This is a genomic window from Leucobacter sp. gxy201, assembly GCF_051043335.1.
GTDB lineage: Bacteria > Actinomycetota > Actinomycetes > Actinomycetales > Microbacteriaceae > Leucobacter.
Window position 1 is genome coordinate 56,659 of record NZ_JAMXWS010000001.1, and the last position, 57,671, is coordinate 114,329.

45 protein-coding genes (2 of these 45 only partly in view) are annotated in these 57,671 nt (G+C 70.4%); 25 read left to right on the plus strand and 20 right to left on the minus strand.

Annotated features, from left to right (window positions below; translation table 11 throughout):
* Both NHL51_RS00250 and NHL51_RS00255 read left to right on the plus strand, forming a co-directional pair.
* Window positions 1–270, plus strand: the 3' portion of a protein-coding gene (locus tag NHL51_RS00250) for an ArsR/SmtB family transcription factor (RefSeq protein WP_434140901.1). 102 nt of this gene lie to the left of the window's left edge; 270 of the gene's 372 nt are visible here — the last part of the coding sequence; its start codon lies off the left edge, out of view; it ends in the stop codon at window positions 268–270.
* 20 nt (window positions 271–290) lie between these two features.
* A complete protein-coding gene (locus tag NHL51_RS00255) occupies window positions 291–1,283 on the plus strand; it encodes an SRPBCC family protein (RefSeq protein ID WP_434140902.1) in 993 nt (330 codons plus the stop codon).
* 22 nt (window positions 1,284–1,305) lie between these two features.
* On the opposite strand, the gene NHL51_RS00260 is transcribed toward NHL51_RS00255, so the two are convergent.
* Window positions 1,306–3,213, minus strand: a complete 1,908-nt coding sequence (locus NHL51_RS00260) for a glycerophosphodiester phosphodiesterase family protein (RefSeq protein ID WP_434140903.1) — start codon at window positions 3,211–3,213, stop codon at window positions 1,306–1,308.
* A 228-nt stretch (window positions 3,214–3,441) separates the two neighbouring features.
* On the opposite strand from NHL51_RS00260, the gene ccsB reads away from it, so the two are divergent.
* Both ccsB and NHL51_RS00270 read left to right on the plus strand, forming a co-directional pair.
* The gene (gene ccsB, locus NHL51_RS00265; protein WP_434141665.1) at window positions 3,442–4,362 is read left to right on the plus strand and encodes a c-type cytochrome biogenesis protein CcsB; all 921 of its coding nucleotides are present in this window, start codon (window positions 3,442–3,444) and stop codon (window positions 4,360–4,362) included.
* Window positions 4,363–4,385: 23 nt separating this feature from the next.
* Window positions 4,386–4,940, plus strand: a complete 555-nt coding sequence (locus NHL51_RS00270; protein WP_434140904.1) for a DUF308 domain-containing protein — start codon at window positions 4,386–4,388, stop codon at window positions 4,938–4,940.
* On the opposite strand, the gene NHL51_RS00275 is transcribed toward NHL51_RS00270, so the two are convergent.
* The gene (locus tag NHL51_RS00275; RefSeq protein ID WP_434140905.1) at window positions 4,927–5,322 is read right to left on the minus strand and encodes a response regulator; all 396 of its coding nucleotides are present in this window, start codon (window positions 5,320–5,322) and stop codon (window positions 4,927–4,929) included. The two genes, NHL51_RS00270 and NHL51_RS00275, sit on opposite strands and share 14 nt — an antisense overlap.
* A gap of 150 nt (window positions 5,323–5,472) precedes the next feature.
* Entirely contained in the window at window positions 5,473–6,006 is a 534-nt protein-coding gene (locus tag NHL51_RS00280; protein WP_434140907.1) for a chlorite dismutase family protein, read from the minus strand.
* A gap of 81 nt (window positions 6,007–6,087) precedes the next feature.
* On the opposite strand from NHL51_RS00280, the gene galE reads away from it, so the two are divergent.
* The gene (gene galE, locus NHL51_RS00285) at window positions 6,088–7,104 is read left to right on the plus strand and encodes a UDP-glucose 4-epimerase GalE (RefSeq protein ID WP_434140909.1); all 1,017 of its coding nucleotides are present in this window, start codon (window positions 6,088–6,090) and stop codon (window positions 7,102–7,104) included.
* Window positions 7,105–7,562: 458 nt separating this feature from the next.
* On the opposite strand, the gene NHL51_RS00290 is transcribed toward galE, so the two are convergent.
* The 3 genes from NHL51_RS00290 to NHL51_RS00300 are packed head-to-tail and all read right to left on the minus strand — an operon-like array spanning window position 7,563 to window position 11,538.
* Window positions 7,563–8,180: a response regulator gene (locus tag NHL51_RS00290; protein WP_434140910.1), complete on the minus strand. Its 618-nt coding sequence runs from the start codon at window positions 8,178–8,180 to the stop codon at window positions 7,563–7,565.
* On the minus strand, window positions 8,177–9,463 hold the full coding sequence (locus NHL51_RS00295; protein ID WP_434140911.1) for a sensor histidine kinase: 1,287 nt from the start codon (window positions 9,461–9,463) through the stop codon (window positions 8,177–8,179). Before NHL51_RS00295 ends, NHL51_RS00290 begins: the two co-directional genes overlap by 4 nt.
* Window positions 9,460–11,538: an MMPL family transporter gene (locus tag NHL51_RS00300; protein WP_434140912.1), complete on the minus strand. Its 2,079-nt coding sequence runs from the start codon at window positions 11,536–11,538 to the stop codon at window positions 9,460–9,462. The genes NHL51_RS00295 and NHL51_RS00300 overlap by 4 nt, the downstream gene beginning before the upstream one ends.
* Window positions 11,539–12,140: 602 nt before the next feature.
* Here NHL51_RS00300 and NHL51_RS00305 point away from each other — a divergent pair.
* The 12 genes from NHL51_RS00305 (at window position 12,141) to NHL51_RS00360 (ending at window position 34,702) form a co-directional block, all read left to right on the plus strand.
* Entirely contained in the window at window positions 12,141–15,167 is a 3,027-nt protein-coding gene (locus NHL51_RS00305) for a LamG-like jellyroll fold domain-containing protein (protein ID WP_434140913.1), read from the plus strand.
* Window positions 15,168–15,305: 138 nt separating this feature from the next.
* On the plus strand, window positions 15,306–18,884 hold the full coding sequence (locus NHL51_RS00310; RefSeq protein WP_434140914.1) for a family 43 glycosylhydrolase: 3,579 nt from the start codon (window positions 15,306–15,308) through the stop codon (window positions 18,882–18,884).
* 92 nt (window positions 18,885–18,976) lie between these two features.
* Complete coding sequence (locus NHL51_RS00315; RefSeq protein WP_434140915.1) at window positions 18,977–19,996, plus strand: LacI family DNA-binding transcriptional regulator; 1,020 nt, start codon at window positions 18,977–18,979, stop codon at window positions 19,994–19,996.
* A 338-nt stretch (window positions 19,997–20,334) separates the two neighbouring features.
* Window positions 20,335–21,336, plus strand: a complete 1,002-nt coding sequence (locus NHL51_RS00320) for an ABC transporter substrate-binding protein (RefSeq protein ID WP_434140917.1) — start codon at window positions 20,335–20,337, stop codon at window positions 21,334–21,336.
* A 111-nt stretch (window positions 21,337–21,447) separates the two neighbouring features.
* Complete coding sequence (locus NHL51_RS00325) at window positions 21,448–23,052, plus strand: sugar ABC transporter ATP-binding protein (protein ID WP_434140919.1); 1,605 nt, start codon at window positions 21,448–21,450, stop codon at window positions 23,050–23,052.
* Window positions 23,049–24,149 carry an ABC transporter permease gene (locus NHL51_RS00330; protein WP_434140921.1) on the plus strand — a complete coding sequence of 367 codons (1,101 nt, stop codon included), beginning with the start codon at window positions 23,049–23,051 and terminating at the stop codon, window positions 24,147–24,149. Before NHL51_RS00325 ends, NHL51_RS00330 begins: the two co-directional genes overlap by 4 nt.
* Window positions 24,146–25,213, plus strand: coding sequence for an ABC transporter permease (locus NHL51_RS00335; protein WP_434140923.1), 1,068 nt, complete (start codon window positions 24,146–24,148; stop codon window positions 25,211–25,213). The genes NHL51_RS00330 and NHL51_RS00335 overlap by 4 nt, the downstream gene beginning before the upstream one ends.
* Window positions 25,214–25,217: 4 nt before the next feature.
* Window positions 25,218–25,958, plus strand: a complete 741-nt coding sequence (locus NHL51_RS00340) for an L-ribulose-5-phosphate 4-epimerase (protein WP_434140924.1) — start codon at window positions 25,218–25,220, stop codon at window positions 25,956–25,958.
* 5 nt (window positions 25,959–25,963) lie between these two features.
* A complete protein-coding gene (locus tag NHL51_RS00345) occupies window positions 25,964–27,733 on the plus strand; it encodes an FGGY-family carbohydrate kinase (protein WP_434141666.1) in 1,770 nt (589 codons plus the stop codon).
* Window positions 27,730–29,253 carry an L-arabinose isomerase gene (gene araA, locus NHL51_RS00350; RefSeq protein ID WP_434140925.1) on the plus strand — a complete coding sequence of 508 codons (1,524 nt, stop codon included), beginning with the start codon at window positions 27,730–27,732 and terminating at the stop codon, window positions 29,251–29,253. Before NHL51_RS00345 ends, araA begins: the two co-directional genes overlap by 4 nt.
* A gap of 81 nt (window positions 29,254–29,334) precedes the next feature.
* Complete coding sequence (locus tag NHL51_RS00355) at window positions 29,335–32,379, plus strand: immunoglobulin-like domain-containing protein (protein WP_434140927.1); 3,045 nt, start codon at window positions 29,335–29,337, stop codon at window positions 32,377–32,379.
* A 232-nt stretch (window positions 32,380–32,611) separates the two neighbouring features.
* A complete protein-coding gene (locus NHL51_RS00360) occupies window positions 32,612–34,702 on the plus strand; it encodes a choice-of-anchor G family protein (RefSeq protein ID WP_434140928.1) in 2,091 nt (696 codons plus the stop codon).
* A gap of 153 nt (window positions 34,703–34,855) precedes the next feature.
* Here the strand turns inward: NHL51_RS00360 and NHL51_RS00365 are convergent, their stop codons facing one another.
* From NHL51_RS00365 to NHL51_RS00415, 11 genes are all read right to left on the minus strand, one after another.
* On the minus strand, window positions 34,856–36,301 hold the full coding sequence (locus tag NHL51_RS00365) for a type II toxin-antitoxin system HipA family toxin (protein WP_434140929.1): 1,446 nt from the start codon (window positions 36,299–36,301) through the stop codon (window positions 34,856–34,858).
* Window positions 36,298–36,588 carry a helix-turn-helix domain-containing protein gene (locus NHL51_RS00370; protein ID WP_434140930.1) on the minus strand — a complete coding sequence of 97 codons (291 nt, stop codon included), beginning with the start codon at window positions 36,586–36,588 and terminating at the stop codon, window positions 36,298–36,300. The genes NHL51_RS00365 and NHL51_RS00370 overlap by 4 nt, the downstream gene beginning before the upstream one ends.
* Window positions 36,589–36,664: 76 nt before the next feature.
* Window positions 36,665–37,009 (minus strand): metal-sensitive transcriptional regulator, encoded by a 345-nt coding sequence (locus tag NHL51_RS00375; protein WP_434140931.1) that lies wholly within the window; start codon window positions 37,007–37,009, stop codon window positions 36,665–36,667.
* 10 nt (window positions 37,010–37,019) lie between these two features.
* Window positions 37,020–37,931, minus strand: a complete 912-nt coding sequence (gene rarD, locus NHL51_RS00380) for an EamA family transporter RarD (RefSeq protein ID WP_434140932.1) — start codon at window positions 37,929–37,931, stop codon at window positions 37,020–37,022.
* A 3-nt stretch (window positions 37,932–37,934) separates the two neighbouring features.
* The gene (locus NHL51_RS00385; protein WP_434140933.1) at window positions 37,935–38,387 is read right to left on the minus strand and encodes a GNAT family N-acetyltransferase; all 453 of its coding nucleotides are present in this window, start codon (window positions 38,385–38,387) and stop codon (window positions 37,935–37,937) included.
* 225 nt (window positions 38,388–38,612) lie between these two features.
* Complete coding sequence (locus NHL51_RS00390) at window positions 38,613–39,515, minus strand: ROK family protein (RefSeq protein WP_434140935.1); 903 nt, start codon at window positions 39,513–39,515, stop codon at window positions 38,613–38,615.
* Window positions 39,512–41,071, minus strand: coding sequence for a glycoside hydrolase family 3 protein (locus tag NHL51_RS00395; protein ID WP_434140937.1), 1,560 nt, complete (start codon window positions 41,069–41,071; stop codon window positions 39,512–39,514). The genes NHL51_RS00390 and NHL51_RS00395 overlap by 4 nt, the downstream gene beginning before the upstream one ends.
* Entirely contained in the window at window positions 41,068–41,964 is an 897-nt protein-coding gene (locus tag NHL51_RS00400) for a carbohydrate ABC transporter permease (protein WP_434140938.1), read from the minus strand. Before NHL51_RS00400 ends, NHL51_RS00395 begins: the two co-directional genes overlap by 4 nt.
* A complete protein-coding gene (locus NHL51_RS00405; RefSeq protein WP_434140939.1) occupies window positions 41,961–42,893 on the minus strand; it encodes a carbohydrate ABC transporter permease in 933 nt (310 codons plus the stop codon). The genes NHL51_RS00400 and NHL51_RS00405 overlap by 4 nt, the downstream gene beginning before the upstream one ends.
* A gap of 94 nt (window positions 42,894–42,987) precedes the next feature.
* Window positions 42,988–44,328: an extracellular solute-binding protein gene (locus tag NHL51_RS00410; protein ID WP_434140940.1), complete on the minus strand. Its 1,341-nt coding sequence runs from the start codon at window positions 44,326–44,328 to the stop codon at window positions 42,988–42,990.
* A 97-nt stretch (window positions 44,329–44,425) separates the two neighbouring features.
* Window positions 44,426–45,628 (minus strand): ROK family transcriptional regulator, encoded by a 1,203-nt coding sequence (locus NHL51_RS00415; protein WP_434140941.1) that lies wholly within the window; start codon window positions 45,626–45,628, stop codon window positions 44,426–44,428.
* Window positions 45,629–45,829: 201 nt separating this feature from the next.
* On the opposite strand from NHL51_RS00415, the gene nagB reads away from it, so the two are divergent.
* Window positions 45,830–46,621, plus strand: coding sequence for a glucosamine-6-phosphate deaminase (nagB, locus tag NHL51_RS00420; protein ID WP_434140942.1), 792 nt, complete (start codon window positions 45,830–45,832; stop codon window positions 46,619–46,621).
* 3 nt (window positions 46,622–46,624) lie between these two features.
* The gene (locus NHL51_RS00425; protein ID WP_434140943.1) at window positions 46,625–47,839 is read left to right on the plus strand and encodes an N-acetylglucosamine-6-phosphate deacetylase; all 1,215 of its coding nucleotides are present in this window, start codon (window positions 46,625–46,627) and stop codon (window positions 47,837–47,839) included.
* 240 nt (window positions 47,840–48,079) lie between these two features.
* Here the strand turns inward: NHL51_RS00425 and NHL51_RS00430 are convergent, their stop codons facing one another.
* Window positions 48,080–48,778: a GntR family transcriptional regulator gene (locus NHL51_RS00430; protein WP_434140945.1), complete on the minus strand. Its 699-nt coding sequence runs from the start codon at window positions 48,776–48,778 to the stop codon at window positions 48,080–48,082.
* 179 nt (window positions 48,779–48,957) lie between these two features.
* Between NHL51_RS00430 and NHL51_RS00435 the strand changes: the two genes are divergently transcribed.
* Together NHL51_RS00435 and NHL51_RS00440 are read left to right on the plus strand one after the other, a co-directional pair.
* Window positions 48,958–50,433 carry a sugar porter family MFS transporter gene (locus NHL51_RS00435; protein WP_434140947.1) on the plus strand — a complete coding sequence of 492 codons (1,476 nt, stop codon included), beginning with the start codon at window positions 48,958–48,960 and terminating at the stop codon, window positions 50,431–50,433.
* A complete protein-coding gene (locus tag NHL51_RS00440; protein ID WP_434140949.1) occupies window positions 50,430–51,320 on the plus strand; it encodes an N-acetylglucosamine kinase in 891 nt (296 codons plus the stop codon). The genes NHL51_RS00435 and NHL51_RS00440 overlap by 4 nt, the downstream gene beginning before the upstream one ends.
* Window positions 51,321–51,368: 48 nt before the next feature.
* On the opposite strand, the gene NHL51_RS00445 is transcribed toward NHL51_RS00440, so the two are convergent.
* Both NHL51_RS00445 and NHL51_RS00450 read right to left on the minus strand, forming a co-directional pair.
* Window positions 51,369–52,436 carry an LLM class flavin-dependent oxidoreductase gene (locus tag NHL51_RS00445; RefSeq protein ID WP_434140951.1) on the minus strand — a complete coding sequence of 356 codons (1,068 nt, stop codon included), beginning with the start codon at window positions 52,434–52,436 and terminating at the stop codon, window positions 51,369–51,371.
* A gap of 60 nt (window positions 52,437–52,496) precedes the next feature.
* Window positions 52,497–52,865 carry a DUF2568 domain-containing protein gene (locus NHL51_RS00450; RefSeq protein WP_434140953.1) on the minus strand — a complete coding sequence of 123 codons (369 nt, stop codon included), beginning with the start codon at window positions 52,863–52,865 and terminating at the stop codon, window positions 52,497–52,499.
* A gap of 178 nt (window positions 52,866–53,043) precedes the next feature.
* Here NHL51_RS00450 and NHL51_RS00455 point away from each other — a divergent pair, with 178 nt between their 5' ends.
* The 4 genes in view from NHL51_RS00455 to NHL51_RS00470 are tightly spaced (each overlapping or abutting the next) and all read left to right on the plus strand, a layout consistent with a single transcriptional unit that may run on beyond the window.
* A complete protein-coding gene (locus NHL51_RS00455; protein ID WP_434140954.1) occupies window positions 53,044–54,270 on the plus strand; it encodes an amidohydrolase family protein in 1,227 nt (408 codons plus the stop codon).
* Window positions 54,267–55,832, plus strand: coding sequence for an ABC transporter substrate-binding protein (locus tag NHL51_RS00460; RefSeq protein WP_434140956.1), 1,566 nt, complete (start codon window positions 54,267–54,269; stop codon window positions 55,830–55,832). Before NHL51_RS00455 ends, NHL51_RS00460 begins: the two co-directional genes overlap by 4 nt.
* Entirely contained in the window at window positions 55,810–56,796 is a 987-nt protein-coding gene (locus NHL51_RS00465; RefSeq protein WP_434140958.1) for an ABC transporter permease, read from the plus strand. Before NHL51_RS00460 ends, NHL51_RS00465 begins: the two co-directional genes overlap by 23 nt.
* Window positions 56,796–57,671 carry the beginning of an ATP-binding cassette domain-containing protein gene (locus tag NHL51_RS00470; RefSeq protein WP_434141667.1) on the plus strand. The gene runs 1,740 nt beyond the window's last position, so only the first 876 of its 2,616 coding nucleotides appear in the window; its start codon is at window positions 56,796–56,798; the stop codon falls past the right edge of the window. Before NHL51_RS00465 ends, NHL51_RS00470 begins: the two co-directional genes overlap by 1 nt.

Consider the following 57,671-nt stretch of genomic DNA (forward strand, 5'->3'; position numbering starts at 1 on the left):
GAGGCCTCGGTCTCCGAGCTCGCCCGCGACTACGACATGAGCTTCGCGGCTGTGCAGAAGCACGTCGCGGTGCTCGAGGCCGCAGACCTCGTCGCCAAAGTTCCGCGGGGGAGGGAGCGCATCGTGCGAGGCAACCCCGAGACCATTCGCCGGGCGCAAGCGCTTCTGGCTCATTTCGAACAGCTCTGGCGAGGCCGCATCGCCCAGCTCGATGCGCTGCTCGCCGAAGACGACGGGCAAGAGCGGCGCTCCGCAGTCGAGCGCCGCTGATCAACGAGGAGGAAAACATCATGCCGATCACCGCATTCACCACCGACCCCGAGGCGCTGACGACCACCATCGTCGCCGACTTCACCGCCCCGGTCGAGAGGCTCTGGGATGCCTACGTCGACCCGCGCCAGATCGAGCGCTTCTGGGGCCCGCCCGGGTACCCGGCGACCTTCGCGCGTCACGACGCTGCCGTCGGAGGCCTGAGCAACTACTACATGACCGGGCCCGAGGGCGACCGCTTCGGCGGCTACTGGAAGTGGGTGGCCGTCGACGCCGGCCGCTCGTTCGAAGTGCGCGACGGATTCGCCCTCGATGATGGTTCGCCCAACGAAGACCTGCCGAGCCTGCGCATGGTGTTCGAATTTCAGCAGACGGCGCTGGGTTCACGGGTGACGACGAAGACCTACTACGGTTCGCTCGACGAACTGGAGCAGCTGCGCGAGATGGGCATGGAAGAGGGCACCCGTCAGGCCATGGGGCAGATCGACGATGTGCTCGCAGATCTCGCATCGTTCGCCGCCGACCTGCCGACGAAACTGCAGCGCATCGGCGAGACGCAGGCGCGCACGAGCCGCGTCGTGCGCGGCGACGTCGAGCAGGTGTGGCGTGCCCACCATGACGCCGACCTGCTGCGTCGCTGGATGCTCGGCCCCGACGGGTGGGAGATGCCGGTGTGCGAAGTCGCGACCGAACCCGGCCAGCGCTTCCGCTACGAGTGGCAGAACGTCGAGAGCGGCGAGCGCTTCGGCTTCATCGGCGAGTTCCTCGAGGGGCAGCGGCCGGTGCGCGCCGTCACGACCGAGACGATGGTCTCGCCCGTCGACCCCGAAGGCGCGAACAGCGCGGTGACCCGCAACGAGCTCACGCTGACCGCCGTCGAAGGCGGCACACTCATCACGCTCCTGATCACGTACCCGGATGCCGAGACCCGCGAGATGATCCTCTCGACCGGCATGCTCGACGGCATGGAGGTCGGGTACGCCCGCCTCGAGGCTGAGGTGCTCGTGCATTGACCGCGGAGGCCCGCGGGCGCGCTCAGATGATCGTCACGAATCGGCTGAGCGCGTCTGCGAGCACCGGCATGAGACCGGTCTGCTGCTGCATCTCGTCGCGCAGTGCGAGCACCTCGTCGGGGTGGTCGCTGATGATGCCGTCGGTGCCCCGGCGCAGGTGCTCGCGCATGCCGTTCTCGTCGTTCACGGTCCAGGCCATGAACCCGTAGCCCGATGCGATCGCTGCCCGCTGCATCTTCTCGGTCGCGGTCCACTCCTCGACGACGATGAAGTCGGCGGGGGTGTCGGGCACGTCGACGGCGGCGAACGCCATGGTGTAGCCGACGGTCGTGTCGGGGCGCAGGTGCTTCAGTCGCTCGACGCTCGGGGCGTCGAGCGAGTGGTAGATGTTCTGGTCGAGCGCCCCCAGCGTCTCGAGTTCTGCGACGAGCCGGTCGACGTGGTCGGGTGTCTCGGCGCCGCTCAGCTTGATCTCGACGAGCAGCGGCATCTCGAGGGCGGCGGCCCGCTCGACGTACTCGGCGAACGACGGGATGCGGTCTTCGTGGCCGAAGCGGTCGTGCACCGTGATGGCGGTGAGCTCGTCGAGGGTCAGATCCTTGACGGCCACGTCCTTCCCGGCGAGGCGCGACAGGCTCGCATCGTGCATCGCGACGAACTCGCCGTCTTGGGTCTGCATGACGTCCATCTCGACGAGGTCGGCGCCGGCGGCATGGGCGGCCTCGAGCCCGCTGATGGTGTTCTCGACCCCGCCGTCGGTGAAGCCGCGGTGCGCGAGCACGAGAGTCTCGGGGCTGTTCGAGAGCTGCTGCATCGTGCCGATGCCGAGCGTGCCGGTCACCGCTGCGACGGCGACGAGCCCGATCGCGGTGAAGGCTCCCGAGCGGGAGCGCAGCGCACCGTAGCGAGGTTGCAACGGGGGCGATGCGGCAGGAAGCGCACCGTCGGGTGATCCGGCCGTGGAACCGGCGGACGAGGAGACGAGGGCGACGCCCGCGGGCAGTCGCTCGGCGCCCCGCAGCGCGAGGGTGATGAGCACTCCGGCGACGAGCGCCGTGACGATGCCGCTGAGCATGAAGCCTACGGCCTGGGCGATGCCGAGCGAGTAGGCGGCCACGACGTACGAGGCGTCGGGCGCGACGGCATCCGAGATCGCGGTCGGCACGACCGCGGCAACGGTGAGGAGGCCGCCCGCGAACCCGCCGGTCGCGACCACGGCGACGACGGCCAGCACCATCGGCATACTCGAGCGCAGGCCGCGCGTGAGGCGCCACGAGCTGCGCGCGAGCTTGCCGCCCGTCGTGAGCACGAACACGGGGACGGTGGGCGCCAGGCGAATGTTCAGCAGCGCGAGCAGCAGCAGAACCCCCGAGTAGACGATCGCGGTGACGGTGCTCTTCTCGAGCTCGCCCGACACGAACGAGGGGATGGCGATGCCGCGGGTGAACACCGAGGTGAACCCGAATCCGGTGAGCGGTACGAGCAGGAAGAGGTAGAAGACGAGCGGTGCCGCCCCGGGGTGCACGAGCTTGCGCGCGACCCGGCCGAGCTCGCGCAGGTATGCGCGGCCGCCGAGTTTCGGCCAGCGCAGCAGCACGACGAGCGCGGTGAACTGCAGGGCGATCAGCCAGAACGCGATCGTGATGATCGCGATGATGAGGGCGACGGTGAGAGGGAAGCCGCGGCCGAGCTGCAGCTGCCCCATGTCGAGGCCGTGCATGCCGACGGCGCGCAGCGCTTCGCGGAAGAGCCAGCCGATGACGGGCAGCGCGACGGCGACGATGATGAGCTGGCTCGCGAGCAGCAGGGCGAGCAGTTTCGCGCCGCCGGCGCGCACGAGTCGCATCGAGCCGGCGAGCAGCGCCCCGGTCTCGTGCCAGATGCCGGTGCGCGGTACGGCAGAGCTCGAAGTGCGGCGCTCGCTGGTCATGTTTCCCCCTGCACCCGGTCACCGACGACGAAGGGTGTACTGCATCCAACGTTATTGTGCCGATCATATGGCATGGCTGTGAGTTCACCGCGATCGGCCGGCGAACCCGCACCGCATACGGGGCACGGGCGCCGCAGTTCTCAAGCGAATTCACGGAGTGACCGGATACTCTGAACGATTGTGGTGAGTGAGCTGGAAACCTATTCGACGATCGCGCTCTATTCGGCGATGATCGTGTACGCGATCGCGTTCGTCTTCTACGTCGTCGACCTGGCGAACCGCAGCGGCGATGTCGCTCTGCGCCAAGCATCGGCCGCCTCGCAAGAGCGCGCCGAGGCCGCCGGCAGCGGCGGTGTCGCCACCCTCACCCGCACGGCGACCGAGGCCCCGGCGAAGCGTTCGCGCTCGCTGAAGATCGGCTTCTCGCTCACAGTGCTCGGCTTCGTGCTGCACCTCGCCGCGACCGCAATGCGCGGCATCGGCGCCGAGCGCGTGCCGTGGGCGAACATGTACGAGTTCGCGCTCACCGCGACCTGCGCGATCATGCTCATCTTCATCGTGACCCAGTTCATCGTCGACGTCCGCTTCCTCGGCGCCCTCGTCACCGGCCTGACGGTGCTGTTCCTCGGCATCACGAAGCTCAACTTCTACGTCGCGATCGTGCCGCTGCCGCCGGCTCTCGACTCGTACTGGCTCGTCATCCACATTCTCGTCGCGGTGCTCGCGGTCGGCTTCCTGACGCTCTCGTTCGGTCTGTCGATTCTGCAGCTGGTGCGCGCGAAGTGGGATGCGGCGAAGAGCGGCGAGAGCTCGCTGCGCTTCATCTCGACGCTGCCGACCGCGGTGCGGCTCGAAGACCTCGCCTACCGTCTTGCGATCATCGGCTTCGTGTTCTGGACGTTCACGCTCATCGCCGGTTCGATCTGGGCCGAGGCCGCATGGAGCCGCTACTGGGGCTGGGACGTCAAGGAGGTCTGGACCTTCGTGATCTGGGTGCTCTACGCCGGCTACATCCACGCGCGTGCGACGCGCGGCTGGCGCGGCACCCGGTCGGCGTGGCTGAACCTCATCGCGTACGGCGCGATCCTGTTCAACTACACGATCGTCAATGTCTTCTTCAAGGGCCTGCACGCCTACTCGGGCCTCTAGGCCGAGCCTTCGACGGGAGCATCATGACCTGGGAGATCGTTCCTGAAACATCGGGGCCGGCGCGCAAGTTTCCGTGGTGGATCCCGCTCGTCGTCGGCATCGTCGTGCTGGCGGCCGCGCTCGGCCTGCTGCTGTGGCCGTTCATCGCTGCGTCGTGGGTGCTCGTCGTGCTGTTCGGTTCGGCGATGGTCGCGAACGGGCTCGCGCTGCTCGTGCGGCGGCGTTCGTCGGGCGCGACGATCGGTGCCGGCATCGTGCTGATCGTTGTCGGTGTGCTCGCGATGCTGTTCTCGCAGTTCACCGTGAACGTGCTCGTCACCTTCGTCGGCGTCTCGGTGATTCTGATCGGCGCGCTCTGGCTGACGCTGGGCATACGCGCCGGCGGAGGCGCCGCAGCGCTCGGCCCCGCGATCGTCATCATGCTGGCGGGCGTCGTCGCCCTCATCTGGCCCGACGTCGCACTCGCGTTCGTCGCCGTCATCGGCGGGCTCATCATGGTGCTGCTCGGCGCCACAATGGTGTGGACCGCCCTCGCACTGCGACGCGCGCTGCAGAACTCGCGCGTCAGCGTGCGCTGATCAGGCGCGGCGCCGGGCCTTCGAATCGGGCGATCGCGATCTTGACCTCGGTGAGTTCACCGGCCATGGTGCTGGACCCATCCTCGAGTAGGCCGATACGACGGTCGACTTCGTCGAAACGCCGGTCGACTTCGTCGAAACGTCGGTCAACGACGTCGAATCGCCGATCTACTTCTTCGAAGCGTCGATCTACTTCTTCGAAGCGGCGATCTACGTCGTCGAAGCGTCGATCTACTTCCTCGAAGCGTCGATCGATGCCTGCGAAGTGCTGATTGAGACGCTTCTCCAAGTAGTGGAGCATGCCGAAAACACCGCCGAGTATTGCCGCGCCTATTGCGACAAGGCCAGCGAGAGTGCTGATCATCTCCGGGCTCACGTACATGCCTCCATTCTCGGCGTCGTGTGACGGAACTACAAGCGACGCTAGCGATACCGGGCACATTCAGCCTCGGCGGACGCCTCATTGTGGATAACTCGCTCGTGAACCGGGCAGTACTAGGCCTGTGGATGAAGGTACGGGAGCACTCGGCGACTACTGCAGCACCTCGACGAGCTCGAACGCTTCGATGAGGCGCCCCACGTACGCCGCAGCGCGGCGCTTGCCCGCATGGCGGCCGCCTGTCGTTTCGTCATCATTGAGTGCACCGATGAGTTCGGTGATCGAATCGGCCTCGCGCACGTCCGGGTACTCCAGCGGCCCCGATGGCCGCAGCGCGACCCACGACTGCGCCTCGTCGCCGAGCGGCGGCGCTTGCTCGTCGTCTTCGAGGTAGATGGTGCCCCAGGTGCGAATGAGCGAGCGCAGCAGCGTCGTGCGTCGCAGTTCGCGCAGCGACCACTGCACATCCTCGGCGGCCGATCCCTGCAGGCAGACCATGATGTCGGCGTCGGCGCGCATCCCGCTGACGTCGTACCAGCCGCGCACGGTGACGTCTTCGTCGCCGATGAGGCCGACGACGTCTTCGAGCTCTTGCACCGTCTCGGGCACATCGTGGCCGTCGAAGACGACTGGGTGCGACGAGCTCACGCGGAAGGTGGCGAACAGGGTGTAGGTGTTCTCGCTCATACCCTCATGGTCCCGCGCTACGGGTGAAGCCGCAAGAGGTTCGCACATGCTGGTCAGGCGGGCTCAACTACGATGAACTGCATGCGAGTATTGCTGACCGGGGGAGCCGGATACATCGGGAGCCACACGGCTCTGGCTCTGCTCGAGTCGGGCAACGAGGTCGTCGCGCTCGATGACCTCTCGAACTCGAGTCGAGAGTCGCTGCACCGCGTCGAAGAGCTGACGGGCAAGACGGTCGATTTCGTGGAGGCCGATCTCACCGACGCCGCGGCGACCCGCCAGAGCCTTGAAGGCGTCGAGTTCGACGCGGTCATCCACTTCGCCGGGCTCAAAGCGGTGGGGGAATCGGTCGCCCAGCCGACCCGGTACTACCGCACCAATATCGACTCGACGCTCACGCTGCTCGACCTCATGCGCGAGCGCGGCGTGACCCGTCTCGTATTCAGCTCCTCCGCCACCGTGTACGGCGACCCGCTGACCGACCGCATCGCTGAGACGCACCAGGTGGGCGTCGGGCTCACGAACCCGTACGGCTGGTCGAAGGCGATGATCGAGCAGATCATCGCCGATGCCGCGCACGCCTGGCCCGAGCTGGCCGCGGTGAATCTGCGCTACTTCAACCCGGTCGGGGCGCACCCGTCGGGCCGCATCGGTGAAGACCCCGACGGTATTCCGAACAACCTGATGCCGTTCGTGGCGCAGGTCGCGGTCGGTCGGCGCGAGCGGCTCAGCGTCTTCGGTGACGACTACCCGACCCCCGACGGCACGGGCGTGCGCGACTACATTCACGTCATGGATCTCGCGGAGGGCCACGTCGTCGCACTCGAGCACGCGAAGCCGGGAGTGCGGTCGGTGAATCTCGGTTCGGGCGAGGGGTCGAGCGTGCTCGAGGTGGTGCGCGCGTTCGAGCGCGCCTCGGGTCGCGAAGTGCCGTTCTCGATCGAGCCGCGCCGTGCGGGCGACGTGGCGAGCGTCATCGCCGACCCGTCGCTGGCGCTCAGCGAGTGGGGCTGGCGCACGACGCGCTCGCTCGACGACGCCTGCCGCGATGCCTGGGCCTGGCAGCAGAGCAACCCGCAGGGGTACGCGAACGCGTGAATGCTCGTCGAAGTGCGGGCCTCACGTCGACGCCGAGCGCGTTGATGAGGTATGGCGGCAGCACGAAGATGATTGTGAACTCTCCGATGGCGACCATCGTGGCCGTGATATTGCCTCACGAGAACGTCGAGAACGAGAATAGCCCGAGAACGATCAAAGCCGCGCGGCGTACTTTCTCCCGGTGCCGCTCTTGGATTACGAACTGGCCGAGTGAGATCGTCGCGACCGCCGATAGGTATAGGCTCCGCTGAAATCGCCGCGTGTCTTGAGCGCCCCGAGCGGCACGTTCACCAGGAAGATCCAGTGCGACGACGCCCACTGCGTCAGCGCGCCGCCCGCAGGCGAGCCCCCGAGATCGCGGGGCCGCACACTCCGTGCGCGGGCGCCCGGTGCGTGCCGCGGACCGTCGTGTTCACCGTCGGCAGAATCGGCGGCATCATGTACGCCGCCCGTTCGTTCTAAATGAGACCGGTCTCGCGTGCGAGGTGCGTCGCGCGCGATCGGCTGTCGACATCGAGCTTCGTGAAGATATGGGCGATGTGACTCTTCACCGTCGCCTCCGTGACGAACAGGGCGCGGGCGATATCCCTGTTCGCCGCGCCCGTCGCCATGAGTCGCAATACCTCGAGCTCCCGGTCGGTGAGGCGGGGCAGCGGGTTGCGCATGCCCTTGAGCACGCGATTCGCGAGCTCAGGGGCAAGCACCATGTCGCCGCGGGCCGCACGAAGAATGCCGTCGATGATCGTCTCGGGCGCGACATCCTTGAGCAGGTAGCCCGCGGCACCCGCCTCGAGCGCGCCGAGAATCTCGGCGTCGCGGTCGTAGGTGGTGAGCATCAGCACGGCGGGCGCGGGGTCGATGCGCCGCAGCGCGGCCGTGGTCTGGATGCCGTCGATCCCTGCCCCGAGACGCAGATCGCAGAGCACGACATCGGGATGCACGTGTTCTGCGAGGGCGATAGCCTCCTCGCCCGTCGCGGCCTCGCCCACGATCCGCACGGTGCCGCCGTCGAGCACGGCACGCAGCCCGCTGCGCACGACAGGATGGTCATCGACGAGCAGCACGGTCGTGGTCACGGCGTCTCCTCCGGAACGGTCTCGGAACCGGCGGTGCGCCCCGGCTCCCGATGGATCGGCAGGTGCACCGAGATCGCGGTGCCCTCGCCCGGGGCGCTCTCGATATCGAGGCCGCCGCCGAGCTCCCTGAGCCGTGCACGCATGAACCGCAGACCGTAGCTCGACGACCCCGAACCGGGCTCCGCCGCCCGCTCCCAGGCCGCCGCGTCGAAGCCGACACCGTCGTCGAAGACGTCGAGGCGCACCGTGCTGCCGGAGTCGATGAGGCTCATCACCACCCGGTTCGCCCCCGCGTGCAGGCGCGCATTCGCGAGGGCCGATTGGGCGGTGCGCAAGAGGGCGACTTCGATATCGCTGGGCAGGATCGGCAGGCCCGCGTCGACGTGCAGCTCGGTGCGCAGACCCGCCTCGTCGTGCGCGCGGTCGAGCATACGCCCCAGTGCCGCTGCGAGGGCATTGTCTTCGAGCTCGGCGGGTACGAGAGCGGCGACGATGCGGCGCACATCTGCGAGGCTGTCGCCCGCGAGCGCCTCGACCTGTCCGAGCGTGCGCGCCGCATCGGCATCACCGGTGCGCGCCGCGCCAGCGTGCGCGAGCAGACGGATCGAGGAGAGCGCCTGCGCGACCGTGTCGTGGATGTCGCGCGAGATGCGGGTGCGCTCGGCGACCGCGCCCGACTCGCGTTGTACGAGCGCGAGCTCGTCTTGCAGCCCCGCCATCTCGGCCTGCGCCCGCGTGAGCGAGGTCACGAGGCGCTCGCGCTCCGCCGCATCGCGCAGCAGCTGCAGGTAGCCGCGCGAGATGCCGAACGCGAAGACTCCGCCGATGAGCGGCCCGAATACGTTCGCGTAGCTCGTCGCACCGTGATGCAGAATCGGGGCGACCACTACCACCACGAGCACCAGAGCCGAGTACAGCAGCCCCCACGGTACAGGCAGCAGGTGGCCTGCGAGCAGCCACAGCAGAAACGCGACCCACACGAACTCGGCCGATACGGCGGTCGCAGCGACCCACACGAGTGCGAACCCGACGAGCCACCACACGGCCGGCTGCCGCGAACTCGTGCGCACCGGAAGAACGGTGCCGGCGGTGTGCCAGGCGAGGATCGCGACGCCTGCGATAACCGCAGCCACTGCCGAGGTGCCGTCGCCGATCGCGCGGATGACGCCGATCAGTGTGAGCACGACCGCGATGAGGTGCCGGCCGACCTCCATCGCCCGCACCGTGGCGCTCGCCGGGGCCGCCGAGCCGGTGCGCGCCAGAGGTGCGTTCACGAGATTCATGCGTCAAGTCTCTCGGAACGCGGCCGCCCTGGCCACCAGATGCGGTCACCGACGAGCGCGAAGATCGCGGGCACGATCACCGTGCGCACCACGAGCGTGTCGACGATCACTCCGACCCCGACGATCAGGCCGAGCTGCCCGAGCGTTACGAGCGGCAGCACGCCGAGCGCGGCGAACACCCCCGCGAGCACGATGCCCGCGCTCGTGATCACGCCGCCGGTGTGCGCGACCGCCTCGACGATGCCATATCGGGTGCCGTGCCGGGCTGCCTCGCTGCGGGCGCGGTGCACCAGGAAGATCGTATAGTCGATGCCGAGCGCGACGAGGAAGAGGAAGGCGAGCAACGGCACCTGCAGATCGAGCGCGTGCTGCCCGAACAGCACCCGGCTCAGCCAGGCGCCCGCCCCGATCGCGGCGACCGCGCTCGCGAGGTTCACCGCGAGCAGCAGCACCGGCGCGACGACCGACCGCAGCAGCACCAGCAGCACGAGGAAGCTGACCGCGAGCACCAGCGGTGCGATGAGCCAGAGGTCGTGCTGATTGCCCGCTCGGGCGTCGAGGTCGGTGGCGACCGCGCCGCCCACGACCGCGTCGGCGCCCGTCACTTCGTGCACGGCGCCCCGCAGCTCGGTGATCTGGTCGAGGCTCTCGGCGGTGCTCGGCGCGTAGTCGCTCGTCACCATGATCTTCGTGAGCGCACCGTCGTCGGTGGCACCGACCGGGTGCGCGCGCACGACGCCCTTGACGCTCGCCGCAGCCTCGATCACGGGGTCGGCTTCGGCGCTGTTCGCGACGACGAAGATCGGCTGTGCCTCGCCGGGCGGGAAGTGATCCGAGAGCACCTCGAGCCCTGCTGCCGACTCGGACTGCACCCGAAACTTCTCGAGCTGATCGAGCCCGACCGAGGTGCCGAAGAGTCCCGTCGCCATCACAGCGAGCAGGGCGAGGCCCGCGGCGAGGCTCAGTGCCGGGCGCCGAGTCACGCGGGAGGCGATCGCGCGCCAGACGCCGCCGTGCCGCTTCGCGTTGCGCTTCGTGTCGGTGTCAGGGCGCGGCACGAACGGCCAGAACACCCGGCGCCCGCACACCGCGAGGAGCGGCGGCAGCAGGAGGAGCACGGCGGCGAGAGCGATGACGAGCCCGATCGCCGAGGCGATGCCGAGGCCGTGCGTACCGGGGATGACCGCGAGCACGAGGGTGAGCAGCGCGAGCACGACCGTGACGTTCGAGGCGAGAATCGCGGGCGCGGTCTTGCGCCAGGCCGTGCTGAGCGCCCGGCGGTGGTCGTCGGTCAGGTGCAGCTCCTCCCGGTACCGCGAGATGAGCAGCAGGGCGTAGTTGGTGCCCGCTCCGAATACGAGCACGCTGATGATGCCCGCATCGAACTGCAGGTTCCACGCCGCGCCCGCCGCCGCGGTCATGCGGCCCGCGAGGCCGTCGGCGAGCCCGACCGCGGCGAGCGGCAGCAGCCACAGCACGGGGGAGCGGTAGGTGACGATGAGCAGCACTGCGACGATCAGAATCGTGACGAGCAGCAGCGTGAAGTCGGCGCCCGCGAACGCGCCTGCCACATCGGCGCCGAACGCGGGGCCGCCCGTCACCTGCAAAGTGAGGCCCACCGGCGCGTGGTCGACGATGTCGGCACGCAGCTCAGTGATGAGCGCCGCCGTGTCGGAGTTCGTCTCGCCCACGCGCATCGGGGTGATGAGCACCGCCGCCTCGCCGTCATCGCTCATGATCGGGCCGGTTGCGTCGGCGTCGGCGTGCTCGTCGAGCACCGGGAGCAGCCCCTCGAGCTCGGCCACGTCGGCGTGCGTGAGCTTCGCGCCGTCGCCCCGGGCCGCCACGACCATCACGGATTGGCGGTCGGCGTTCGGAAACTGCTGCAGCAGCTCGCTCGTGCGCGCCGATTCCGAATCAGCCGGCGCCTGATCGTTGCGCGCCGGAGCCTCGGCAGACCCGAATGCGCCGAAGAGTGCCACCATGACGAGGAGCACGAGGCCGAGCGATATCCATGCGCCACCGCGCGAGGTCAAACGGTCGGAAAGGGGGCTGCGTGAGCGAGAAACTGCCATGACATCAACTTCACCAAGCAACGCCTTTCTCGGCATCGCGAGCAGGGGTGAACTGCACCTACACCTTTTGGATGATGCCGGGTCGCCTTGCCTTTGGCGGCGCTGGTCGTCATTCGAGTGTCAAAGCGCAACCCGTCGGGGTCGCGTATGGACACTCGTGCCAAGAATGGGCAGCCAGATCCATGCGGCAAACGGCACAGCGAGTGGTCCGTCGGGGCATCCGAAGCGCGCTCGATGTTAAGAAATTGAAACATCGTGATGATGTTCGAAAAATGAGACATTGCCGGATGCACCTAGTGCTCCCGAGCGTCCATTATTGGGACGCGCATTTGGATGGCGTCCTCTTCTGTTTCGAGGGGCGGCGGGTTGGGCTGCAATTGCCATGCAGTGCTCGGTCAGGTGGAAGTGACCCTGGCGCACGCGGGCTGTTCTCGCTAACATGGGAGAAGCGTCGTCCTGTTATCGCTCACAATCATGTGAGTGGGCTGCGCCACCCGCGGCACCATCGGGGCACGAACCGGCCCACGACGGCATCGCCGCAACGCACTGTCGAAATCGCTGCCGCACGCACTTGTGGGAAACACTGTCGAAGGGGACACGGAGTGAAACAACGCAATTCGAGAGCCCGATTCTGGTCGAGGAGCTGCGCCGGGGCCACCGCGGCCGCCTGCCTGCTGATCGGGGCACCGCTGGGCTTCGCGCCCGACGCGGCGCAGGCCGCACCCGAGGCGCCCGAACCGGTCGCCTCATTCGATTTCGACGCCCCGGCAGTCGACGGGGCCTACGCGGGAGCCGGCGCCATCGCGACCGTCAACGGCACCGAGGTGCTCGAGCCGGGCGCCGACGGCCAAGGCACCGCCGCCCGCCTGGGCAAGAACTTCTGGCTCGATGTCACCAACGGTTCCGGCGCCTCGCCGCTCGCGGGGCTCGACGCTGCCACCATCTCGTACGACAGCCTGCCCGACACGTCGGGCAACACCGGTTGGGCGGTCTACGCCGCCCGCACCGCGGCGGCCCCGGTCTTCGGCAAGGAGACCTACCTCGGCACCCTCGACACCGCCGCGAAGCTCTCGGTCGAGCGCTACGCCAACACCGGGTCGCGCGACGCGACCGGCAATCTCAGCGCCACCCGCACCGCTGGCGCCTGGCAGCACGTCGACATCGTGCTCGACGGCAGCACCGCCCGTCTCTACGTCGACGCGCAGCTCGTCGACAAGAAGGAGCAGGGCCCGGCCCTCTCCGAGATTCTCGGCGACACCGGGGGAGTGCTGCAGCTCGGCAAGGCCAATTGGGGCGGCGGCGAATACTTCTCGGGCCTCATCGACAACGTGACCATCACACCGGCCGCGCTCACCGCGGCGCAGCTCGGCGCCCCCTCGCCCGAAGCGGTGGCCATCACCGGCACCGGTATCGAGCAGGGCGAGAGCGGCGCGACGCTCGCGGCCTGGGAAGGCGAGACCACTCGGCTCACCGCCACCGTCACCCCCGCCGGCGCCGAGAGCGACGTCGTCTGGGAATCGACGGATGCCGCCGTCGCAGAAGTCAGCGACACCGGGGCGCTGCTCGCCGTCGCCCCGGGCACCGCGACCATCACCGCGTCGGCCGCCGGAGACGCCGCCGTGCAGGCGTCGGTCGACGTGACCGTCGCCGCCGTCACTCCCGAGAGCTCGGCCGAACGCGACGCGCAGGCGCTCAGCGTGCCCGCCGAAGTGCGCGGCGACTTCTCGCTGCAGCGCGCCGGCGCCCAGGGATCGACCGTGACCTGGGAGCTGCTCGCCGGCGCCGAACAGGCGGTCATCGCCGACGGCGTGAGTGCCGAATCGTTCACCGTGCAGGTCGACCGGCCCGCCGCAGGCGATGCCGCGACCGAGCTGCTCCTGCGAGCGACCGTCGCGAACGGCGACGCGAGAGTCACCCGCGAGTTCGACACCCTCGTGCAGCCGTTGCCCGCCGAGGCCGGCGACGACGAGGCCTATGTCTGGGCCTTCTTCACCGGCGAAGGCGTCGGCGGCGAGAAGATCAGCCTCGCCGCCTCCAAGGGCAACGACGCGCTCGACTGGAACACGCTGAACGGCGGCGAACCGCTCTTCACCTCCACCCTCGGCGAACAGGGCCTGCGCGACCCGTTCATTCTGCGTTCGCCCGACGGCGACACCTTCTACATGATCGCCACCGACCTCAAGATCGACGGTCGCGCCGGCGGCTTCACGGGAGCCCAGACCCACGGCTCGCTCGCGATCGAGGTGTGGGAGTCGACCGACCTCGTGAACTGGTCTGACCAGCGCCACATCGAGGTCAGCACCGGTTACGCGGGCAACACCTGGGCGCCCGAGGCGTACTGGGACGACGAGCTCGGCCTCTACGTCGTCTACTGGGCGTCGAACCTCTATGACTCCGACGACCAGGCAGCGCACGGCACCACGCCGAACTACAACCGCATGATGGTCGCCACCACCCCCGACTTCGTCGAGTTCTCGGAGCCCGAGGTGTGGATCGATGTCGACCGCCGAGGCCAGGCCGGCGCCGGTTCGATCGACGTGACCGTCGCGAAGCACGGCGACGCCTACTATCGCGTCTACAAAGACGAGAAGTCGATGACGCTGCGACAGGAGCACTCGAACGACCTGCTCGCGACCGTCGCGGGCAGCTACCCGGCCACCACCGGCGCCGACGACGAGTGGGTCGAGGACGGCACGCAGATCGGCAACGGCCAGCCCAACGGCTACGGCGGCACCTTCTCGGCGGGCGAAGGCCCCTCGCTCTTCCCCGCGAACCCCGGCGACGTCAACGGCTACGAGTACTACCTCTTCGCCGACCAGCCGAACTACCACGGCGGCCCGAACCACTACGTGCCCATGGCGACGACCGACATCACCGACGCATCGCAGTGGCAGGTGATCGGCGACGAGCTGCCGGCAGCGCAGCTGCCCGTCAACTCCGACGGCGGCAAGCCGCGCCACGGCACCATCGTGCCCGTCACCCGTGCGCAGTACGAGGGCGTGCTCGCGGCCTTCGCACCGGACGTCGCGATCGTCTCGGCGGCCCCCGTCGAAGTCTCGACCGCGATCGGCGTCGCCCCGGTGCTGCCCGAAACCGTCGCCCTCACCACCGGCACCGACGAGACCGTCGACGCCGCTGTGGTCTGGGACGAGGTGCCGGCAGACGCCTATGCGGCCGCCGGAGTCTTCACCGTCTCGGGCGTCGCGCAAGACGACTCGCGCCACCCCGTCACCGCGACCGTCACCGTCGGCGACGCGTCGAACGAATCCGATGCGGAGGCCTCCGGCGAGGCCGATGCCGCGGGCGAGGACGCGGATGCCGAGGGCGGCACCGCCGGTGCCGACGGCGGGGCCGCCGACACCAGCGGCGGATCCGCCCATGCCGGTGCTGCCGATGGGAGTGGCAGCACCGCCGATACCCGCGGCGGTGAGGCCGCAGCCGACGGCGCGCAGGCGACCGCCTCGGGCGATGCGCATCACCTCGCGTCGACCGGCGGCTCGAGCCTCTGGCCGCTCGCCGGCGGCGCGGCGCTCGTCGTGCTCGTCGCCTTCGCGCTGCTGCTCGTCGCCCGCCGGCGCGCCGCCGCGCAGCGTGACGGCCAGACCCCCTCGGTCGACACGGCGGAGTAGCAGCCGCCGGTCACCCCGTCCTGCTGCGCAGCCCCGCAGGCTCGCAGCAGGACGGGGGCCGAAATCGTAATCACGACACACACCCGCGTGCGGGGAGGCATCACCGCCTCGCACGCCCCGGGCAAGGAGGCCCAGAAGATGATGGACACACGTACACCGGCGCTGCCCCGAGCGCGCCGCCGACCAGGGAAGGCCGCCGTCACGCGCGCCTTCGCGCTCGCCGCAGCGGGCGCGATCGCCCTCACGATCGCGCCGCCCGCGAGCCCCGCGTTCGCCGAAGCGCCCGGCCCGATCGCCGAGTACCTCTTCACTCAGACCGCGGGCAGCTCCGTGGCCGACCTCGCCGCCCCCGCCAGCGCCGGCGACACGACCGCCGCGACTGTCGAGAACGCCGACGACGCTCTCTGGACCGGCACCTCGCTGCGCTTCTCGGGCGGGGCGAAGAACGGCTCCGGCAACTGGGTGCGTCTGCCCGAGAACCTGCTCGCCGGCCAGACGTCTGCGACCGTCACCACCGAGGTGAAGATCGACGCCGCGATGAAGCGCGACTACAACTTCCTCTGGAACTTCGGCAACGACCAGAGCACACAGTACTTCTTCGCGACAGTGAAGGACGCCCCGCGCACCGCCATCACGGCCTCGTCGAACCCCGGCGAGACGAACGCCCGCGCCGCGACGAACCTCGACGCCGACCGCTGGTACTCGCTGACGAGCGTGCTCGACGGCGCCGCGGGCACCCTCTCGTTCTACGTCGACGGCGCCCTCGCCGGCACCACGAGCACCGCGCTCACGCCGGCGTCGATCGCCGATCAGTCGCTCAACACGATCGGCCGCTCGCCGTGGCCCGACCCGCTCTTCGCGGGCGAGGTCGCCGCGTTCCGCGTCTACGACCGCGCGCTCGATGCTTCGGAGGTCGAGGCGGCGAACCTCGCCGATGCGACCATCAACGAAACGCAGATCGCCGCCCGCGCCGAGGCCCTGCTCGATGGGCTCGAACTGCCCGCGGGCGATGTCGCGCGCGACCGCGTCGGCCTGCCCACCGCCGGCGGCACCGTCACCTGGGAGTCGAGCAACCCCGACGTCGTCGCCGTCGACGGCACCGTGACCCAGCCCGCCCGCGGCGAAGACCCGGTCGACGTCGAGCTCACTGCCACCGCGTCCATGCGCGGTATCACCGCGACCCGCACCACGACCGTGCACGTGCTGCCCTCCGAACTCACCGATCAGGAGCGCCTGCAGCAGATCGCCGACCGCTACGTCGTACCGCAGCTGCTCGCCGACGGCGCAGCCCTCCCCGCGGCCCCGGCGGGCCTCGCGCTCACCGTAACCGGCACGACCGGCGCCGAGTACACGGACGGCGTGCTGCGCCGTACCGACGGCAGCGATGCACCCGTGACCGTCACCGTGCAGCTCGCCGCCGAGAACGACGCGTCGCTCACGGTCGAGAAGAGCTTCACGATCGACCTGCGCCCCGTCGCCGAGACCTCCGAGCTGCTCGCGTACCATCGCACTCCGACCTCCGAGCAGACCGCGAACAATGCCGATATCGCGCTCAGCATGCATCTCGCGCTGAACGATGCCGAGACCGGGGCGTGGGCGCCGCTGAACGAGAACTACGGCGTCTTCTTCGCGAAGACCTCGGAGGAGGTGCCCGAGACCGGGCCCGACCACGCCATCATGCGCAGCCTGAAGGATCCGTCGGTGTTCCAGCTCGCCGACGGCAGCTACGCCGTCATCGCCACCCGCCTCGCTCGTGGCGGCGGAGCCGACGGCACCGAGACCACGAGCGCGCTCATCGCGACCACGAACGACCTGCGCGAGTACACCGAGGTCGGCCTGCTGCAGCTCGACGAGACCGACGGCGTCACCCGCCCCACGGCCGTCTACGACACCGCCGCCGAGACCTACCGCGTCTCGTGGACCACCGCCTCGGGCGCTGAGCGGCACCAGGACGTCGCCGACATCGTCGCCGCGGCCACCGCGGGGGTCGCCGACGGCGCCTCGGCCGCCGGCCGCACCACCGGCACCACCGTCATCGCGGTCGACGCCGAAGCCGGCATCGACGACTTCGCCGGCGGCACCCAGCTCACCGTCACGGCCGAGGCCGCCGCCGCGCTCGAGCAGCGCTACGGACGCCTCGTGAACACCGGCGTCGCCCCGTTCGACGACGTCGCCGTTGAAGCCGGCGAGACCGACGCCGCGACGCTGGCCGCGACGCTGCCCGCATCGGCCGAACTCGCCTACTCCGACGGTTCGACCCGATCGCTGCCGGTCAACGGCTGGAACCTCGACGGCGTCGATCTCACGACCCCCGGCACGTACGAGGCCACCAGCACCATCAAGCAGACCTCGTACGCGACCCCGTTCGCCGATGAGCGCGCCGACCCCTCGGTCTACCGCTTCGACTACAACGGCGAGGACCGCTACCTGATGATCGCCACCAACGACATCTACGGCGACAACATCCACCAGCAGGGCGCGGCGTTCATGCCGATCCGCATCGCCGATACCATCGCAGGGCTCTCGGACGAGGCGGGCGGCGCAGAGATCCACCTGCTCGACCGCGGCGACGCCGACGCCAACGGCAACATCATGACCGGGTGCTTCTGGGCGCCCGAGTTCCATGAGATCGACGGCAAGCTCTCGATCCTCTTCATGCCCTGCTACGGCAACGGCCCCGACATGATGACCGGCCGTGCGTCGATCATGCAGCTCGGCCAGACCGAGACCGGCGAGCATCTCGACCCGGCAGACCCCGTCAACTGGTCGCTGCCCGAGCCCGTGGTGCGCGCCGACGGCTCCGCTCTCAACGCCGTGTCGGGCATCTCGCTCGACATGACGTACTTCACCGACGCCGCAGGCCAGGCCTACTACGCCTGGCAGCAGGTGTGCGTGACGTTCATCGCGAAGGTCGACCCCGCGCAGCCCGCAGTGCTCACCAGCGAACCCGTGCGCATCATCGCGCCCGAGTACGGGTGGGACAACACCTGCGCCGAGGGGCCGAACGTGCACGAGCGCGACGGCAAGCTCTACATGATCTACTCGGGCTCGAGCGTCGGCGACACCTACACGACGGGCCTCGCGATCGCCGATGCGAGCGGCAGCGATCTCACCGACCCGGCCTCGTGGCAGAAGCTCAACGCTCCGCTGCAGAAGTCGGGCCTGTTCGAGGGGGAGTGGCAGCTCGGCACCGGCCACGGCATGTGGTCGGAAGATGAAGACGGCAACCTCATCTACGTCTTCCACGCCCGCACCGACCACAACGGCCTCTCGGGGCGCGACATGTTCGTGCGCCGCGTGCACTTCGACATCGAAGGCATGCCCGTGCTCGACATGGAGGCGGCCGAAGAGGTCGCGAACCCGGCGGTGACGCTGCGCGTCGTCGTGGGCGAGGCGGGGGCCGGCGATTCGGGCGCCAACGGTGCCGGTGCCGGGGCTGATGGCGCCTCGGCCGATGCCGGTGCCGGTGGTTCTGGAGCCGATGGCGCCGGTGCGAACGGTGCCGCGGCTTCGGGGAGTTCGGGTGCCGATGGCGCCGGATCCGGAGCGAACGGCGCCGGTGCCGCCGGTGCTGCCGATGGCCAGTCGCCGACCGGTGGCGACCTCGCGCGCACCGGTCAGAACGGCATCGGATGGGCCTTCGGCGCAGCGCTCGCGCTCGCCCTCGCAGGGGCGGCAGTGCTCACGCGCCGGCGCCGTGCGGCCCAGGGCCAGTAGTGGATTGCGCTATCGTCTGATGGCATAGGCCGGGTACGCCCGGCCCCCAATGGAGGGGTCGGAGCGTGCCCGGCGAACGGAAGGTGGTGGAGATGACCTACCCGGCGACAACCGGCGCTGGCCGCGCCAACATCTACGATGTGGCGAAGCTCGCGGGAGTCTCGCACATGACCGTGTCGCGGGTGCTCAACGGGCACCCGAACATTCGGGACACGACGCGCAAGAAGGTCGACGACGCGATCGCCGAGCTCGGCTACCAGCGCAGCGCGACCGCACGGGCGCTCGCCATGCGCCGCGCGATGCGACTCGGCGTGCTCGTCGACAACCCCGTCGAGTTCGGCCCGAACAGCATGCTGCACGCCTTCGAGGCGGCCGCCCACGACGCCGGCTACACCGTCGGCTCGTTCACCACGAGCGACGAGGGCAGCCTCAGCATGGAGGCCGCGCTGCAGGGCCTCCTCTCGCAAGACATCGACGGCCTGTGCGTCATCGCACCGCGGGAGTCGTCGCTCGAGACGCTGCGCGCCCAGCAGGTCTCCGTGCCGAAGATCATGCTCATGCCGGCGGCCGTGCCCGACGCGGTGACAGCGTCCGTCGACCAGTACGCGGGCGCGGTGCTCGCCGTCTCGCACTTGATCGAGCTCGGGCACACGCGCATCGCGCACCTCGGCGGCCCCTCAGACTGGTTCGATGCGCGCGAGCGCGACCGGGCCTGGCGCGAGACCCTCGCGGCCGCCGGCCACGCTCCCGAGGTCTACGGCGAGGGCGACTGGACGGCCGACTACGGCTACCGCTTCGCCCAGGAGCTCGACGTCGACAGCTGCACCGCGATCTTCGTCGCGAACGACCAGATGGCGCTCGGCGTCATCCACGGGCTCGCCGACCGCGGCGTCTCGGTGCCGGGGGAGATGAGCATCGTCGGCTTCGACGACGTGCCCGACTCGAGCCACTACCTGCCGCCGCTCACCACGATCAGGCAGGACTTCGTCGCGCTCGGGCAGCTCGCCGTGCAGCTGCTCGTCGAGGCGATCGACGGCGGCACGAACGCGACCAGCACGCACATCAGCCCGCAGCTCGTGGTGCGCCGATCGGCGACCGCTCCCCGCGCCTGACGCTGCCCATGAACTGAACTCTGCCGCGCCCATATTTCGGCTCTCACCCATATCTCGGATGAAAACCCCGGTTCTGCTCCGAACGACGGGTGAGAGCCGAAATTCGGGTGCGCGGGGGTCGCAGGGCTCGGGGATTCCAGTCTGATCCGGGCCGAATCGAGGCGCTCGCGCACCGGGCTCAATGTTCGCGGTAACAGATTGGTAACGAAAGGTAGCAGGCCTTGTCAATCCCAATTGTGAGCGCGCACAATTGGTGAGAACGGCCGAACTATAGGGGAGCGGCCCGTGAACGGCGGAGTCGCCGGGACACCCCACCGAATCTCGAAGAGGAGAAACACATGGCACTGAAGAAGCGCATGCTCGGCATGGCCGGCATGATCATGGCGGGCGCGATGACGTTCGGCCTCGCAGCCTGCTCGGGCGGCGGGGACTCGGCATCGGGCGACTCGGGCGCGAGCGGCGAGACCGTTACCGTCGGCTTCGTCGCGGTCGGCCCCGAGGGCGGCTGGCGCGAGGCGAACGAGAAGAACATCCGCGACACCTTCACCGAGGAGGAGGGCTTCAACCTCAAGTACGCGCCCGCCACGAACCTCGACCAGAAGTCGCAGATCGATGCGTTCACCTCGTTCGTCGATGAGGGCGTCGACGTCATCCTGCTGTCGGCCACCGAGGCCACCGGCTGGGAGGATCCGCTCGAGCGCGCGCAGGAGGCCGAGATCCCCGTGCTGCTGCTCGACCGCGGCATCGAGCCCGACAACACCGACCTCTACGTCACCCGCATCGCCCCCGACAACGCGACCGTCGCCGAGGCCGTCGGCGACTGGGCCGTCGCCGAGTTTCCCGAGGGCGCCAACTACATCGTGCTCGAGGGCCCCGCAGGCGTCGGCGTCGTGAACGAGCGCAACAAGGGCTGGGACGCGGCCGTCGAGGGGTCGAGCCTGAACAAGGTCGCCGCGCAGACCGCGAACTGGTCGACCAGCGAGGGCAAGAGCGTCACCGAGACCCTGCTGAAGTCGAACAACAACGACGTGCAGCTCATCTTCGCGCAGAACGACGAGATGGGTCTCGGCGCCGTGCAGGCCGTCGAAGAGGCCGGCCTCACGCCGGGCGAGGACGTGAAGATCGCGACCATCGACGGCACCAAGCCCGCGCTCGAGGCGCTCGCCGCCGGCAAGCTCAGCTTCGTGCACGAGTACAACCCGCTGTTCGGCGAGACCGCCATCGACGCCGTGCGCAAGACGCTCGACGGCGAGAAGGTCGACTCGTACATCATGGTGCCGAGCGAGGCGTTCGACTCGCCCGAGGCCGCCCAGGCCGTGCTGGCCGACCGCCAGTACTGAGCCCCGGCCCACCGCCGCTCCCCGGGGCGGGCGCCCCGCGCCCCCCCCACCGGGTCGACCTTCCGCCCCGGCCCCACTCTCGCTCTCTCACGCTGAAGGGGTGCATCTGCAATGCCCGCACTCGACACGCCCACCGTTCACATGCACGGCATCACGGTGGAGTTTCCCGGAGTCAAAGCCCTCGACGAGGTCTCGCTGAGACTCTTCCCGGGCGAAGTCCACGCCCTCATGGGCGAGAACGGCGCCGGCAAGTCGACGCTCATCAAAGCGCTCACGGGCGTCTACAAGATCACCTCCGGCACCATCGAGGTCGAGGGGCGCGAGCAGCGCTTCGACGGCACCGCCGATGCGCAGAGCGCCGGCATCGCGACCGTCTACCAGGAGGTCAACCTCGTCACGAACCTCAGCATCGGCGAGAACGTGATGCTCGGGCACGAGGTGCGCGGCCCCTTCGGCATCAACTGGAAGGCCACCCACGCGGCCGCCCGCCAGAAGCTCGAACGGTTCGGTCTCGGCCACCTCGACACCCGCAAGCAGCTCTCCACCCTCTCGATCGCGCTGCAGCAGCTCGTCGCTATCTGCCGCGCCATGGTCATCGACGCCCGCGTGCTCATCCTCGACGAGCCCACCTCGAGCCTCGACGCCAACGAGGTCGAACAGCTCTTCGCCGTCATGCGGCAGCTGCGAGAATCGGGCGTCGCCATCCTCTTCGTCTCGCACTTCCTCGACCAGATCTACGAGATCAGCGACCGTATGACCGTGCTGCGCAACGGCGAGTTCGTGGGCGAGCACCTCACGAGCGAGCTCGACCGGCACGCCCTCATCGCCGAGATGATCGGCAAAGACCTGAACGCGCTCGCCGAGCTCGGCGGCAACCGCCGCAGCGCCGCGCGCGACCATGCGAGCGAAGCGCCGCTCGTGCAGGCGAAGGGGCTCGGCCGCCGCGGCGCGCTCGCCCCCACCGACCTCGACATCTACCCGGGCGAGGTCGTCGGCGTCGCCGGCCTCCTCGGCTCGGGCCGCACCGAGCTCGCGCGCCTGCTCTACGGCGCCGACCGCCCCGACGCCGGCACCCTCGAGAAGCAGGGCAAGAAGGTCGACCTGCGCACCCCGGCGGCAGGGCTCGCGAAGCGCATCGCCTACTCGACCGAGAACCGCCGCGACGAGGGCATCGTCGGCGAGCTCACGGTGCGCGAGAACCTCATCCTCGGCCTCCAGGCCCGGCGCGGCTGGGCCCGGCCCATCCGCCGCAAGGAGCAGGACGAGCTCGTCGCCAAGTACATCGAGCAGCTGGGCGTGCGCCCGGCCGACCCCGAGCGCCTCATCAAGAACCTGTCGGGCGGCAACCAGCAGAAGGTGCTGCTCGGCCGCTGGCTCGCCACCGACCCCGAGCTGCTCATCCTCGACGAGCCCACCCGCGGCATCGACGTCGGTGCGAAGGCCGAGATCCAGGAGGCCGTCGCCGAGCTCGCCGAGGGCGGCGTCTCGGTCGTCTTCATCTCGTCCGAGCTCACCGAGGTCGTGCGTCTGAGCGAACGCATCGTCGTGCTGAAAGACCACGCGAAGGTCGGCGAGCTCGCCGGCGGCGCAGGCGTCACCCCGCAGCACATCGTCGACATCATCGCGTCGGAGTCGGTCGACCCCGATGCGCACCCCGAACTCGAAACCGCCGGGGTCACCGGCGACGCCACCGAAACGCGAGAGGAGACGCGATGACCAGCCGCACCGCGAACGACGGTCTCATGAAGCGCCTCGTGCGCTCCCCGCTCTTCTGGGGGGCCGCGGCCATCGTGCTGCTGCTCGCCCTCAACCTGCTGAAAGACCCGGCCTACCTCGCCATCTCGGTCAACCCGACGAACGGGCACCTCGTCGGCAACCTCATCGACATCCTGCGCGCGAGCGCACCCATCCTCATGATCTCGATCGGCATGGCCCTCGTCATCGCGACCGCCGGCATCGACCTCTCCGTCGGCTCGGTCATGGCCGTCGCGGGCGCCGTCTCGATGGAGTTCCTGAAGAGCGCGGGCCCCACCCCCGGAGCCGCCTTCACCGCCATCGTGCTCACCCTCGCGATCAGCGCCGCGATGGGCGCGATCAACGGCATCCTCGTCTCGGTCATCGGGCTGCAGCCGTTCATCAGCACCCTGATCCTCATGCTCGCGGGCCGCGGCCTCGCCAAGGTCATCACCGGCGGCCAGAACACGACCGCCACCAACGACACCTTCAAATGGATGGCCAACGGCTACGTCTTCGGCATCCCCGTCGTCTTCATCCTCGCGATCCTCATCGTCGTCGCCGTCGGCCTCATCGTGCGCCGCAGCGCCCTCGGCCTGATGGTCGAATCGATCGGCATCAACCCGAAGGCGAGCCGCATGGCGGGCGTGCGCCCCCGCGGCATCCTCATGACGGTCTACATCGCGAGCGGCCTGCTCGCCGGCATCGCCGGCATGTTCTCCGTCGCGACCGTGATGACCGTCGACGTGTCGCGCACCGGCTACCAGCTCGAGATGGACGCGATCCTCGCAGTCGTCATCGGCGGCACCTCGCTCATGGGCGGCAAGTTCTCGCTCACCGGCGCCACTGTCGGTGCACTGCTCATCGCGACGCTCAACAAGACCATCCTCTTCCTCGGCGTCTCGTCGTCGGCGACGCCCGCCTTCAAAGCCGTCGTCATCCTCGTGCTGTGCCTGCTGCAGTCGGAGCGCGTGCGCACCTGGTTCATTCGCAGACGCACAGGCGGCGCTCCGCCGACGAAGCTGCCGCAGACGGCCATGATCAAGCTCGACGCCGAGCGCAAGGGAGCAATGGTATGACTCTCACCCGAACCGCCGAACGCCCGCAGGGCGACGCGCAGCCCCAGACCCCCGGCACGATCGTGCAGCTGTGGCAGAAGCTCACCCGGGCCGCCACCACCAACCTCGCGATCTTCCCGACCATCGCCGCCATCGTGCTGTGCCTCGCGCTGCTCATCTTCGGCGAGGTCGCCTACGGCCGCATCTTCCAGTTCAGTACGCTGTCGAACCTGCTCATCAACAACGCCCACCTCATCATCCTCGCGGTCGCCCTCACCTTCGTGATCATCACCGGCGGCATCGATCTCTCGGTCGGCGCGATCGTGGCGCTGTCGAGCGTCGCCGGCGTCATGCTCGCGAAGGCCGGCTGGCCGCCCCTCGTCGTCATCGTCGTGATGATCGGCATCGGCAGCCTGCTCGGCCTCGTCTCGGGCATCCTCATCCGCTACTTCAACGTGCAGCCGTTCATCGCGACTCTCGCGATGATGTTCCTCGGCCGCGGCCTCGCGTCGCTCCTGAGCACCGAGCCCGAGCGGGTGCCCGACTCGGCGACCGCGCTCACCTGGCTCAACACGCAGTGGAAGGTGATCGACGGCCCCAAGGTCAACGACCTCGTCATCACCCCCGGCGTCGTCATCGCGCTGCTCATCGTCGCCGTCGCCTGGTTCGTGCTGCACCGCACCCGCACCGGCCGCACCGTGTACGCCATCGGCGGGTCGGCCCCGTCGGCGAAGCTCATGGGCCTGCCCGTCGAGCGCATCACGCTGCTCGTCTACGTCATCAGCGGCACCCTCGCCGGCGTCGCCGCCCTCGTCTACACGGCCCGCCTCGGCACCGCGCAGAACATCACCGGCATCGGCTGGGAGCTCGACGCGATCGCGGCCGCGGTCATCGGCGGCACGCTGCTCACCGGCGGCTTCGGCTACGTGCTCGGATCGGTCGTCGGAGCCCTCGTGCTCGGCCTCATGACCGTGCTCATCACCCGCGACGGCGGCATCCGCCCCGAGATGACCACCATCATCACCGGCGGCATCCTGCTCGCCTTCGTGCTGCTGCAGCGCCTCGTCACCCGATCCAAGGAGTAGCCCTGTGACCAGCCCCCAGAGCACCGCAGCCCCTGCCGCCTCCGCCTTCGCCCCCGAGATCGAGGCCGCCATCGCGGCCGCGCGCGAAGACGTCGCGCGCCTGCACGGCGAGCTCACGCGCAACGGCCTCGTCGTGTGGACGGGCGGCAACGTGTCGGGCCGCGTGCCCGGCGCCGACCTCTTCGTCATCAAACCCTCGGGCGTCTCGTACGACGACCTCGCCCCCGAGAACATGATCCTCTGCACCCTCGACGGCGAGCCCGTACCCGGGGCCCCCGGCTCCGAGCGCAGCCCCTCGAGCGACACCGCCGCGCACGCATACGTCTACCGGCATATGCCCGAGGTCGGCGGAGTCGTGCACACCCACTCGACCTACGCCGTCGGCTGGGCGGCGCGCGGCGAGGAGATCCCGTGCGTCATCACGGCCATGGCCGACGAGTTCGGCGGGCCCATTCCGATCGGCCCCTTCGCCATCATCGGCGACGACTCGATCGGCCGCGGCATCGTCGAGACCCTCACCGGCCACCGCTCGCGCGCCGTGCTCATGCAGAACCACGGCCCCTTCACCATCGGGGTCTCGGCCGCAGACGCCGTCAAGGCCGCCGTGATGGTCGAGGACGTCGCCCGCACCGTGCACCACGCGCGCCTCGCCGGCCCCCTCGTGCCCATCGAACAGCAGTACATCGACCGCCTCTACGACCGCTACCAGAACGTGTACGGCCAGTCGGGCGACGAGCGGCGATGACGGGCATGTCTCACCAGGGATCATCGAGCGAGCCCGCCGCCGACTCGGCCGCGTCGGTGATCTCGGCCGGCCGCGCCGCGCTCGGCATCGAGCTCGGTTCGACCCGCATCAAGGCCTGCCTCATCGACCCCGCGACCCACGCGGTGCTCGCCACCGGCGCGCACGACTGGGAGAACCGCCTCGAAGACGGGCTGTGGACGTACGCGCTGGAGGACGTCTGGGGCGGCGTCGCCGACGCCTACGCGAGCCTCGCTCGGGCCGTGCAGACGGAGCACGGCATCGCCCTCGCACGCGTCGCCTCGTTCGGCGTCAGCGCCATGATGCACGGCTACCTCGCCTTCGACGCCGCCGGCGAGCCGCTCGTGCCGTTCCGCACCTGGCGCAACACCAATACGGGGCCCGCAGCCTCGCGGCTCACCGAACTGCTCGACCGCAACATCCCGCTGCGCTGGTCGGTCGCCCACCTCGGCCAGGCCATGCTCGACCGCGAACCCCACACCGCCGACGTGAGCTTCCTCACGACCCTCGCGGGCTACGTGCACTGGCAGCTCACCGGCGAGCGCGTGCTCGGTATCGGCGACGCCGCAGGCATGTTCCCGATCGACTCGGCCGCCCGCGACTGGGATGCGCCGCGCCTCGCCGCGTTCGCCGAGTTCGCGGCCGAGACCGGCCACCCGCACCTCGCGGGCCTCGGCGCCCACATGCCGCGCGTGCTCGCCGCGGGCGCCGACGCCGGCACGCTCACCGAAGCCGGCAGCCTGCTGCTCGACCCGACCGGCGGCCTCGCCGCCGGCGCGCCCGCCGCACCGCCCGAGGGCGACGCCGGCACCGGCATGGTCGCGACGAACGCCGTCGCCCGCCGCAGCGGCAACATCAGCGTCGGCACGAGCGTCTTCGCGATGGTCGTGCTCGAGCACGAGCTCGAAGCGATTCACCCCGACATCGACCTCGTCACCACCCCCGCGGGCGACGCCGTGGCCATGGTGCACTGCAACAACGGTGCGAGCGAGCTCTCGGCGTGGGCGCGGCTCTTCGCCCAGTTCGCCGACGCGCTCGGCGTCGAAGCGGACGGCGGCACGGGTGCCGGCGTCGACAGCGACCGCGTCTTCGCCGCGCTGCTCGGCGCCGCCGAGACCGGCCCCGCCGACGCCGGGGGAGTGCTCGCCTACAACCAGCTCTCGGGCGAACCCATCGCCGGCCTCGATACCGGTGCGCCGCTCGTCACCCGCGCGCCCGATGCCGACTTCACGCTCGCCTCGTTCATGCGCGCGCAGGTCTACAGCGTTTTCGGCACCCTCAGCCTCGGCATGCGCGCCCTCGAGGCCGAGCGCGTCGAGATCGACCGCATGGTCGCCCACGGCGGCGTCTTCAAGACGGCGGGCGTGGTGCAGCAGCTGCTCGCCGATGCGCTCGGCACCTCCGTGACCGTCGCCGGCACCGCCTCGGAGGGCGGCGCCTGGGGCATGGCGGTGCTCGCCGCCTACCGCGCTCACGCCGATGCCGATGCCCCCGCGGTGATGGCGCTCGCCGACTACCTCGAGGCCCGCGTCTTCGCAGGGCTCCCGCAGACGACGCTCGACCCCGACCCCGTGGGCGCTGCGGGCTACCGCGACTTCCTCGCGCGCTACGAGGCGGGGCTCGCCGCCCCGCGCGCCGCCGAGGCCGCACGGCGCACCGCCGCTTCACCCGAACCACCCGAATCACCCACCGCGCCACCGCACGCCCCCGACGCCGGGAAGACCCTCGGCGCTGGCCCCCGAAAGGATGCAGCATGAACCGCACCTCGCCCACGACCCCGCTCACCACCTCGTTCGATGCCCGCGAGGTGTGGTTCGTCACCGGCAGCCAGCTGCTCTACGGCGAGGAGACGCTGCGCCAGGTCGCCGAGCAGTCGCAGCAGGTCGTCGACGGCCTCTCGGGGCTGCCCGTGCAGGTCGTGTGGAAGCCGGTGCTCACCGATCGCGACGCGATCCTGAGCCTCATGCTCGAGGCCAACGCCGATGACCGCGTCGTCGGCGTCATCGCCTGGATGCACACTTTCAGCCCCGCCAAGATGTGGATCCGCGGGCTCGACGCCCTGCAGAAACCGCTGCTGCACCTGCACACCCAGGCGAACGTCGAGCTGCCGTGGAGCGACATCGACTTCGACTTCATGAACCTCAACCAGGCCGCGCACGGCGACCGCGAGTTCGGGTACATCCAGACCCGCCTCGGCGTGCCCCGCACCACCGTCTCGGGCCACGTCAGCGACGAACGCGTGCTCGCCCGCGTCGAGACCTGGCAGCGCGCCGCCGCCGGCCTCGCCGAGGCCCGCTCGCTGAAGCTCGCACGCTTCGGCGACAACATGCGCGGCGTCGCCGTGACCGAGGGCGACAAGACCGAGGCCGAGCGCATCTTCGGCGTGCAGGTGAACACCTGGGGCGTGAACGAGCTCGCCGCGGCCGTCGCCGCAGCCTCCGACGCCGAGATCGACGCCCTCGTCGCCGAATACGTCGAGCTCTACGACGTCGCCGACGAGCTGAAGCCGGGCGCCGAACGCCACCAGTCGCTGCGCGACGCCGCCGCCATCGAGGTCGGCCTGCGCGGCTTCCTCGAGGCGGGCGGCTTCGGCGCCTTCACCACCAACTTCGAAGACCTCGGCGACCTCAAGCAGCTGCCCGGCCTCGCCGTGCAGCGGCTGCAGGCCGAGGGCTACGGCTTCGGCGCCGAGGGCGACTGGAAGACCGCGCTGCTCACCCGTGTCGGCAATGTGATGAGCGCCGGTCTTCCCGGCGGCGTGAGCCTCATGGAGGATTACACCTACGACCTCACCCCCGGCAACGAGCTCATCCTCGGCGCCCACATGCTCGAGGTGTCGCCGAGCCTCACCACGGCGAAGCCGCGTCTCGAGATCCATCCGCTCGGCATCGGCGGCAAGGACGACCCGGTGCGCCTCGTCTTCACCGCCGACCCCGGCCCCGCCGTCGTCGTGTCGCTCGCCGACGTGCGCGACCGCTTCAGGCTCGTCGCGAACGTCGTCGAGAACGTGACCTCGCCCGACCTGCCGAAGCTGCCCGTCGGCCGTGCCGTCTGGCGGCCCGCGCCCGACTTCGCGACCTCGTCGGAGTGCTGGCTCGCCGCCGGCGGCGCGCACCACACCGCTATGCTCACCGCCGTCGGTATCGAAGCGGTCGCCGAGTTCGCACGCCTCGCCGAGGTCGAGCTGCTCGTCATCGACGGCGAGACGACGACCCGCGGATTCGAGCGCGAACTGCGCTGGAACCAGGCCTACCACAAGCTCGCCCAGGGCTTCTGACCCGCCGGCGCCCCGATCCGCCGACCGTTCGCACCGCCGACCGCTTGACCTGCTGACCGCCACACCCGAAAGGCCTCGACGATGAGCCCACGTCATTCGACCCTGCCCCGAGCGCGCGGGCGCGCCTTCGGGCTGACCCTCGCCTGCGCCCTCGCACTGCCGTTCGGCGTCGTGGCGGCCCCGGCGGCCTTCGCCGCCGACGCGCCGCAACCGACCGCGCACTACGACATGTCGGTCGCGGGCGGCGCGCTCGTCGACGTGTCCGGCAACGGCCGCGATGCGGCGCTCTCGGGCATCGACGAGACGAGCGTCATCGCCGCGGGCGACGATGCGGTGCTGCGCATGCGGGGCGACGGCTACGCGACCCTCCCGTCGGGTGCCATCACCGGCGACGACAACGAGTTCACCGTCGAGATGACGGTGTCGGGCACCGCCGCCCAGAACCAGTTCGGCTGGGTCATCGGCGACGGCGTCGGCCCGTGGAACACGACGCGTCTCGGCAATCACGTCTTCGTGAACCCCGTCAGTTCGCAAGGCGGCTACAACGGCGAGGCGCTCGCCGGCATCCGCGTCAAGACCGGCGACGGCAACGGCGAGACCCGCCTGCCCGCGGGCGGCGGCCCCGCCGCGGGCTTCAGCACCCTCACCCTCGTCGGCTCGGGCGACACGCTCACCCTCTACCGCGATGGCGAACAGATCTCGACCGTGCAGCACGGCGCGAGCCTCGCCCAGATCATCCCGAGCGGCGACGTGCTCGGCTACCTCGGCCGCTCCCTCTACGAGGGCGACGCGCTGCTGCGCTCCGACGTCACCGACCTCAAGCTGTGGGATGCGGCGCTCACTCCCGACGAGGTCGTCGCCGCCCAGCCGACCGCCGCCGAGAAAGCCGCCGGCTCCGAGGCGCTCATGCGCCACGACCTCGCGACCCTCGTGCTCGGTCAGAACCCGTCGCTCGACCGCGTCACCACCGACCTGACGCTCCCCGCCCAGGTCAACGGCGTCCCGCTCACGTGGAGCACCTCGCACCCCGACATCGTCTCGAACACGGGCGCGGTCGAACGCTCGGCGATCCTCACGGACACCGTCGTCACCCTCACCGCGGCCCCCGAGAGCGGAGCGCCCGTCGCCCTCGATGCGACCGTGCTCGCGCCGCGCGTCACCAGCGACCTCGACGCCATCGCGCTGCAGCCCCGCACCGGCGAGCACCTGCCGCTCGCCACCGTGGGCGCTGTCGAGGGCGCCACCATCACCTGGGAGTCGTCGGACCCGGCGCTCGTCACCCCCACCGACCCCGACTACGCGGCGCCCGCCGTGGGCTCGGCAGACCCCTACGCGGGCGGCGGCATCGTCACCCGGCCCGCATACGGGGCGGGGGATCGCGAGGTCGTGCTCACCGCCACCGCCGTGCTCGGCGCGCAGACCGACACCCGCAGCTACACCGTGACCATCGCCGAGCTCGGGCGCACCGCCCCCGACGCCGGCTACGCGAGCGCCTACTTCAAGTCGGACAGCGACGAGCGCATCTACGCGGCCGCCACGGCCGGCAACGACTTCTTCACCTTCACCGAGGTGAACGACGGGCAGCCCGTCGTCGACAACTCCGCCGACACCACCGGGCACCGCGACCCCTACATTCTGCGCTCGCACGACGGCGACAAGTACTACATGATCGCCACCGACCTCTGCATCGGCTGCGGCACCGGCTGGGGCCCCGCCCAGAGCGAGGGCAGCCTCAAGATGAACGTGTGGGAGTCGACCGACCTCGTCACCTGGACCCGCACCAACGGCGACGAGAACGGCGGCATCGTCGTCAACCAGCCGAAGGCCGGCATGACCTGGGCGCCCGAAGCGTACTGGGACGACGAACTGCAGTCGTACGTCGTGTTCTTCGCGTCGCGCCTCTACGACGACGAGGCCCACACCGGCGGTCAGCTGCACGCGCGCATGTTCACCGTGCTCACCCGCGACTTCGTCACCTTCACCGAACCGGAGGAATGGCAGAACACCGGCTACGCCCGCATCGACTCGACCGTGCAGAAGATCGGCGACACCTACTATCGCTTCACCAAGAACGAAGACGGCGGCGGGGCCGACGGCCTCGAGCGCGGCAAGGACATCTTCCTCGAGAAGTCGCAGGTGCTCACCGCGCCCACGACGGCATCAGACTGGAACGGCGACCCCGCCTCGACCTGGCAGCTCACCGACACCGCCATGACCACCCCGATCACCGGGCACGCCGGCGAAGGCCCCGAGATCATCCGTCTCAACGCGGGCGACCCGAGCAACCCGTCGGGCGACGGCTACGTCTTCCTCGTCGATAACTACAGCGCCGGCGGCTACCGCGCCTTCGTCACCACCGGAGACGCGATCGCCTCGAGCACCGAGACCGACCGCGTCTCGCAGCGCGCCGACTGGGTCGCCCACGACGGCGGCCTGCCGAAGAGCCCCCGCCACGGCGCCTTCGTGAGCGTCACGCAGCAGGTGCTCGACGCCATGCACGGGTGGCGCGCGGTCGAGGCCGTCGCGTCGACCGCGACGAGCGCCGTCGACGGTCGCACCGTCACCACGACGGTCACCGCCGCGGACGGGGGAGACGTGGCCGGCACCGTGACGTTCACGGCGGCCGGTGCCGGGGCCGGTGCTGGTGCTGGTGCTGCGCTCGCCGCCGATGGCGCGTGGAGCGAGACCGTCGTGCTCACGGGCGGCGCCGCCTCGGTCGAAGCGCCCGCGGGCATCACCGAGGTCGTCGCGAGCTACGACGGCTATCGCGACGGTCTCGTCGCGCCGTCGACCGCCGATGCCGTGCAGCTCGACGGCGACGGAGGGACTGCCGGAGCCGGTGCAGGGGGCGCCGGTTCCGGTGGGGCCGGGGGAGCAGCCGGTGCCGCGGGTGCGCATGCCGATGCCGGTGCCGCGGGTGGCGGCGCCGACACGGGCGCGACCGGTGCTGCAGGCGCCTCGGACGCCTCGGGCACTGCGGGCACTGCGGGTACTGCGGCCGGGCACGAGCCCGGGCTCGCGAGCACCGGGTCCGGGGCGCTCGGCGCGCTGCTCGGCCTCGGCGGGCTGCTCGTCGCTGCGGGCGCCGTGCTCGCGGCCCGCACGCGGCGGCGGCGCCGCGCGTAGCGGGCGCTGAATGCACGTGACGCACTGACCCGGGCCGAGATCCCATCGAGGGGCGAGAGATTGCGCTGATCCCTGTCGGATCGCCCGATCTCTCGCCCCTCGAGGCGCATTCTCGGCGGGCATGGCGCCAGATCGTGCACGCTGCGACTGAAATGCGCAAAGAAACCCGAACGGCGTCCAAGTTTCGTAGGGTCTCCCTGGAGCATTCACAGAACTTCTTGGGGGAGATGCAATGAAGCAACCGGGAGCGCGCGTGCGCCCGCAACCGAAACGAGTACTGGTGTCGGGTGCGGCATCGCTGACGGTCGGGGCGCTCCTGTGCCTCGGCGCGGCACTGCCGGCGACTGCCATGCCGGGCGAGACGGCGTCGGCATCGGCCGCATTCGTGTCGGTGAGCGGCGTCGAGCTCGGCGGGGCAGAGTTCGCGGCGGCGCGAGCCGCAGCCCCGGGTACGCCGAGCGACCAGGCGCAGTTCGACCACGCGGCGTTCGCGGCGCTGACCGACCGGGTCGCGCTGCACGAGGGGTCGTGGGGCGGCGTGCCGCTGGTCTACGACGCATCGACCGGGCACGGGCTGCTCGACATCGGGCAGAACAGCATCTCAGGGATCGCCGAGGCTTCGGAGCACGACCCGGCTATCGCGCTCAGCGGCGCCGTCGGGGGCGACCCCGACGCGACCGGCGGCGGCACGACCATCGTGAACCTCGCGTCGGCCTTCGACTCGCTCGGCGTCACCCCGGTGACCCGCCACCTGCTCAGCCAGATCGACCTGCAGATCGGCGAGCTCTCGAGCCTCGCCGCGAAAGACGCGTATGCAGCGGCGAGCAGCGCCTACGGCATCGACGGCATGACCCTCGAACTCACGAGCCCGGCGCTCACCGGTCTGCCGGTGCTCGTCGACGGATCGATGCAGGCCGCGAGCGCGCTCGTCGCCGAGGCGATCGAGCTCGTCGCGCCCGGCGGCGTCGTGAACCTGCCGGCGGGTACGATCCCGAACATCCCCGTGCAGAGCGTCGGCACCGTCGAGCCGGGCGCCGCATCCCTGCAGGTGACCGCGCCGAACTTCGACACCGTCGTCGCCGACGTCATGGCCGCGACCGGCGGGGTCGTCGCCAGCGATGACGGGCTCGCCGCCGTCGACATCGCGACCGGCGAGATCTCGCTCGACCTGAGCGTGCTCTTCGGCGGCAGCCTCGAAGGCCTCGCCCCGAACACCGTCGTCTTCACCGAGGCGAACATGGCCGCGATCTCGGCCGCGGTCGCGAACGCGCTCGGCAAGACGACGCCGATGTTCGCCGACGGGGTGGTCGCCGCGATCCACGCGACGCCGATCGCGCTGAGCGCCGATATCGCGCTGCGCGCGGATACTCCGCTGACGCCCGCGCTCAACGGCAACATCGTCGCAGCGGGCACGCTGACCGGCTCGGGAAGCCTGGACGCCTTCGCCGACGGCACGAGTGCGTTCGCATCGAATGTTGCGACGGTGCCCGGCGCCTGCAGCGGCTTCAACTGCATCATCGTCAGCGGCCTGGTCTACAGTCTGAACGCCGCCGTGCCGACCGTGCTGCCGCCGCTCGTGCAGGGCGTGGTCGCGCCGCTCATGGAGCAGCTCGTCGACGTCGAAGCGCAGATCATCGCCGAGGTCGATGCGGTCGTCGCCGAGCTCTACCTCGACATCACGAGCGCCTTCGACGGGCTCATGCCGAGCATCGCATCGGTCGTCATCAACGAGCAGACGGAGCCGGCCGGCCCGGGCGACTCGTTCACGGTGCGCGCCGTCGGCATCACGATGCTGCCGACCTTCCACCACTCGACCCTGACGCACATCGGGCTCGCCTCGTCTGCGGTGCGCATGGTGCCGTCGCCGACCGTCGCGATCGCCGAACCCGCAGTCGACCCGAGCGGCACCGTCGCCATTTCGGGCAGCGGGTGGAACCCGGCCGGCTCGCCGGTCGCGCTGACCTTCACCGATGCCGACGGCGTCACGGTCGGCGCCCCCTTCGAGACGCTCGTCGACGCGGACGGCAACATCGCCGCGACCTGGACGGTGCCCGAGGGCATCGCCGATGCGGAGCTCACGCTGACGGCGGGGCAGGACGGCCTCGAGCGCGTCGCCGCCGTCACGGTGCGCGCGGCGGTCGTGCCGCCGAAGCCTGTCGACCCGACGAAGCCCGACGGCAAGACGCCGGGCAAGACGCCCGCCTCGAAGTCGGCGCTGCCGCAGACCGGCAGCGCGACCCTCGCGCCGATCGGCGTCGGAGCAGCGCTGCTTATCGCGGCGGGCGCCGTGCTCGCGGCCCGTACGCTGCGCCGCCGCGTGTAGCGGGTGCCGAGCGCCCGGGCCGCACTGGCCCGGGCGCGACCCCGTCGAGGGGCGAGAGATCGAGCTGATCCCTGTCGGATCGCCCGATCTCTCGCCCCTCGAGGCCTTTCAGCACACTTCGATGTCGGGGCCCCGGCACTGAGAGGTCGCAGCTCAGCGGGCGCCGGCGCGCCAGAACCCCTCGACCCATGCGCCCCCTCGCATGTGGCCGCGCACCCAGACTGCGCCGGCCTGCGGCGCGTTCGAGCCTTCGGCCGGTGCAGCAACCGATCTGCTCGGGGCCGCTATCGAGATGGTCGTCGACGGACCGCCGCCGCTAAGCATCGTGATCTCGCGCAATGCGTGCTCCTGCTGCTCGGGCGAAAACGCGCGAGCCATGTGGGTGATCTCGGAGTCGGGAATGCCTGCGGCGCGCGCGACCTCAGGCCAGCTGCGCACCGCGTCGAGCACCTCGCCGAGGGCGCGACCGGCATCGCTCGCGGAGAGCGAATAGACGCTTCGCGACTCGGTGAGGTGCCTGATATCCCGTCGCCGCGGGTCGTCCTTCGGCGAGATCGCGCGAGACGTGACCGCCCCGACGCTGCGCGACGGGTTGATGTCGAACGCCGGGCTCAACCCCCAGCGACCCCGGTCGCGCAAGAAGCCATGGTTTTTCCAATGGTCATCGACGCTGTTGATGAGCACGGTCAGGGCGATCCGCTTGAAGAGATCGCGCAGCTGCCGTCGGTCGCCGCCCGAGAGATGGTCGACGGTGTCGGCAAGATCCTCATAAGTGGTGCTGTCGTGACCGTGCTCGGCGAGGCCCATCGCGGTGCGAGCGGAGATGAAACCGATGCGGCCGCCGTTCTCCCGGCGATCGAACCTGTCCACGACGAGAGTCGAGCTGCCCCCGCTGCTGCGCAGGAGCCTCCCCGATTGCACCGAGATCCCGGCTCGCCGAGCGAGTTCGATGGCCGCGAATTCCCAGGCCTCGCCGTCGCGGCCGCGGTCGCGCTCCGACGGAAGCTTGAGCATCTTGAGCTTCCCGTCGACCATCGCTGCGACCTTCGGACGTGCACCACCGGCCGAAGTGCCCGGGGCGCCGAGAAGTTCGAGATCCGCCTCATCGGCCTCGTGCTCCTCGAAACGGGCCGCCGCGTTCGTAAACGCGTCGAGTCCGTGATCTTCGAGCCGCGGCACCGGTACGTCGGCCACCCACTCTCCGCCTCCGGCGGGTTGGAAGCGTATCGCCCCCAGTCGTGCCGCATCGCCGGAGAGCGACAGGTAGTCGAATTCGCCGATCGTACTCGGTGCTCCGAGACCCGCAGCACGGTCGTTCGACAGCTTCGCGTCGATGACCGTACGGCCCCAGTCATCGGGGGTCAGGTCTTGGAACGCGAGGAACAGGCTGCGGTCGGCGCCGGTGCGAATCGTGCCCTGCGCGAACTCGAGATCGGGGGAGAGCGGGTACGCATCGACGGAGTCGACATAGCCCTGCTCGTATCGGAACCAGCTGCCGCCGACCTGCCGCCCGCCGAGAAACGAGGCGCCGAGCTCGCCCGCTCGCATCGTGCGACCGTCGAGCTCGACGTACACGGAGAGCGAATCGTGGAGCTTCATCTCGCGCCTGCTTGCTCCAGCGCGAGCGCGCGCCCGGCATCGGTGCTGAGCGGGTCGGCCGCCGCAACGAGCGTGTCGATGATTCCGAGGGCCGACGCCACTGCCAGCACGGAGTCGAGCTGCGTCGTACCCGACCCCTGCTCGATCGCCCGCAGCGTATCGCGGGAGACGTGCGCCCGCCTCGCGAGCTCTGACGCGCTGAGCCCGTGGAGCTTGCGCCAATCATGCAGATGCCTGCCGAATGCCTCGAGCGACCGCTTTCGGGCCGGGGAAGTGCGTTGAACCACGATCGACCTCCGAACACCTGACTGCTACAAGTGTCAGTTTACCATCGAATTGACATGTGCAGAGGTCAGGTGTTCATCACCGCACGAGGCGCGCGATCGCGTCAGACGCCTCCTTGAGCTTCGCCGCCGCCACCTCGCCGCCCTCGCCCGCGGCCTCGGCGACGCAGTGCCGCAGGTGGTCGTCGAGCAGCTCGAGGGCCGCCCGCTCCAGCGCCTTCGTCGCCGCGGAGACCTGCGTGATGATGTCGATGCAGTACGCATCCTCTTCGATCATGCGGTGCACGCCGCGCACCTGGCCCTCGGCGCGACGCAGCCGCTTGAGCAGCTGATCCTTGTGCTCGATGTAGCCGTGCTCGTGAGCGTGAGCCTCGGGGGTCCCGGCAGCATCGAGGTGCTCGCCGGCGGGAGTCGCGTCGTCCATGCGATGCACTCTACCCCGCCCGGCCGCCGCGCGAACGCAGCAGCTGCACCGCGCCCCCGGCGGTGATCACGAGCACCGCGAGCCAGATCGCCCCGTACATCACGAACTCGCCCGCCGAGATGCGCTCGCCGTTGAGCAGCGACGCCACCATGAGCAGCGCCGGCTCGAGATAGCTGAGCAGCCCGAAGAGGCTGAGCGACAGCAGCTTGGACGCCGTGAGGTAGAGGATGAGCGCCAGACCGGTCGTGAGGCCGTACAGCGGGCCGAGCCACCACAGCAGCGGGTTCTCGCTCAGCGCGGGCGTCGCCACGATCTCGCGTACGACGAAGAAGAGCAGCGCCGGCAGCACGATCACGAGGTCCCAGAACATGCCGCCCAGATGCCCCGTGCCGAGCTGGCGCCGCAGCACGAAGTAGATCGGGTACCCGACGCACACCACGAGCGTCTCCCACGAGACCCCGCCGACGCGGAACAGCTCGAAGACCACGCCCACGGCCGCGATGCCGGCGGCGGCCCACTGCCACCACGTGAGGCGATCCCTGTAGAGCAGCCGCCCCACGACGATGAGCGTGAGCGGCAGCAGGAAGTAGCCCAGCGCCACTTGCAGGCCGCGGCCGTGCAGGGGCGCCCAGCCGAAGATCCACAGCTGCAGCGCCAGAAGCAGCGCCGACGCGACCAACGGGAGGATGATGAGCGGCCGCGCCAGAATGCGATGCCAGATGCCGACGATGAGTTCGCGCTGCCGCCCCGCGAGCAGCACGAGCAGCACGAGCGGAATCGTGAGCAGGCACCGGATCGCCCACAGGCCCTCCGCGCTCGTCGGGACGAGCATCGGGGTGATGAAGAAGACGCCGGCGAAGATGACCGACGAGCCGACCGCTGCGAGGACTCCTCGCGCGCCGGCCGCGAGCGAGCCCTGCACTCCTTAGAGGTCGATCGCGCCGATGATCTCGCCGTACGGTGTCTCGCCCGACGGCTTGAATCCCATGTGCAGGAAGAACTCCTCGGGGCCCTCTTCGCCGCGCTCCCACAGCACCGTCAGGCGGCCGACACCGCGGCGGCGGGCCTCTTCGATGAGCGCGTTCACCGCGAAGGTGCCGACGCCCATGCCCTGGGCCTCGGCGTCGACGTTGATGCGCCAGAGCGCCGCGCGGAACTCCTCCTGCGGAGCGTCGGGGTCGAAGTTGCCGTGCACGAACGCGACCACGCGGTCGTCGTTCAGCACCACGCGCTGCCAGGCCGAGTGCGCCGGAGTCACCGCTGCGGCCGCTGCGTACGACACCGGGGTGATGAACTGCTCCTGGCCCGGCTTCAGACCCAGCTGATTCACTGCGACGATCGTCGCGGCCGACAGTTCTTCGAGACGCAGAGTATTCATAGAGCAAGGCTATCGGGTGGGGTCGGATGTGCAAGTGCGATGTCGTGGCATGACGGCATCTCACAGGTGACCGGCCGGTTGCGGGGGCGGCGCGGGTCGGTGCTCGATGCCGCGCCGACCCGCCTGATCGACGGTGAAGCGCAGGCCCGGTTGCTGCCGCGGGCGGTGCAGCCGGCGCCGAAGCGGAGCACCCCGCCCGGTCCGGCGATTCGGAGCGCGCCGCGTCTAGTGCAGGGCGGAGAGCGCGGCGCCGACCGCGGCGGCGGGCGAGCCCTCGGGCAGCACCTTCACGCGCTCGTCGAGTCCGAGCTCGCCGATGAACGGAGACTCGTCGGCCCAACGCCGCAGGTGACCGCGGATGCCGCCGATGAGCGGCCCGCCGAGCAGCCGCAGCCCGCCGCCGATCACCACGGAATCCGGGTCGAAGGTGAGCGCCAGCAGACGCACGGCGCTCGCCGCACCCTCGACGAGATACCCGAACTCGCGCTGCGCCGTCTCATCGCCCCGCCCGATCGCCGCGAGCAGCGCCGGGCCCGGGTCGTCGCCGCCGACCGGCCAGAACCGCTTCAGCGCCGCCCCGCTCGTCTGCGTCTCGAGGCACCCCGTCTGCCCGCACGGGCACGACCGGTCGAGCCGCGAGATCGGCAGATGCCCGATCTCGCCCGATACCCCGTGCGCCCCGCGCACCGGAGCGCCCGCGACCACCGCCCCCGAAGCGAGGCCCGTGCCGAGATTCAGATACGCCACATCGCCCGGCAGCCCCATCAGGTGCACCGCACCGATCGTGGCCGCCGTGACATCGTTGTCGATCTGCGTGTCGATGCCGGTGCGCTCGGCGAGCAGCGGGCCGATCGCGAGCCGTTCGATGCCCATGTTGTAGGCGTTGCGGATCTCGCCCGACGCACGATCGAGCTGGCCCGGCAGGCCGATGCCGATCGCCGCGTAGTCGTCGCGGCCCGTCCGCTCGCGCAGCTCGCGCACCGCGCGCTCCGCCGTGCCGAGCACCGCCTCGGGCCCCGGCACCGTCGCGAGGCGCACCGTGGCCTCGATGCGCGAATCGCGGTCGAGCGCGACCGCCTCGGTCTTCGTGCCGCCGATATCGATGCCGATGAGGGGGCGCGGGCTCATGACCGGGCTCCTTCGTCGGCGCGCGCCGCCGTCTCGAACAGCTCGATGAGCGCCGTGCCGACGAGCCGGGTCGACCCGTAGCTCGCGAGATCGGCGTAGCCGCTGCGCGCATCGGGCCACCCCGTCTCGACGCAGAGCACGGGCACCCCGAGCTCGCGCAGCTCGTCGATGCGCGCCCGCGCGAACTCGTGCCGGTGCAGATCGCGACCGATCGCGATCGCCCCGCCGCGGCGCAGTTCGTCGATCGGCCAGATCGGTGCGCTCGCCGCATCGACGATGAGCTGCGACCGGCGTGCGAACGCCGCGACGTCGGCCTCGCTGCCGGGCAGCGGCGCGGCGGCCGCCGCGAACGGCCCCCACGGCGCGCACCCGACCGCCATGTTGGCGTCGGTGTCGAAGCGCAGCACCCAGGCTTCCGGGTGGCTCGCGACCCACGCCCGCGCCTCCCCGGCGCCCGCGAAGCTCTCGGCGACGCGCGCGATCTCGGCGGCGGAGGGCAGGCCGCTCGGTGCTGCGTTGATCGACGCGGCGCTGCTCGGCACCGCGCGGCTCAGCGCCCGCACCCGCTCGGCGGCCTCGTGCACCCGCGCGCGGTCGAGGCGCCCGTCGTGCACTGCGGACGCAACATGCGCCTCGAGCTCGGCGACCGATTCACCGGTCGCGCCGACGCCGAGGCAGAGCAGGTCGCAGCCGGCCGCGAGGGCGCGCACCGCGGCCTCGGGGATGCCGATCTCGCCGCTCGCGCCGGCCATGTCGAGGGCATCCGACACGATGACGCCGGTGAAACCGAGCTGCTCGCGCAGGAGCCCCTGCAGAATCGGGCGGCTGAGCGTCGCGGGTGCGATCGGGTCGAGCTGCGGCAGCAGGATGTGCGACGTCATGATCGTCTGGGCGCCCGCCCCGATGGCGGCCCGGAACGGCGGCAGGTCGCGCGCCTTGAGCGTCTCGATCGGCGCATCGACGACGGGCAGCGCGAGATGCGAATCCTGCGCCGTGTCGCCGTGCCCCGGGAAGTGCTTCGGGCACGCCACGGCGCCCGTCGATTGCAGGCCCGCGATCCATGCCGCCGTGTGCCGCGCCGCCGTCTCGGCGTCGGCCGCGAAGCTGCGCGTGCCGATCACGGGGTTCTCGGGGTTGCTGTTCACATCGGCGTCGGGCGCGAGCGCCAGGTTGAACCCGGCCGCGAGAATATCGGCGCCGACGCGACGCCCGATCTCGGCCGTGTAGTCGAGGTCGTCGATGCGCCCGAGCACCGCGGCGCCCGGGTAGCGCGATCCCTCGAGATAATCGAGCCGTGTGACCTCGCCGCCCTCCTCATCGATCGCGAGCAGCGACTGCGGCGCCGCGTCGCGCAGCTGCCGGCCGAGGGCCTCGAGCTGGGCGCGATCCCTGATATTGGTGCCGTACACGCAGGCCGAGAGCAGCCCGTCGCCGAGCAGCCCGAGCAGCCAGGCCGGGGCCGTGAAGCCTTCGAAGCCCGGCATGAGCGTCGCGCGGATGTCGGCGGTGAGCGCCGCGTCGGCGGCATCCGCACAGCCGATCCCTGCCGCGCTCATCCCTTCACCGCCCCGCTCACGAGACCGCTCGTCATGCGGCCCTGCACGATCATGAAGAAGATGATGACCGGCACGGCGACGAGCGTCGACGCCGCCATGACCTCGCCCCAGTCGATCGCGCGCGACGCCGACTGCTGGATGAAGCCGCGCAGCCACAGCGGCAGCGTCTGCACCGCGGAATCCTGCAGAATCACGAGGGCGACGGTGAACTCGTTCCACGCCTGGAGGAAGGCGAAGACCCCGCTCGCGATGAGCCCCGGGGCCAGCAGCGGGAAGGTGATGCGCATGAACGCCTGCGTGCGGCTCAGCCCGTCGACCATCGCGGCCTCCTCGAGCTCGGCCGGCACGCCCGCGACGAAGCCGCGCAGCATCCAGATCGTGAACGGCACGACCGCGGCGATGTAGATGATGCTCACGCCGAGGATCGAGTTCAAGAGGCCGATCGACCCCATCAGCTTGTACTGGGCGATGAACATGCCCTCGGCGGGCAGCATCTGGATGAACAGCACCGCGAGTACGAAGCTGCGGCGGCCCGTGAAGCGGAAGCGGCTGATGGCGAGCGCCGCGAGGAACGCGAACAGCAGGCAGCAGGTCACCGCGATGCCCGCGACGGCGAGGCTCACGCCGAGCGCGGGGAGGAAGGTGCCGCTCTCGAAGATCGCGGCGAAGTTCTTGAACGAGCCGCCGATGGGCAGGAGCGTCGGCGTCGACTTCTCGAGCACCACGTTCGGCAGCAGCGACGAGTTCAGCATCCAGTAGACGGGGAACACCCAGATCAGGGCGACGACGACGCCGATGATGCCGAACACGAATCGGGAGACGCGCTTGGGGGTGGCGCGCCCGCGACGGGCGACCACCTCGAGCGGGGCGGTGTATGGGGCCGGCCTGGTCATGATTCCTCATCCTCTTTCAGCAGGTTGCGCACGTACGCCCAGCTCAGCGCGATGGTGAGCAGCAGCACGAAGATCGACATGGCGCTCGCCATGGCGAAGTCGCTCGAGCCGACGCCGAGCTGATAGATGTACGTGCCGAGCACGTCGGTCTGGCTGGCGATCGATCCGCGATCCTGCAGCAGCTTCACCTGGGTGAACACCCGCAGGTTCCAGATGATCTGCAGCAGCATCACGATGCCGAGCACCGGCTTGATGAGCGGCAGCGTGATGCCGCGCAGCCGCTGCCAGCCCGTGGCTCCGTCGACCTGGGCGGCCTCGAGCACCTCGCCCGGCACCTGCGTCAGCGCCGCGTAGATCGAGAACGCCACGAAGGGCACGCTCATCCACACCACGATGATGAGGGCGACGCCGAAGAAGCTCAGCGGATCCTGCAGCCAGTTGTGGCCCTGCACCGGCAGCCCGAGATTCACGAGCACCCAGTTCACGAGGCCGCGGCGCCAGTCGAAGATCCAGTTCCAGATCGTCATCGCGGCGACCACCGGGGTCGCCCAGGCGAGCAGCAGCGCGATCTGCATGATGATGCGCACCGTCTTCGACACCGCCTGCATGAGCAGCGCGAGGCCGACGCCGATGACCATCGTGACGCCCGCGGTGATGAGGCAGAAGAGCACCGACCTGAGCACGACGAGCCACGTCTGCGGCTGCGAGAACAGCTCGATGTAGTTCGCGAACCACACCCACTCGGGCGGCTGGCCGAACTGCTGCGAGAGGCCGAAGTGCTGCATCGAGGTGATGAGCTGCCACACGATCGGGTAGCCGAGCGCGAGCAGCACGATCAGCGTCGCGGGCAGCAGCAGGGCGTAGGGCGTGATGCGGAATCTGCGTCGCCTCGGGGCGACGGGTTCGGCTTGCGCGGTGCGGGTGCTCATCGCCGGCCTTTCGAGATCTGGGGTGGTGGGTGAAGCGGAGAGGGATCGGGCCCCGACCCCGCACGCACTGCGGCGGTCGGGGCCCAAACGCCGCCTACTTCTGGTTGAGGATGGGGTCGAGCTTGGCGTTCGTATCCTTCGCCAGCTGCTCGAGGTCATCCGCGTCGCGGATCTGCGAGAAGAACTCCTCCATGATGTTCTTCGCCTCGACCGCGGCCCAGCCGGGTGCGGCCGGGGTCAGCTTCGAGTTCGACGCCGACTCGATGAGCGCCTGCGCGAACTGGTCGTCGCCGAGCGACGACGCGTACTTCTGGTTCGCGGGGCCGAGGCCGTTCTCGCCGAGCATCGTCTGGTACTCCTCCGAGTAGATGATGCGCAGCAGATCCTTCGCGAGCTCGGGGTGCTCGGACTTCGCCGAGATGCCGAGGTTCGAACCGCCCGCGAAGACCGGGGCCGGCTTGCCGTCGTTGCCCGGCAGCGCGAAGGTGCCGAACACATCGTCGTTCCACTCGCGCGCGGGCTCGCCGTCCTCGCCCTCGACGAGGTCGCCGATCGACCAGTGGGCCCAGCCCGGCGCCATGATGGTCGCCGCAGCCAGCGAGATGTCTTCGGTGACGGCGCCCTCTTCGTCCTTGACCTGATCGGAGTCGTTCAGGAACTGGTACTGGTTCGCATCCTTCGCATCGTTCGGCGCGTTGGAGGCGGTGCGGTAGATCTGCTGCAGCTGCTCGAGGCCCTTCAGCGCCTCGGGCGAATCGAGGGTCGCGACCCACTCGCCATCCTGCAGCTCGGCGATCTCGCCGCCGTTCGCGAAGATCCACGAGATGCCGTCGCGCCAATCCTGGCCGCCCAGGTAGAAGCCCGAGAAGTTCGCGATGCCCTTCGGGTTCGCCTCGGTGATCGCGGTGACGGCGGTGTTGAACTCGTCGAGCGTCGTCGGCTGGGCCACGCCCGCCGCGTCCCACACGTCCTTGCGGATGAACATGTACCGCGAGCCGAAGTAGTAGGGGAGGGCGTACTGCTTGCCGTCGACCTCGCCGACCTCGACGAACGAGGGCAGCAGATCGTCGCCGCCGAGCTCGTCGTACATGTCGCTGACGTCGAGGAAAGCGCCGACGTTGGTGAAGGTCGGCGACTGGGTGTTGCCGATCTCGGTCACGTCGGGGGTGTTCTTCGGGTCGGGCAGCGCGGTCGTGAGCTTGGTGACGAGGTCGCCCCAGCCCTGCTCTTCGATCTTGAGCGTCGCGCCCGTCTGCTCCTGGAACTCGGTCTTCAGGTAGTCGCGCAGCTCATCGGGGGTGTCGCTGCCGGCGAGCCACAGCGTGATCGAGTCGCCGCCGGCATCGCCGCCCTGCGATCCTCCGGCGCTGCAACCGGTCAGCAGCAGAGCAGATGCCATTGCCGCTGCGGCGAGGCCCTGGAACTTTCTCTTCATGGTGGGTTTCCTTTCGATGTGCGTTCCGGCGTCTGCCGGGCGGCGCTGGGGTGGAAGACGGAGTCTGCGGATCCGCCCGCCGATGGGACCGGGAGTCTTAGGCGACTCCCAGCTGTTCTTGGAGCACGATCGCGAGCGCGCCGCGCAGTACGAGCGAGTCGTAGGGGCTCGTGCGCAGCACGAGGTCGTCGTGCGTGTCGGGCATGGTGCGGCGGCCGAGGATGCCGAGCGTCGCCTCGGCGAGCGGCCCCTCGACGAGCTCGGGCGGGCCGGCGAGCACGATCTCGGCGAGGTTGAGCACGCCGACGACGGGGGTGAGGGCGACGCCGAGGCGGCTGCCCGCCTCGCGCAGCACCCGGTCGCGCGCCTCGGCGGCGTCGGGGCCCGCCTGCGCGGTGGCGGCTGCGAGCGCGGCGTTCAGCTGCGGGGCCGAGAGCCAGTGCTCGAGCACCTGCTCGCGCGAGTAGGTGGCGTCGATGCCGAGATCGGTGCCGACCATGACCTGGCCGATCTCGCCCGCGGCGAAGCGGTGGCCGGCGACGAGGCCGCCCGCGATGATGAGGCCCGAGCCGACGCCGTGGCCGATGGTGATGAGGATGAAGTCGTCGCTCGACTCGCCCGAGGCGTACTCGGCGAGGGCCGAGATGTTCGCGTCGTTGCCGACCGAGGTGGGCAGCCCGGTCAGGTCTTCGACGATGCTACCGAGGGGCAGGTTCTGCCAACCGAGGTTCGGGGCGACGCGCACGACGCCCTCGTCGTCGACGAGGCCGGGGGTACCGATGCCGATGCCGAGCAGCGGCAGCTCGGAGAGCCCCTGCAGCGAGCGCGCGAGGGTAGTGGCGAGCTCGAGCGCGGCGTCGCCGACGGCCTCGTTCAGCGGCGCCTCGCGACGCACCAGCACCTCGCCGTCGAGGCGCAGCACGGCGCCGCGGAAGACGCGGTGGTCGCTGAGGTCGAGGCAGACGACGGCGTAGGCCTCGCGGGCGAGGTCGACGAGGATGGCGGGCTTGCCGGGGCGCTGGGTCTCTTGCTGGCCGAGCTCGCGGGCGAGGCCGGCGTCGATGAGCTCGGCGACGAGGCCCGAGATGGTGACCTTCGTGAGGCCGGTGCTGCGCGCGATGTCGGCGCGGCTCAGCGGGCCGGTGCGGAAGAGGGTCTGCAGCACGAGCGTGCGGTTGTGCAGCTTCGAGTCGCCGAGCGTTGCGCGCAGGCCGACGCGCAGGGGGCTCGTGCGCCGGGTCTTCGGCTTGCGAGCGGCTGCACCGGATGCGCCCTGAGGACGCGGCTTTGCGACGTTCATGAAAGTTAGTAAAACTTACGAACTAAATATTCGCAACCCGATTGCATGATTCTCCGGCGTTGTGATGCAATCGTGACACGGCGTGTTACGCTAACCGGCGCAGCGCGGCACCGCCTCGCGGCGGCCGGGGGAGCACCGTACCGCGCGCCTGCCGACCCGCCCGCGACCACCCGCGACTTTGGAGATAAACTAGGCGTTCCTATGAGAGTTGTGATCACCGATACCTCAGCCCACGTCGCGCAGTTCGCTGCCGGCATCATCGCCGACGAGATCGCGCAGCGCCGTGCGGAGGGCCGTGCCGCAGTGCTCGGCGTCGCCACCGGGTCGTCGCCCCTCGGCACCTATGCCGAGCTCGCCGCGCTCGTCGAATCGGGCGAGCTCGACACGACCGGCGTTTCGGCCTTCGCGCTCGACGAGTACGTCGGTATCGCCCTCGACCACCCCGAGAGCTACCACACGGTCATCGACACGACCGTCACGAAGCCCCTCGCCCTCGACCCCGCCCGCGTGCACGTGCCCGACGGGCTCGCCGACGACCTGGCCGCAGCATGCGAGGCGTACGACCGAGCCATCGTCGACGCCGGTGGCATCGACCTGCAGCTGCTCGGCATCGGTGCGAACGGTCACATCGGCTTCAACGAGCCGACCTCGTCGCTCTCGTCGCGCACCCGCATCAAGACGCTCGACCCGCGCACCCGCGAGGCCAACGCGCGCTTCTTCGCCTCGGCCGACGAGGTGCCCGTGCACTGCGTCACGCAGGGACTCGGCACCATCCTCGACTCGCGCAGGGCGCTGCTCGTCGCCCAGGGCGCGGGCAAGGCCGACGCCGTCGCGCACATGATCGAGGGCCCCCTCGCCGCGATCTGCCCCGCCAGCGCGCTGCAGCTGCACCGCGACGCCATCGTCGTGCTCGACCGCGCGGCGGCCTCGAAGCTCGAGCTCGCCGACTACTACGAGTACATCGAAGCGAATCAGCCGACGCAGGCGGGCTGACCCGTGCTCGTCACCGCGGCACGCGTCGTGACCTCCGCCCGGGTGCTCTCGCCCGGGTGGATCGAGATCGCGGGCGACCGCATCGTCGCCGTCGGCGAGGGCGAACCCGCCCCGGTGCCGGCGGGCGCGGGGTCGGACGCGAGCCTCAGGCGCGACCTCGGCGATGTCGTGCTCGTACCCGGGTTCGTCGACATCCACGTGCACGGCGGCGGGGGCGGCGGGTACACCGACGGGCTCCGCGCCTCGGCGCTCACCGCGCGCGCCGCCCACCTCGCGCACGGCACGACGACGTCGATGGCGAGCCTCGTCACCGCCTCGCCCGAGGGTCTCCTGCGGGGCGTGGGCATGCTCGCCGAGCTCGCCCCCGAGCACATCCGCGGCATCCACCTCGAAGGGCCGTGGCTGAGCCCTGCCCGCGCCGGCGCCCACGACACGACCCAGCTGCGCGCGCCCGAGGCCGCCGAGATCGACCGCGTGATCGAGGCCGCCGGGGGAGCGCTCGCCATGGTCACGCTCGCCCCCGAGCTGCCCGGCGCGCTCGACGCCGTGCGCCGCTTCGTCGCGGCCGGGGTGCGCGTCGCCGTCGGCCACACCGACGCCGACTACGACACGACCCGTCGCGCGATCGACGCCGGCGCGACCGTCGCCACCCACCTCTGCAACGCCATGCGTCCGCTGCACCACCGCGAGCCCGGGCCGTCGCTCGCGCTGCTCGAAGACCCCCGGGTCTTCCTCGAAGTCATCGCCGACGGTACCCACCTGCACCCGGCGCTCACGACCGGCATCGAGGCCGCTGCCGGCCCCGAGCGCACGCTCTACGTCACCGACGCCATGGACGCCGCAGCGTGCGCCGACGGCGAGTACCGGCTCGGCGCGCTCGACGTGACCGTCGCGAACGGCGTCGCCCGCCTCACGGGCAAGGATACGATCGCCGGCAGTACCGCGACGATGGACGCGCTCTTCCGCGGCCGCGCGCTGCGGGGGGCAGAGGGACCAGGCGCCGCGCCCGACCCCGCCGCGCTCGTCGCCGCCGCACGCCTGACCGCGACGGCGCCCGCACGCGCCATGGGCTGGGACGGGGTCGGCGACCTCGCGCCCGGCCTCATCGCCGACGCGGTCGTGCTCGGCGGCGCGCCCGGTCGTGCCGCCGGTGAGCTCGCAGTGCTCGACGTGCTGCACCGCGGCCGCTGGCTGCCGGAGTCGCAGGCGGAGGGGTAAGTCGAGGGGGAGGCCAGGCCGCTGCGCCCGCGCCTCGGCGCCAGAGGCAGCAGAGGCAGCAGAGGCACCAGAAGCACCAGAGGCAGCAGAGGCACCAGAGGTGCCCTTGCGCTCGAGAGGTGCCCGTATGAGCCGTGTCCAAGGGCACCGCTCGTGCACAAGGGCACCGCTCACGCAGGAGGAAGCCGCGGACATCGTTGCCCAGGCCCCGCTGGCAGGCGCGGGGGCGGGCCTCGACCGCTACGCCCGCGCGGTGCTCGCGCGGAACCGGAAGCGGTCGCCCCGGAACGCCGAGCGCGTGTACTCGACCGGCCGGCCGTCGCTAGCGCGCGCCGTGCGGTGCACCACGAGCAGCGGCTGACCGATCTCGATGTCGAGCAGGGCGGCCTCGCTCGGGTTCGCGAGCTCGGTGCCGATCTCGTCGTCGACCGAGGCGAGCGAGATGCCGTACGCCTCGCGCAGCGTGCGGTAGAGCGAGCCGCGCTCGGTGAGTTCGGCGGTGATGCCGCGGTACGTGCCGGGCAGGTGCGCAGTCTCGCGAGCGAGCGGGGCGCCGTCGCGTCGTCGCACCCGGTCGACCTGGGTGACGGCGTCGCCGACCTCGACGCCGAGCGCCTCGGCGACCTCGGCCGTGGCGGGCTCCTCGCCGATGTCGAGCACGTCGCTGTCGAGGCGCGATCCGTCGAGATCTTCGCTGAACGAGGTGAGCTGGCGCACCGTGATGATGGGAGGGGCGGCGACGAAGGTGCCCCGGCCCTGCGTGCGCTCGATGCGGCCCTCCATGACGAGCTCGGTGAGCGCCTGGCGTATCGTCGTGCGCGAGGTGCCGAAGCGCTCGGCGAGCTCGCGCTCGGTCGGCAGCGGGTCGCCGACGTGCGCGTGCTCGATGAGCTCGAGAATGCGGAGCTTCTGCGTGTAGTACTTCGGTGTGCTGGCCATGGAGTCCCCCTTCGGTTGCAATCTCGCACTTCCTGTTCCCCGAGAACTGCCGACGGGTGGATACTGCGGGGGAGGTCGGTATGCAAACTGCTTGACATGAAGATTGGTCTATGCCTATCTTAGGCACATCGAATTGGTCTAGTCCTATAGGGGTCGGGCCCGGCTCAGAAGATCTGCACATGACGAAAGGTGCCAGCGTGGGCATTCTGCACGACCTCAAGAACTCGTCGCGGGGAGCGATCCTCGTGGCCATCGCCGCTGCGGCGGTCGGCATCATCTACGGGTACGACTCGTCGAACATCGGTGGTGCGCTCGACTTCATCTCGGCCGATTTCGGCATCACCTCCGAGGCGGAGAAGGGCCTCCTCACCTCGTACGTGATCTTCGGCGAGATCCTCGGCGCGATCATCGGCGGAACGCTGGCGAACCACTACGGCCGCAAGCGCATGATGGTGCTCGTCGCCGGCACCTTCACCCTCTTCTCGCTCTTCTCGGGCCTGGCGTGGGATGTGCCGTCGCTCGCCGTGGCCCGTGTGCTGCTCGGCCTCTCGATCGGCATCTCCATCGTCGTCGTGCCGATGTACGTCGCCGAATCGTCGCCGACCAGGATCCGCGGCGCGCTGCTCGTGATGTACCAGGTCGCGACCGTGTTCGGCATCATCCTCGGGTACCTGCTCGCCTGGGCGCTCGCCCCGAGCGGCAACTGGCGCGTCATGCTCGGTGCCGCCGCAGTGCCCGGCATCATCATCACCCTCATGCTGCTGCGCTCGCCCGATACGCCGCGCTGGTACATGATGCAGGGCCGCCGCGACGATGCCGTGCGCGTGCTCGGCCAGATCGACCCCGAGGCCGACGCCCACACCGAGCTCGCCGCCCTCGAGGCCGAGCTCGCCGACGGCCGCGGGCGCCCCTCGGCCCTGCAGGGCCTCAAGGAGATGGCGCGCATGCCGTACCTGCGCGCCACCTTCTTCGTCGTGCTGCTCGGCTTCTTCGTGCAGATCACCGGCATCAACGCGATCGTCTACTACAGCCCGCAGATCATCAAGGCGATGGGCTTCTCGCCCGACGACCACATGGCCATCTTCGGTCTGCCCGCCCTCGTGCAGTTCATCGGCCTCATCGCCGTGTTCGTGTCGATGAGCCTCGTCGACCGTATGGGTCGCCGCCCGGTGCTGCTCATCGGCATCGGCATCATGGTCACCGCGGGCGCCGTCATGGTCATCACCTTCCTCTTCGGCGCGAGCGGGCAGGATCCCACCGACGTGCGCCTCGACGGAGGCTTCGTCGCCCTCGGCTTCCTCGGCCTCGTGCTCTTCAACGTCGGCTTCACCTTCGGCTTCGGCGCCCTCGTATGGGTCTACGCCGGCGAGACCTTCCCGTCGCACCTGCGCGGCCTCGGCTCGAGCACCATGCTCACGAGCGACCTCGTCGCGAACTTCATCGTCGGCGTGGCGTTCCTGCCGCTGCTCAAGGCGACCGGCGGCGCGGGCGTCTTCGCCATCCTCGGCGGCTTCGCCATCCTCGCCTTCCTCTTCGTGCTGAAGTTCGCGCCCGAGACCAAGGGCCGCCCGCTTGACGACATCTCGATGTACTGGGAGAACGGCGGCAAGTGGCCGGCCGAGCCCGCGGGCACCGGTGCGGGGGCGCAGTCGTGACATCGCCGCGCCTCGTGCTCGGCCTCGACGTCGGGGGTTCGAAGACCCACGCGGTGCTCTCGGACGGCGAGCACACCGTCGCCGAGGTGCTCGCGGGCAGCGCGAACCCGGCCTCGGTCGGACTCGAGGAGGCGGCGAAGCAGCTGCGCAGCGTCTTCGCGCAGATCGGCCAGACGCCCATCGCGGCGATCGTGGCGGGCGTCGCGGGCGCCGATTCGCCTCCCGCGGCCCAGCGCTTCCGCGAACTCGTGGCGATCAACCGCCCGGGCGTGCCCGTCGAGGTCGTGCACGACTCCGAGCTGCTGCTCGCGACCGCGGGGCTCGAGTCGGGCGTCGCCGTCATCTCGGGCACCGGGTCGGCGGCCTGGGCGCGCGACGAGCGCGGTGGCAACGCCCGCGCGGGCGGCTGGGGCTATCTGCTCGGCGACGAGGGCAGCGGGTACTGGGTGACTCGCATGGCCATGCGCCACGCGCTCGAACGCATCGACCTCGGCAAGCCCGCCGACCACCTCTCGCAGCAGCTCGCCGCCGACTGCGGCCTGCAGGGCCCCGAAGGTCTCCTCGACCACTTCACGCTGAACCCCGAGCGCCGCTTCTGGGCCGCGCGCGCCCGCGTCGTGTTCGAGCTCGCCCACGACGGCGACCCGGCGGCGCTGGCGATCGTGTCGGGTGCCGCCGACCATCTCGTGTTCTTCATCACGAGCGCCGGCGGCCGCCTCGGCATCACCGGCCCGGTCGTGCTCGCGGGCGGCCAGCTCGTGCACCAGCCGCAGCTGCAGCGGGCGGTGCGCGAGCGGCTCGAGGCGCGGGGCTTCAACGACATCCGCGTGCTCGACCGCGACCCCGTGCACGGCGCCGTCGCCCTCGCGCTGAAGCTCGCGGCGTAGCGGGCACGGCGTAGCGGGCACGCGGGCACGGGGCCGCGGGCCGTGCGCTCAGCCCGCGAGCAGCTCCCGTACCCGGGGCATCACCTCGGTCGCGTAGAGCTCGATGCTCTGCATGAGCTGCGCGTGCGGCATCGCGCCGTTCGCGTACTTGAGGTCGAAGCGGTCGGCTCCGAGCATGCGCACGGTGCGCGCGATCTTCTGCGCGACCGTCTCGGGCGACCCGACGTAGAGCGAGCCGGAGTCGGCCTCGCGGTCGAATTCGTGGCGCGAGGTCGCGGGCCAGCCGCGCTCGGCGCCGATGCGATTGCGGTTCTCGGCGAAGTGCGGCCACAGCTGCTCGCGGGCCTCGTCGTCGGTCGCGGCGACGTGGCCGGGGGAGTGCACGCCGAGCGGCATCGGCGCGACGCCGAGCTTCTGCTGCGACTCGCGGTACAGCTGCGCGAACGGCGCGAAGCGTGCGGGGTCGCCGCCGATGATCGCGAGCATCATCGGAATGCCCGTGCGCACGGAGCGCAGCACCGACTGCGGGCTGCCGCCGACGCCGACCCATGCGCTGACGCCATTCGGCTGCTCGGTCTTCGGGTACACGTGCTGGCCGGTGAGCGGGGTGCGGTGCGTGCCCGACCAGGTCACCGCGCCCTCCTTCTTGAGCTCGGCGAACAGCGCGAGCTTCTCCGAGAAGAGTTCTTCGTAGTCGTTCAGGTCGTATCCGAAGAGCGGAAACGATTCGGTGAACGAGCCGCGGCCGAGGATGACCTCGGCGCGGCCGTTCGAGACGGCGTCGAGGGTGGCGAAGCGCTCGTAGACGCGCACGGGGTCGTCGCTCGAGAGCACGGTGACGCCGGTCCCGAGCAGGATGCGCTCGGTGCGGCCGGCGATCGCCGCGAGCGCGATCTCGGGCGAGCTGAGCGCGAAGTCGTCGCGGTGGTGCTCGCCGAGCGTGATGGCGTCGACGCCGAGCCGGTCGGCGAGGGCGGCCTGCTCGACGACGTCGCGCAGGGTCTGGGCGTGGCTGATGCGTTCGCCCGATGCCGTGCTGCCGACGTCGCCGAAGGTGTCGAGGCCGAGGAGGAGCTGATCGGGCGCGGCGCCGGCGATCGCCTGGGGAATGTTCATGCCCCGTGCAACCGCGGGGACGCCGGGCGTATTCCGGGGGGCGCCGAGCGCCCGCAGGGGTCAGTGAGTGCGGGTCGAGACGATGTAGCCGATCGCGGCGCCCGCGGCGCCGAAGAGCGCGGGCCAGACCCAGAGCAGACCGAAGTCGAGCAGGGCGGCGACCGCGGCTGCGAGCAGCAGCAGTTCGATGAGCGCCTGGCCGAAGCGGTCGGTGGGCAGCACCGGTCGGGGCGAGAGGAAGAGCGCCCACACGACGACCGAGAGCACGAGGAACCCGAGTCCGGTCAGCACGCCCGGGAAGGGGAACGACCAGGCGAGTGCGCCCCAGGCGGTCACGCTGGCGACGGCGACGAGGTGGAACAGGCCGCGCACGGTCTGCAGAACGACGGTCGAACGCGCGGCGGGGGCGGTCTCAGCGGAGGTAGTCACCCCGGCATTCTACCCGGGGTGCGGGCGCCGAGGCTCCGTCGGGCCTCAGGGAAGGTGGTTCAGCGTCCCGCTCCAGAAGTGGTCCATTGGTTTCGGGCGAGTTAACCTGAAGCTCTAGACCAGTACGCGGTGCTGGGACGGGTCTCGAACCGAGACCGCACAGGGAGGCGGGGCGCGCATGGCGACGGGAACAGCGGAGCGATCGGGGGCGATCGCGCGCGCCCGCGTGCTCGATGCGCAGGGCGGCTTCGGGGCCCCGCAGCGGCTGAGCTGGGCCGACGGCCTGTTCGAGGCCGGCACGGGCGCTGATTCCGATCGCCAGGGATCGCCCCTCTGGGTCACCCCCGGTTTCGTCGACGCGCACGCGCACCTCGCCTGGCACGCGTTCGATGAGGCCGACCGCGCGCGGCTCGGCGAGGCCGAGACCCGCGACGAGACCGCAGCGGCGCTCGCCCGCAACCTCGCCGCGGGCTTCACCTCGGTGCGCGACGCCGGCGGCCTCGTGCCCGGCGACGTGCGCGGCACCGATTGCGGCACGCTGCCGCGCGTGCAGTGCTCCGTGCGCATGCTGGGCCGCGCCGAGGCCGACGCCGCGGGCGGGCTCCACCGCGCCGTCGAGCAGGTGCTCGCCGAAGGCGCGCAGTGGGTGAAGCTCGTCGCCACCGCCTCGGTCGCCTCGCCCGCCGGCGCCGGCCTCGAACCGGTCTTCGCGCCCGACGAGGTGCGGGGCGCCGTGCGCCTGGCCACGGCCTCGGGCGCCGGGGTCATGGTGCACGCCTGGGGCGGCGCCGCGATCGACGACGCCATCGAGGCGGGCGCCGCGAGCATCGAGCACGGCATCTTCCTCACCGATGCGCAGGCCCGGCGCGCGGCCGACCGCGGCCTCGTGCTCGTGCCGACGCTGCGCATCTACCGGCAGGTGCAGCAGATGATTCGACAGGGATCGCTGCCCGAGGCCTTCCGCCGCCGCGTCGACGAGGCCGTCGCCCAGCACCCCCGCGCCGTGCTGCGCGCCCGCGATGCCGGGCTCGCGCTCGCCGTCGGCACCGACTCCGGAACCCCCGAGCAGCACGGCTCGGGCGCGCACGAGATCGCAGCGCTGATCGGCGCGGGCCTCACCCCCGCCGAAGCGCTCCTCGCTGCGACCCGGGGCGGCGCCGAGCTGCTCGCCCGCGTCGAACACGGGGGCTCGGAAGCGGGCTCGGCGATCCCTGGAGCCGCCGCCCCGCCCGCCGGAGCCCCCGGAACCATCGCCCCGGGCGCCGTCGCCGATGCCGTCGTCTTCGACCGCGACCCCCGCGAACCGGGCGTGCTCACCGACCCCGACCGCATCGTCGCCGTCGTGCTCGACGGCCGCACCATCGCCTTCGACCAGACCGACCCCACCCGAAAGGATCAGCGATGATCACCCGACCCACCACCCGGCGCTTCGCGTTCGCGGCCGCCGCGCTCTCGGCAGCGCTCGTGCTCAGCGCATGCTCGGGCGGCACCGCCGCAGAGCCCGCCCCGACCGGTGACCCCGTCAGCGGCGGCACCCTCGTCTTCGGGCGCACCGCCGCGGTGAACGACCTCGACCTCAACCAGCAGATCACCGCGAACAACGCCTTCGCGATCGACAAGATCTTCGAACCGCTCGTCGCGTTCGACGAGAACGGCGAGATCGGCCCCTGGCTCGCCGACGTCACCGAGAACGAGGCGGGCACCGTGTACGTGTTCACGCTGCGCGACGGCCTGAAATTCTCGAACGGCGCCGATGTCACCCCCGCCGACGTCGTCTTCTCGCTGAACCGCCACCTCGAGGTCGGCGGCCCGCTCGCCTTCTCGGCCCCTATCGCCTCGGTCGCCCAGACCGGCGAGCGCGAGGTCACCATCGTGCTCGACTCGCCCTACACGCCGTTCCTGTCGGAGCTGTCGAGCTTCTCGAACGGCATCTTCCCCGCCGACTTCGGCGGCGCGAGCGAAGAGGAGTTCTTCCAGAACCCCGTCGGCACCGGCCCCTTCGTCGTGTCGGAGTGGGACAAGACCGGCGACCTGACCTTCGTGAAGAACGAGCACTACTGGCAGGAGGGCAAGCCCTACATCGACGAGCTCGTCTACAAGTTCGTCGCCGACGACACCCAGCTGCGCCAGCAGCTCGGCGCCGGGCAGCTCGACGCCATCGACGCCGTGCCCGCCGCCAACGCCGCCGAAGTCGACTCCGACGACGCCACCGTGCTCTCGCAGACCCCCGGCTGGTCGACCGACCAGATCTTCTTCAACACCCAGCGCCCCGAGTTCGCCGACGAGCACGTGCGCCGCGCCATCGCTCACGCCGTCGACCGCGAGGGCATCACCGCCGCGACGTCGTTCGGCACCGCCGAGGTCGCGAACGCGCTCATCCCCTCGAACGTCGAGTACTCCGCCGACGACGAGGGCTACGCCCTCGACTACAGCATCGACTCGGCCAAGAAGGAGCTCGCGCAGTCGGGCTACGCCGACGGCTTCGACGTGACCCTCATGATTCCGAGCGGCAACTCGCAGCGCGCCCAGATCGCCGAGATCGTGCAGGAGTCGCTGTCGCAGATCGGCATCACCGTGCAGATCGAAGAGCTCGACATCGCGGCCTTCCGCGAACGCTTCAAGGCCTACGACTACGACTTCATGGTCAACAACGGCCAGCTCGATGCGCCCGACCCCAACGGCTTCATCACCTTCCAGGCCGACCCCGAGGGCTTCAGCAAATCGTACTGGACGCACTACACGAACGACCGCGTGACCGAGCTCATGAACGAGGGCCAGACGACGCCCGAGGGCGACGACCGCCAGGCCATCTACTTCGAGATCCAGAAGATCCTCGCCGAGCAGGTGCCCTACATCCCCCTCCAGTTCCCCGCGAACCTGAAGGCCACCACGGCCGAAGTGCAGGGCTTCACGGTGCTGCCGAACGGTTCGGTACGATTCCAGGATGCGTGGCTGGCCTCGAAGTAGCGCCCTGAGCACCGTGCTGCGGGCACTGCGTGCGACCGGGCTGCTGCTCGCGCGCGTAGTGCCCGTCATGGTCGGGGTCGTCGTCGCCGTCTTCTTCCTGCTGCGGCTCGTGCCCGGCGACCCGGCGGTCATGATCCTCGGCGAACGCGCCGACCCCGCCTCGATCGCGAAACTGCGGGGCGAGCTCGGCCTCGACGACCCGCTCTGGCAGCAGTTCGCCGCCTTCGCGACGCGCATCGTCACGCACTTCGACACCGGCGACTCGCTCGTCACGGGCGACTCGACCCGCGACATGATCTTCGCGAAGGCGCCCATCAGCCTCGGCATCGTCGTCTTCGCCGTGCTGCTCGCCGTCGCCATCGCGCTGCCGCTCGCGCTCGCCGCCGCCCGCGGCAAAGACGGCTGGGTCGACCACGTCGTGCGCGTGCTGCCCACCATCGGCATGGGGATGCCCCTCTTCTGGATCGGCCTGCTGCTCATCATCGTGTTCGCGGTGCAGCTCGGCTGGTTCCCCGTCGGCGATATCGGCACCGGCCCCGGCGAACCCGTGTACAGCCTCTTCCTGCCCGCCCTCTCGGTCGCGCTCGGCATGTCGCCGCCGCTCATCCGCTCGCTGCGCACCCAGCTCATCGAGGTGCTCGGCGCCGACTTCGTGACCACGCTGCGCGCCGCCCGCATCCCCGAGCGCCGCATCGTGCTCGGCCACGTGCTGCGCGGCGCCGCCCTGCCCACCCTCACCCTGCTCAGCGTCAACACCGCCTACCTCATCGGCGGCACCCTCGTGGTCGAGAAGGTGTTCGCCATCAACGGCATCGGCACACTGCTGTTCATCTCGATCTCGAACCGCGACTTCCCGGTCGTGCAGGGCATCGCGCTCACCTGCGCGGTCGCCGTCGTGCTCGTGACGACGCTCGCCGGCGTGCTGTCGGCGCTGCTCGACCCCCGACTGCGGGTGGCCCGGTGATGCGCCGCATCCCGCGCCGCCGCATCCTGCCCGGTCGCGTCTCGCCCACGCTCATCGCGGGGGCCGTGCTCACCGCGCTCATCCTGCTCGCGGCCGTCTGCGCGCCCCTCATCGCGCCCGCCGGGCCCACGGCGCAGTCGCTCGTCGACGGGCTCCAGCCGCCGTCGTTCGCGCACCTCTTCGGCACCGACCAGCTCGGTCGCGACATCTTCTCGCGTGTGCTCTACGCCGCCCGCACCGACCTGCGCATCGCCTGGGTCTCTGCCGTGACCCCCTTCGTCGTCGGCGTGACCGTCGGTCTCGTCTCCGGCTACTTCGGCACCCGCCTGCGCGGCGCGGTCGGCTGGGGCTTCGCGCGCATCACCGACACCTGCATCGCCTTCCCGTTCTACGTGCTGATCATCGCGATCGTGTTCGCGGTCGGCGCCGGCGAGACCGGTATCGTGTTCGCCTTCGCCCTCATCGGCTGGGTCGGCTACGCCCGCGTGCTCGGCGCCATGACCGCCGCGCTGCGCGACGCCGAATGGGTGCGGGCCGCGCGCGGCAGCGGGCTCTCGCATGCGCGGGTGCTCGTGCGGCACGTGCTGCCGAACATCCTGCCGCAGGCGATCGTGCTGCTCGCGACCGAGATCGTGCTCATCATGGTCGCGATCGTCACCCTGGGCTACCTCGGCCTCGGCGTGCCCCGCCCCACTCCCGACTGGGGCACCATGATCGCCGACGGCCAGCTCTTCATCGAGACGCACTGGTGGATCTCGGCGATGCCCGGCCTCGCCGTCGTCATCACCGGTATCGCGTTCTCGATGCTCGGCGACGGGGTCGGCGACGCGCTGCGCATCGGGGGCGGCTCGCGGGGCGGTGCCGGTCGCGAGTAC

Coding starts and splice junctions, on each gene's coding strand:
- NHL51_RS00255 (WP_434140902.1), top strand. CDS start 291: ATGCCGATCACCGCATTCACCACCGACCCCGAGGCGCTGACGACCACC.
- NHL51_RS00260 (WP_434140903.1), bottom strand. CDS start 3,213: ATGACCAGCGAGCGCCGCACTTCGAGCTCTGCCGTACCGCGCACCGGC.
- ccsB (WP_434141665.1), top strand. CDS start 3,442: ATGATCGTGTACGCGATCGCGTTCGTCTTCTACGTCGTCGACCTGGCG.
- NHL51_RS00270 (WP_434140904.1), top strand. CDS start 4,386: ATGACCTGGGAGATCGTTCCTGAAACATCGGGGCCGGCGCGCAAGTTT.
- NHL51_RS00275 (WP_434140905.1), bottom strand. CDS start 5,322: ATGTACGTGAGCCCGGAGATGATCAGCACTCTCGCTGGCCTTGTCGCA.
- NHL51_RS00280 (WP_434140907.1), bottom strand. CDS start 6,006: ATGAGCGAGAACACCTACACCCTGTTCGCCACCTTCCGCGTGAGCTCG.
- galE (WP_434140909.1), top strand. CDS start 6,088: ATGCGAGTATTGCTGACCGGGGGAGCCGGATACATCGGGAGCCACACG.
- NHL51_RS00295 (WP_434140911.1), bottom strand. CDS start 9,463: ATGAATCTCGTGAACGCACCTCTGGCGCGCACCGGCTCGGCGGCCCCG.
- NHL51_RS00300 (WP_434140912.1), bottom strand. CDS start 11,538: ATGGCAGTTTCTCGCTCACGCAGCCCCCTTTCCGACCGTTTGACCTCG.
- NHL51_RS00310 (WP_434140914.1), top strand. CDS start 15,306: ATGATGGACACACGTACACCGGCGCTGCCCCGAGCGCGCCGCCGACCA.
- NHL51_RS00315 (WP_434140915.1), top strand. CDS start 18,977: ATGACCTACCCGGCGACAACCGGCGCTGGCCGCGCCAACATCTACGAT.
- NHL51_RS00320 (WP_434140917.1), top strand. CDS start 20,335: ATGGCACTGAAGAAGCGCATGCTCGGCATGGCCGGCATGATCATGGCG.
- NHL51_RS00325 (WP_434140919.1), top strand. CDS start 21,448: ATGCCCGCACTCGACACGCCCACCGTTCACATGCACGGCATCACGGTG.
- NHL51_RS00330 (WP_434140921.1), top strand. CDS start 23,049: ATGACCAGCCGCACCGCGAACGACGGTCTCATGAAGCGCCTCGTGCGC.
- NHL51_RS00335 (WP_434140923.1), top strand. CDS start 24,146: ATGACTCTCACCCGAACCGCCGAACGCCCGCAGGGCGACGCGCAGCCC.
- NHL51_RS00345 (WP_434141666.1), top strand. CDS start 25,964: ATGTCTCACCAGGGATCATCGAGCGAGCCCGCCGCCGACTCGGCCGCG.
- araA (WP_434140925.1), top strand. CDS start 27,730: ATGAACCGCACCTCGCCCACGACCCCGCTCACCACCTCGTTCGATGCC.
- NHL51_RS00355 (WP_434140927.1), top strand. CDS start 29,335: ATGAGCCCACGTCATTCGACCCTGCCCCGAGCGCGCGGGCGCGCCTTC.
- NHL51_RS00360 (WP_434140928.1), top strand. CDS start 32,612: ATGAAGCAACCGGGAGCGCGCGTGCGCCCGCAACCGAAACGAGTACTG.
- NHL51_RS00365 (WP_434140929.1), bottom strand. CDS start 36,301: ATGAAGCTCCACGATTCGCTCTCCGTGTACGTCGAGCTCGACGGTCGC.
- NHL51_RS00375 (WP_434140931.1), bottom strand. CDS start 37,009: ATGGACGACGCGACTCCCGCCGGCGAGCACCTCGATGCTGCCGGGACC.
- NHL51_RS00385 (WP_434140933.1), bottom strand. CDS start 38,387: ATGAATACTCTGCGTCTCGAAGAACTGTCGGCCGCGACGATCGTCGCA.
- NHL51_RS00390 (WP_434140935.1), bottom strand. CDS start 39,515: ATGAGCCCGCGCCCCCTCATCGGCATCGATATCGGCGGCACGAAGACC.
- NHL51_RS00395 (WP_434140937.1), bottom strand. CDS start 41,071: ATGAGCGCGGCAGGGATCGGCTGTGCGGATGCCGCCGACGCGGCGCTC.
- NHL51_RS00400 (WP_434140938.1), bottom strand. CDS start 41,964: ATGACCAGGCCGGCCCCATACACCGCCCCGCTCGAGGTGGTCGCCCGT.
- NHL51_RS00405 (WP_434140939.1), bottom strand. CDS start 42,893: ATGAGCACCCGCACCGCGCAAGCCGAACCCGTCGCCCCGAGGCGACGC.
- NHL51_RS00410 (WP_434140940.1), bottom strand. CDS start 44,328: ATGAAGAGAAAGTTCCAGGGCCTCGCCGCAGCGGCAATGGCATCTGCT.
- NHL51_RS00415 (WP_434140941.1), bottom strand. CDS start 45,628: ATGAACGTCGCAAAGCCGCGTCCTCAGGGCGCATCCGGTGCAGCCGCT.
- nagB (WP_434140942.1), top strand. CDS start 45,830: ATGAGAGTTGTGATCACCGATACCTCAGCCCACGTCGCGCAGTTCGCT.
- NHL51_RS00430 (WP_434140945.1), bottom strand. CDS start 48,778: ATGGCCAGCACACCGAAGTACTACACGCAGAAGCTCCGCATTCTCGAG.
- NHL51_RS00435 (WP_434140947.1), top strand. CDS start 48,958: ATGACGAAAGGTGCCAGCGTGGGCATTCTGCACGACCTCAAGAACTCG.
- NHL51_RS00445 (WP_434140951.1), bottom strand. CDS start 52,436: ATGAACATTCCCCAGGCGATCGCCGGCGCCGCGCCCGATCAGCTCCTC.
- NHL51_RS00455 (WP_434140954.1), top strand. CDS start 53,044: ATGGCGACGGGAACAGCGGAGCGATCGGGGGCGATCGCGCGCGCCCGC.
- NHL51_RS00460 (WP_434140956.1), top strand. CDS start 54,267: ATGATCACCCGACCCACCACCCGGCGCTTCGCGTTCGCGGCCGCCGCG.
- NHL51_RS00465 (WP_434140958.1), top strand. CDS start 55,810: ATGCGTGGCTGGCCTCGAAGTAGCGCCCTGAGCACCGTGCTGCGGGCA.